Origin of the sequence: Photobacterium pectinilyticum (genome assembly GCF_024357955.1) — a bacterium.
GTDB classification, from domain to species: domain Bacteria; phylum Pseudomonadota; class Gammaproteobacteria; order Enterobacterales; family Vibrionaceae; genus Photobacterium; species Photobacterium pectinilyticum.
The window spans coordinates 1-49,173 of record NZ_JANEYT010000036.1 but is presented as its reverse complement, the minus strand read 5'-3'; the positions used below and the strand labels follow the sequence as shown (position 1 = coordinate 49,173).

General features: G+C 47.8%; 44 protein-coding genes, 1 tRNA gene and 1 pseudogene. 29 read left to right on the top strand and 17 right to left on the bottom strand.

The features are described from left to right. A partial coding sequence (locus NHN17_RS26050) for a hypothetical protein (RefSeq protein ID WP_373689570.1) occupies positions 1-109 on the bottom strand: 109 nt, incomplete at its 3' end. Positions 110-176: 67 nt separating this feature from the next. On the opposite strand from NHN17_RS26050, the gene truA reads away from it, so the two are divergent. From truA to purF, 6 genes are all read left to right on the top strand, one after another. Next, positions 177-962, top strand: coding sequence for a tRNA pseudouridine(38-40) synthase TruA (gene truA / locus NHN17_RS15430; protein ID WP_255043468.1), 786 nt, complete (start codon positions 177-179; stop codon positions 960-962). 165 nt (positions 963-1,127) lie between these two features. Further along, positions 1,128-2,066, top strand: a complete 939-nt coding sequence (gene accD / locus NHN17_RS15425) for an acetyl-CoA carboxylase, carboxyltransferase subunit beta (RefSeq protein ID WP_255043467.1) — start codon at positions 1,128-1,130, stop codon at positions 2,064-2,066. Positions 2,067-2,221: 155 nt separating this feature from the next. Further along, positions 2,222-3,496, top strand: a complete 1,275-nt coding sequence (gene folC / locus NHN17_RS15420) for a bifunctional tetrahydrofolate synthase/dihydrofolate synthase (RefSeq protein ID WP_255043475.1) — start codon at positions 2,222-2,224, stop codon at positions 3,494-3,496. Between the two features lie 2 nt (positions 3,497-3,498). After that, positions 3,499-4,077, top strand: coding sequence for an SPOR domain-containing protein (locus NHN17_RS15415; protein ID WP_255043466.1), 579 nt, complete (start codon positions 3,499-3,501; stop codon positions 4,075-4,077). Positions 4,078-4,141: 64 nt separating this feature from the next. Next, the gene (locus NHN17_RS15410) at positions 4,142-4,633 is read left to right on the top strand and encodes a CvpA family protein (protein ID WP_255043474.1); all 492 of its coding nucleotides are present in this window, start codon (positions 4,142-4,144) and stop codon (positions 4,631-4,633) included. Between the two features lie 129 nt (positions 4,634-4,762). Next, positions 4,763-6,280 (top strand): amidophosphoribosyltransferase, encoded by a 1,518-nt coding sequence (purF, locus tag NHN17_RS15405; RefSeq protein ID WP_255043465.1) that lies wholly within the window; start codon positions 4,763-4,765, stop codon positions 6,278-6,280. Between the two features lie 145 nt (positions 6,281-6,425). On the opposite strand, the gene NHN17_RS15400 is transcribed toward purF, so the two are convergent. Together NHN17_RS15400 and NHN17_RS15395 are read right to left on the bottom strand one after the other, a co-directional pair. Further along, the gene (locus tag NHN17_RS15400; RefSeq protein WP_255043464.1) at positions 6,426-7,025 is read right to left on the bottom strand and encodes a Yip1 family protein; all 600 of its coding nucleotides are present in this window, start codon (positions 7,023-7,025) and stop codon (positions 6,426-6,428) included. Between the two features lie 472 nt (positions 7,026-7,497). Then, positions 7,498-8,373: a LysR family transcriptional regulator gene (locus NHN17_RS15395; RefSeq protein ID WP_255043463.1), complete on the bottom strand. Its 876-nt coding sequence runs from the start codon at positions 8,371-8,373 to the stop codon at positions 7,498-7,500. A 368-nt stretch (positions 8,374-8,741) separates the two neighbouring features. Here NHN17_RS15395 and NHN17_RS15390 point away from each other — a divergent pair, with 368 nt between their 5' ends. Next, a complete protein-coding gene (locus tag NHN17_RS15390; RefSeq protein ID WP_255043473.1) occupies positions 8,742-9,791 on the top strand; it encodes a response regulator in 1,050 nt (349 codons plus the stop codon). A gap of 128 nt (positions 9,792-9,919) precedes the next feature. Here the strand turns inward: NHN17_RS15390 and NHN17_RS15385 are convergent, their stop codons facing one another. After that, positions 9,920-11,308 (bottom strand): peptide MFS transporter, encoded by a 1,389-nt coding sequence (locus tag NHN17_RS15385; RefSeq protein ID WP_255043462.1) that lies wholly within the window; start codon positions 11,306-11,308, stop codon positions 9,920-9,922. Positions 11,309-11,725: 417 nt separating this feature from the next. Here NHN17_RS15385 and rfaH point away from each other — a divergent pair, with 417 nt between their 5' ends. Both rfaH and galU read left to right on the top strand, forming a co-directional pair. After that, positions 11,726-12,223, top strand: a complete 498-nt coding sequence (gene rfaH, locus NHN17_RS15380; protein ID WP_255043461.1) for a transcription/translation regulatory transformer protein RfaH — start codon at positions 11,726-11,728, stop codon at positions 12,221-12,223. 78 nt (positions 12,224-12,301) lie between these two features. Further along, the gene (galU, locus tag NHN17_RS15375; RefSeq protein ID WP_255043460.1) at positions 12,302-13,213 is read left to right on the top strand and encodes a UTP--glucose-1-phosphate uridylyltransferase GalU; all 912 of its coding nucleotides are present in this window, start codon (positions 12,302-12,304) and stop codon (positions 13,211-13,213) included. Positions 13,214-13,372: 159 nt separating this feature from the next. Here galU and folD read toward each other — a convergent pair whose 3' ends face one another. Further along, a complete protein-coding gene (gene folD / locus NHN17_RS15370) occupies positions 13,373-14,230 on the bottom strand; it encodes a bifunctional methylenetetrahydrofolate dehydrogenase/methenyltetrahydrofolate cyclohydrolase FolD (RefSeq protein WP_255043459.1) in 858 nt (285 codons plus the stop codon). Positions 14,231-14,649: 419 nt separating this feature from the next. Between folD and NHN17_RS15365 the strand changes: the two genes are divergently transcribed. Further along, positions 14,650-14,726 (top strand) — tRNA-Arg (locus NHN17_RS15365). Positions 14,727-14,770: 44 nt separating this feature from the next. On the opposite strand, the gene NHN17_RS15360 is transcribed toward NHN17_RS15365, so the two are convergent. Both NHN17_RS15360 and NHN17_RS15355 read right to left on the bottom strand, forming a co-directional pair. Then, positions 14,771-14,935, bottom strand: coding sequence for a hypothetical protein (locus NHN17_RS15360; RefSeq protein ID WP_255043458.1), 165 nt, complete (start codon positions 14,933-14,935; stop codon positions 14,771-14,773). A gap of 272 nt (positions 14,936-15,207) precedes the next feature. After that, entirely contained in the window at positions 15,208-15,978 is a 771-nt protein-coding gene (locus NHN17_RS15355; RefSeq protein WP_255043457.1) for an SDR family NAD(P)-dependent oxidoreductase, read from the bottom strand. Positions 15,979-16,395: 417 nt separating this feature from the next. Here NHN17_RS15355 and tig point away from each other — a divergent pair, with 417 nt between their 5' ends. From tig to NHN17_RS15320, 7 genes are all read left to right on the top strand, one after another. Continuing rightward, positions 16,396-17,700, top strand: coding sequence for a trigger factor (gene tig, locus NHN17_RS15350; protein WP_255043456.1), 1,305 nt, complete (start codon positions 16,396-16,398; stop codon positions 17,698-17,700). Between the two features lie 107 nt (positions 17,701-17,807). Continuing rightward, positions 17,808-18,431 carry an ATP-dependent Clp endopeptidase proteolytic subunit ClpP gene (clpP, locus tag NHN17_RS15345; RefSeq protein ID WP_255043454.1) on the top strand — a complete coding sequence of 208 codons (624 nt, stop codon included), beginning with the start codon at positions 17,808-17,810 and terminating at the stop codon, positions 18,429-18,431. A gap of 114 nt (positions 18,432-18,545) precedes the next feature. After that, on the top strand, positions 18,546-19,826 hold the full coding sequence (gene clpX / locus NHN17_RS15340) for an ATP-dependent protease ATP-binding subunit ClpX (RefSeq protein WP_255043453.1): 1,281 nt from the start codon (positions 18,546-18,548) through the stop codon (positions 19,824-19,826). Between the two features lie 129 nt (positions 19,827-19,955). Beyond that, positions 19,956-22,328, top strand: coding sequence for an endopeptidase La (gene lon / locus NHN17_RS15335; protein WP_255043452.1), 2,373 nt, complete (start codon positions 19,956-19,958; stop codon positions 22,326-22,328). A 212-nt stretch (positions 22,329-22,540) separates the two neighbouring features. Then, a complete protein-coding gene (gene hupB, locus NHN17_RS15330) occupies positions 22,541-22,813 on the top strand; it encodes a nucleoid-associated protein HU-beta (RefSeq protein WP_255043451.1) in 273 nt (90 codons plus the stop codon). A gap of 276 nt (positions 22,814-23,089) precedes the next feature. Then, positions 23,090-24,973, top strand: a complete 1,884-nt coding sequence (gene ppiD, locus NHN17_RS15325) for a peptidylprolyl isomerase (protein ID WP_255043450.1) — start codon at positions 23,090-23,092, stop codon at positions 24,971-24,973. A gap of 135 nt (positions 24,974-25,108) precedes the next feature. Further along, positions 25,109-25,405 (top strand): ComEA family DNA-binding protein, encoded by a 297-nt coding sequence (locus NHN17_RS15320; protein WP_373689569.1) that lies wholly within the window; start codon positions 25,109-25,111, stop codon positions 25,403-25,405. 73 nt (positions 25,406-25,478) lie between these two features. Here the strand turns inward: NHN17_RS15320 and NHN17_RS15315 are convergent, their stop codons facing one another. After that, positions 25,479-25,670, bottom strand: coding sequence for a hypothetical protein (locus tag NHN17_RS15315; RefSeq protein ID WP_255043449.1), 192 nt, complete (start codon positions 25,668-25,670; stop codon positions 25,479-25,481). Positions 25,671-25,739: 69 nt separating this feature from the next. After that, the gene (rrtA, locus tag NHN17_RS15310; RefSeq protein WP_255043447.1) at positions 25,740-26,300 is read right to left on the bottom strand and encodes a rhombosortase; all 561 of its coding nucleotides are present in this window, start codon (positions 26,298-26,300) and stop codon (positions 25,740-25,742) included. A gap of 10 nt (positions 26,301-26,310) precedes the next feature. Between rrtA and NHN17_RS15305 the strand changes: the two genes are divergently transcribed. Beyond that, the gene (locus NHN17_RS15305; RefSeq protein ID WP_255043446.1) at positions 26,311-26,931 is read left to right on the top strand and encodes a tRNA-uridine aminocarboxypropyltransferase; all 621 of its coding nucleotides are present in this window, start codon (positions 26,311-26,313) and stop codon (positions 26,929-26,931) included. A 43-nt stretch (positions 26,932-26,974) separates the two neighbouring features. Here NHN17_RS15305 and NHN17_RS15300 read toward each other — a convergent pair whose 3' ends face one another. From NHN17_RS15300 to NHN17_RS15290, 3 genes are all read right to left on the bottom strand, one after another. Beyond that, positions 26,975-28,351 carry an anti-phage deoxyguanosine triphosphatase gene (locus NHN17_RS15300; protein WP_255043445.1) on the bottom strand — a complete coding sequence of 459 codons (1,377 nt, stop codon included), beginning with the start codon at positions 28,349-28,351 and terminating at the stop codon, positions 26,975-26,977. Beyond that, positions 28,351-28,935, bottom strand: coding sequence for a 5'-deoxynucleotidase (gene yfbR, locus NHN17_RS15295; RefSeq protein ID WP_255043444.1), 585 nt, complete (start codon positions 28,933-28,935; stop codon positions 28,351-28,353). The genes NHN17_RS15300 and yfbR overlap by 1 nt, the downstream gene beginning before the upstream one ends. 295 nt (positions 28,936-29,230) lie before the next feature. After that, positions 29,231-30,445, bottom strand: a complete 1,215-nt coding sequence (locus tag NHN17_RS15290; protein WP_255043443.1) for a pyridoxal phosphate-dependent aminotransferase — start codon at positions 30,443-30,445, stop codon at positions 29,231-29,233. Between the two features lie 543 nt (positions 30,446-30,988). Here NHN17_RS15290 and NHN17_RS15285 point away from each other — a divergent pair. The 5 genes from NHN17_RS15285 to menE are packed head-to-tail and all read left to right on the top strand — an operon-like array spanning position 30,989 to position 37,284. Continuing rightward, on the top strand, positions 30,989-32,305 hold the full coding sequence (locus tag NHN17_RS15285) for an isochorismate synthase (protein ID WP_255043442.1): 1,317 nt from the start codon (positions 30,989-30,991) through the stop codon (positions 32,303-32,305). Beyond that, the gene (gene menD / locus NHN17_RS15280) at positions 32,302-34,029 is read left to right on the top strand and encodes a 2-succinyl-5-enolpyruvyl-6-hydroxy-3-cyclohexene-1-carboxylic-acid synthase (RefSeq protein ID WP_255043441.1); all 1,728 of its coding nucleotides are present in this window, start codon (positions 32,302-32,304) and stop codon (positions 34,027-34,029) included. The genes NHN17_RS15285 and menD overlap by 4 nt, the downstream gene beginning before the upstream one ends. Then, entirely contained in the window at positions 34,013-34,834 is an 822-nt protein-coding gene (gene menH, locus NHN17_RS15275) for a 2-succinyl-6-hydroxy-2,4-cyclohexadiene-1-carboxylate synthase (RefSeq protein ID WP_255043440.1), read from the top strand. Before menD ends, menH begins: the two co-directional genes overlap by 17 nt. A 24-nt stretch (positions 34,835-34,858) precedes the next feature. Then, positions 34,859-35,833, top strand: a complete 975-nt coding sequence (menC, locus tag NHN17_RS15270; protein WP_255043470.1) for an o-succinylbenzoate synthase — start codon at positions 34,859-34,861, stop codon at positions 35,831-35,833. Next, positions 35,821-37,284 (top strand): o-succinylbenzoate--CoA ligase, encoded by a 1,464-nt coding sequence (menE, locus tag NHN17_RS15265; protein WP_303629414.1) that lies wholly within the window; start codon positions 35,821-35,823, stop codon positions 37,282-37,284. The genes menC and menE overlap by 13 nt, the downstream gene beginning before the upstream one ends. A 123-nt stretch (positions 37,285-37,407) precedes the next feature. On the opposite strand, the gene NHN17_RS15260 is transcribed toward menE, so the two are convergent. The 4 genes from NHN17_RS15260 to NHN17_RS15245 form a co-directional block, all read right to left on the bottom strand. Then, the gene (locus NHN17_RS15260) at positions 37,408-38,433 is read right to left on the bottom strand and encodes a polysaccharide pyruvyl transferase family protein (RefSeq protein WP_255043439.1); all 1,026 of its coding nucleotides are present in this window, start codon (positions 38,431-38,433) and stop codon (positions 37,408-37,410) included. Between the two features lie 249 nt (positions 38,434-38,682). Next, positions 38,683-40,551 carry an MFS transporter gene (locus tag NHN17_RS15255; RefSeq protein WP_255043438.1) on the bottom strand — a complete coding sequence of 623 codons (1,869 nt, stop codon included), beginning with the start codon at positions 40,549-40,551 and terminating at the stop codon, positions 38,683-38,685. A gap of 148 nt (positions 40,552-40,699) precedes the next feature. Further along, positions 40,700-41,296 (bottom strand): TetR/AcrR family transcriptional regulator, encoded by a 597-nt coding sequence (locus NHN17_RS15250; RefSeq protein WP_255043437.1) that lies wholly within the window; start codon positions 41,294-41,296, stop codon positions 40,700-40,702. Positions 41,297-41,570: 274 nt separating this feature from the next. Further along, positions 41,571-41,969: an NINE protein gene (locus tag NHN17_RS15245; RefSeq protein WP_255043436.1), complete on the bottom strand. Its 399-nt coding sequence runs from the start codon at positions 41,967-41,969 to the stop codon at positions 41,571-41,573. A gap of 195 nt (positions 41,970-42,164) precedes the next feature. Between NHN17_RS15245 and NHN17_RS15240 the strand changes: the two genes are divergently transcribed. Together NHN17_RS15240 and NHN17_RS15235 are read left to right on the top strand one after the other, a co-directional pair. Beyond that, positions 42,165-43,052 carry a Tim44 domain-containing protein gene (locus NHN17_RS15240; RefSeq protein ID WP_255043435.1) on the top strand — a complete coding sequence of 296 codons (888 nt, stop codon included), beginning with the start codon at positions 42,165-42,167 and terminating at the stop codon, positions 43,050-43,052. Positions 43,053-43,217: 165 nt separating this feature from the next. Further along, positions 43,218-43,463 carry a TIGR02647 family protein gene (locus tag NHN17_RS15235; protein WP_255043433.1) on the top strand — a complete coding sequence of 82 codons (246 nt, stop codon included), beginning with the start codon at positions 43,218-43,220 and terminating at the stop codon, positions 43,461-43,463. Here NHN17_RS15235 and NHN17_RS15230 read toward each other — a convergent pair. Beyond that, positions 43,460-43,708, bottom strand: coding sequence for a YkgJ family cysteine cluster protein (locus tag NHN17_RS15230; protein WP_255043431.1), 249 nt, complete (start codon positions 43,706-43,708; stop codon positions 43,460-43,462). The two genes, NHN17_RS15235 and NHN17_RS15230, sit on opposite strands and share 4 nt — an antisense overlap. 232 nt (positions 43,709-43,940) lie before the next feature. Between NHN17_RS15230 and NHN17_RS15225 the strand changes: the two genes are divergently transcribed. The 4 genes and pseudogenes from NHN17_RS15225 to NHN17_RS15210 form a co-directional block, all read left to right on the top strand. Next, positions 43,941-44,387 (top strand): YcgN family cysteine cluster protein, encoded by a 447-nt coding sequence (locus NHN17_RS15225; protein WP_255043430.1) that lies wholly within the window; start codon positions 43,941-43,943, stop codon positions 44,385-44,387. 215 nt (positions 44,388-44,602) lie between these two features. Further along, complete coding sequence (locus tag NHN17_RS15220) at positions 44,603-46,198, top strand: site-specific integrase (protein WP_255043429.1); 1,596 nt, start codon at positions 44,603-44,605, stop codon at positions 46,196-46,198. Then, a complete protein-coding gene (locus tag NHN17_RS15215; protein WP_255043428.1) occupies positions 46,195-48,057 on the top strand; it encodes a hypothetical protein in 1,863 nt (620 codons plus the stop codon). The genes NHN17_RS15220 and NHN17_RS15215 overlap by 4 nt, the downstream gene beginning before the upstream one ends. Before the next feature lie 3 nt (positions 48,058-48,060). Beyond that, positions 48,061-49,104: pseudogene (locus NHN17_RS15210) on the top strand (hypothetical protein); the annotation flags it as partial. Positions 49,105-49,173: the final 69 nt, after the last annotated feature.

The following is a 49,173-nucleotide window of genomic DNA, read 5'->3' as shown; positions in this document are numbered from 1 at the left end:
CCATCGCCCATCGCCCATCGCCCATCGCCCATCGCCCATCGCCCATCGCCCATCGCCCATCGCCCATCGCCCATCGCTCATCGCCCATCGCCCATCGCCCATCGCCCATCGTTTTGTTATAATCGCCCCCTTAATTTGAAAATCGGCCTTTGGCCGCCAGCAAGACGAAGAATATTATGCGAATAGCTTTAGGTATTGAGTACGACGGTGCGAAATACTACGGTTGGCAACGCCAGCGTGACGTAGACAGTGTCCAAGAGCGCTTGGAAAAGGCGCTGAGCAAGATTGCCAATAAGCCGATTGAGGTGCAGTGTGCGGGACGGACTGATGCTGGGGTTCATGGCACCGGTCAGGTGGTTCACTTTGATGTTGACGTTGACCGTAAAATGGCTGCGTGGACCATGGGGGTGAATGCCCACTTACCTAAAGATATTGCGGTTCGTTGGGCCAAGGTTGTGGATGACGAGTTCCACGCCCGTTTTACGGCGACGGCACGTCGTTACCGCTATATTATTTATAATCATGCTTTGCGTCCTGCAATTTTAGCCAAAGGTGTGAGCCATTATCACGGTGAACTCGATGAAAAGGCGATGCACGAAGCGGGTCAATACTTGTTGGGTGAGAATGACTTCACATCCTTCCGTGCTGTGTATTGTCAATCTCGTAGCCCATGGCGTAACCTAATGCACTTGAACGTGTCGCGTCAGGGTAACTTTGTGATCATTGATATCAAGGCTAATGCCTTTGTTCATCATATGGTTCGCAACATAACTGGTAGCCTGATTAAAGTCGGCCGAGGCGAAGAAAAGCCGGAATGGATCCAGTGGTTGCTGGCCCAGAAAAATCGAACTTTGGCAGGAGCAACGGCAAAAGCGGAAGGTTTGTACTTGGTGGATGTTGACTACCCTCAAGAGCATGACTTGCCGAAAGTACCGGTCGGACCGCTGTTTTTACCCGATTAACCTGTTAGGTAACGGTCATATCTGCCTCGAGCTAACTTGTAGTACCAGTTTTTTATCTACAGTTAGACGAGTTTGTGCTTTAATTCCACCTTGGTAAATTAACGAATTTGTATTCTCTGCTGCAAAGACCCTAAGGGCAGGGAAATAAAAGATAAAAGGTCATTCATGAGCTGGCTGGAAAAGATCCTTACTAAAAGCAATATTGTTTCTTCTCGCAAAGCGTCTATCCCTGAAGGGGTGTGGACCAAATGTACTTCTTGCGAACAAGTGCTTTATCACGCCGATCTAGAACGTAACTTGGAAGTTTGCCCTAAATGTGACCATCACATGCGCATGAAAGCGCGTCGTCGCTTGGAAACATTCCTGGATGAAGAAGGGCAGGTTGAAATTGCCGCTGAGCTTGAGCCAAAAGATAAGCTTAAGTTCCGTGATTCCAAGAAATATAAAGACCGTCTATCTTCTGCTCAGAAAGCGAGTGGCGAGAAAGATGCACTGGTCGTGAAGAAAGGAACCTTGCTAGGCCAGCCGTTGGTTGCCTGTGCATTTGAATTCTCTTTCATGGGCGGCTCCATGGGCTCTGTCGTCGGCGCCAAGTTCGTTCACGCTGTTGACGAGGCGATTGCCAATAACTGTGGTTTGGTATGTTTTTCTGCCAGTGGTGGTGCCCGCATGCAAGAAGCGCTGATGTCGCTGATGCAGATGGCAAAAACCAGTGCTGCGCTTGAGCGCCTATCTAATGAAGGCTTGCCTTTCATTTCGGTACTGACTGACCCGACAATGGGGGGTGTGTCGGCAAGTTTGGCGATGCTGGGTGATATTAATATCGGTGAGCCAAAAGCCCTTATTGGCTTTGCCGGTCAGCGTGTTATTGAGCAAACGGTGCGTGAGAAGCTTCCTGAAGGCTTCCAGCGCAGTGAGTTCCTGCTTGATCATGGTGCGATTGACATGATTGTTGACCGTCGTGAAATGCGCCAGCGTATCGGCGGCATAGTTGCCAAGCTGACTCAGGTTGAATCACCGATGGTGGTCCCTGTCCCTGTCGAGCAGCCGGTAAAAGCGGTAGAAGAGCCAGCTGAAGAGCAGAACGAGCAAGCAGAAAAGTAAGCGTATCGCTTGGTAATATTGACAGAAAACGGGGCTTAGGCCCCGTTTTGTTTTTGTATAAGCCCCTAACTATCAAGAATCAATACATTGCGGTTTGGTCTGGCCGCGTTCAATGGTAAATTAGGGCTCATATTGTTATAGCGAAATGAAATATGATGTCCGGACTGACAGCACCTCAAGCAAACTCCTCTTTGGCCTCATGGCTGACTTATCTTGAACAACTTCACACCAGTGCCATTGACCTTGGCCTTGATCGTGCCCAGGCGGTGGCTAAGAAAGCCGAGCTAATCAAGCCTGCTCCTTGCGTGATCACTGTCGCGGGGACCAATGGCAAGGGGTCGACCTGTGCTATGATGGAAGCGATCCTGCTTAAGGCCGGTTATCGTGTTGGGGTATACAGCTCTCCTCACCTTGTGCGTTATAACGAGCGGGTCCGCATCAACGGTGTTGAATTACCAGACAGTGCCCATAGTGAAGCCTTCTCTTCAATTGAACAGCTGCGTGGTGAAACCAGCTTGAGCTTGTTTGAGTTTGGCACTTTAGCTGCCCTGCAGTTATTCAAGTCTCGCCAGGTTGATGTCGTTTTACTAGAGGTAGGACTTGGCGGTCGTTTGGATGCTACGAATATTGTTGATCATGATGTATCGGTGATCACCAGCTTGGCGGTTGACCATGTTGACTGGTTAGGTGATGACATCAATGTTATCGGTTACGAAAAGGCCGGTATTTTCCGTGGCGGCAAGCCAGCGGTCTGTGGTCAACCAAACCCCCCGGCAACCGTACCAGCTCATGCCGATGATATCGGCGCCAAGCTGTTTCAGGTTGGTTACCAGTTCGAGTACAGTGTCGAAGCTGATCATTGGAACTGGCAAAGCGGTTCCTTTACATTAGACCAACTTCCGCTTCCATCGCTACCTCTTCCCAATGCGGCAACAGCATTGATGGCACTGGCCGTTGCTGAGCTCAACATCACTGATGAAAACGTCATTGAGGGGTTGGCGGACGCGACGTTGCCGGGACGGATGCAGACAGTGTCAGAGCAGCCTTTGGTGATCATGGATGTGGCTCATAATCCACATTCGGCACAGTATTTTTCCGCGCAGCTAGAGGGCATTAAGAACAAGCTCGGCAAGAGACAGCTGCATGCCGTAGTGGCGATGCTTCACGACAAAGATATTGCTGCTACCATTGCTGAGATGAAAGAAGTGGTTGATTGTTGGTATCCGGCCTCGCTGACAGGCCCGAGAGCGGCGACAGCCGAAGAGATCCTCGCTTATTTACCATCGGGAACCGATACATACCAAACGCCTGAGGCCGCTTATGACAAAGCGCTGACACAGGCTCAGGCTGACGATATGGTAATTGTATTTGGCTCCTTTTACACTGTAGGTCAGATAACCAGTCACATTGAAGCAAAGAACCAGGAGTAACAGTGGCAAGTAAATTTCAGAGCCGGTTGGTCGGGACAATCATTTTGGTGGCAATCGGAGTGATATTCCTTCCCGATTTGTTCGACGGCAAAAAACAGCATTACCAAGAGCAATTTGCCAGTATTCCGCTGCAGCCTGAAACCACCGCTGAAGTAGAGTATGAAACGATCCCTGCTCCGGAGTTTGCAGAGGTGGATTTACCTCCAGAACCCGTAACAGTCGTGATAGATGAGCCGAAGTCGGAAGAAGTGACAGCGGAGGCTATCGAGGCGGCTAATCAACCATTGAAGGTTGAACCTCAGCCAGTTACTGAGCCTCAAGTGGGTAATCAAGACACTGCTTGGGTGGTGCAATTGGGGGTTTTCCGCAATTTTGATAACGCCAATCAGTTGGTTGAGCGTCTTCGCAAGGCGGGTTATCAAGCGCATGTCTTTCCAAAGCAGCCGCAACAAGGCGCTCTTGCCAGAGTTGTTGTTGGTCCTGATGTGTCGAAGCAGAAGCTTTCGGCTGACATCAAGAAATTGGAAGAATTGACCGGATTAAAAGGCCGATTGGTCAGATTTAATCCACTTAACCCTTAGGTAAACGTTTGCGTTCTCATTTTTTCTGTTAGAATACGCATCAACAAAATGAATACAACCAATGATGATCTGGATTGATTACGTAATTTTAGGCGTAATAGGCTTCTCGGCTCTGATTAGTGTGATCCGAGGTTTTGTCAAGGAAGCACTCTCGTTAGTGATATGGTTTGCAGCCTTTTTTGTCGCAAGCAATTTTTATACTCAGCTGGCGGCTTACTTCACTAACATTGACGACGAGATGCTTCGTAACGGCAGCGCAATCGCTGCCTTGTTCATTGCCACGCTGATAGTCGGCGCAGTAGTGAACTATGTGATTGGACAACTGGTACAGAAAACAGGTCTGTCAGGGACAGATCGGGTACTGGGCATAGTGTTCGGAGGGATACGCGGCGTTTTGATTGTTGCCGCGGTACTGTTCTTCATCGACGCCTTTACGGGGTTTGCCGATTCAGACTGGTGGTTACAGTCCCAGTTGATCCCCCAGTTTGGTGTGGTGATTGAATGGTTCTTCACGTACTTGAAGGACACATCAAGCTTTTTACCGGGCGCACTTTAGCGAACGGTGTGGAATGTAACGGGTTCAGTGTCTTAGTGTACTGATACCCAATGGAAAAGCTTTCAGCGGGTATTTGACACAGTCGAATACCCGCTGAAATTCAATTAAAGCGTGACGAGGATTTAGGACATGTGTGGTATTGTCGGAATCGTGGGTTCAACCCCGGTTAACCAGTCTATTTATGATGCATTGACCGTGTTGCAACACCGCGGCCAAGATGCGGCTGGTATTGTTACCTTAGAAAGCAATCGTTTTCGTCTGCGTAAAGCGAACGGTCTGGTCCGTGATGTGTTTGAAGCCAAGCACATGCAACGTTTGCAGGGTAATGTAGGGATCGGCCATGTGCGCTATCCGACTGCAGGTAGCTCTAGCGCCTCAGAAGCCCAGCCATTCTATGTTAATTCACCTTACGGTATTTCACTGGCTCACAATGGTAACCTGACCAACGCAGCCGAAATCAAAGAGCAGTTGTTCGAAAAAGCACGTCGTCACGTCAATACAACGTCTGACTCTGAAATTTTGCTGAACGTATTGGCAAACCAGCTGGAAAGTGCTCAAACCTATCCAATTACGCCTGAAGAAATCTTTGATGCGGTTGGCGAAGTGCACCGCATGGTTAAAGGTGCTTATGCCGTTGTTTCTATGGTGATTGGCCACGGTATGATCGCTTTTCGCGACCCGTATGGTATTCGTCCGTTGTGTTTGGGTAAACGTGAAGTTGAAGGCCAGGTTGAATACATGGTTGCCTCAGAATCTGTTGCATTGGATGCGGTTGGTTTTGACTTCATGCGTGACGTTGCGCCGGGTGAAGCCGTTTACGTGACCTTTGATGGCCAACTGTTTACCCAGCAGTGTGCTGATAACCCAACCTTAAACCCTTGTGTGTTTGAATTCGTTTACTTTGCACGTCCTGATTCGTTTATCGATAAGGTATCGGTATACAGCGCACGCGTTTGCATGGGCCAGAAACTGGGTGAGAAGATCAAGCGCGAGTGGGCTGATGTAGATATCGATGTCGTTATCCCAATCCCTGAAACATCTTGTGATAGCGCATTGGAAATTGCCCGTACGCTAGACAAGCCATACCGTCAGGGCTTTGTGAAAAACCGCTATGTGGGCCGTACCTTCATTATGCCAGGCCAGCAAATGCGCCGTAAGTCGGTGCGCCGTAAGCTTAATGCTATCCGCTCTGAGTTTAAGGGCAAGAGTGTACTGCTGGTGGACGATTCGATTGTCCGCGGAACAACATCAGAGCAGATTATCGAAATGGCTCGTGAAGCCGGTGCTCGCAAGGTTTACTTGGCTTCTGCAGCCCCTGAGGTACGCTTCCCGAACGTTTACGGTATCGATATGCCAACGGCAAACGAGCTGATTGCTCATGGTCGTGAAGTGGATGAGATCAGCAAGATGATCGGCGCTGACGGCTTGATCTTCCAAGATCTGCAAGATCTGGTTGATGCCGTTGCCGAAGGCAATCCTGAGATCCAAAAATTCGAAACATCTGTATTCAGTGGCTCTTATGTAACGGGTGATATTAATCAGTCGTATTTGGATTACCTGGAATCACTGCGTAGTGAAGATTCGAAAATACAGCGTGAAATCCAACAGGACTTGGCGAACCTCGAGTTGCACAACGAAGGGGTGTAAGAGGCAGGCGAGAGCGGCTATCGGCACGGGCTCTAGGAAGAGATAAAACAAAAGCGAGAGCAATGAGCTCTCGCTTTTTTGTCTCTGAATCAAAAGGTATAACGAGTGAATTTTAATCTTGTTGTCAGAAATACTAGCCTCTAGCCTAATGACTAAACTGTGGCCCTATGCCCAAGTTCCACAAAATCACCGAGCCTGCGATAATGGATACCAATAGCACCAGCCCGCATGTCACGATAGAGCTGGCATAAATAAACCCTCGTTCTTCAGGAATGTGCATCAGGATAGGGACGCCGGTATACAGTAAGTAGACCGAGTATGCGATCCCAACAAGGCCGGCAATCATCAAGAACCAAACTTGCGGATAAATCGCCGCGATGCTGACCATGAAAAGTGGTGTTGCCGTATAAGCTGCCAGCTCAAGTGCTTGTGTGTATGTCGGCGTGGAGCCAAAGGTATGGCTCATCCAGTAGGTGAGATAGGCGAGGGCAAAGACCCCGGCGATTAGGGCAAAATACATGGCTACCGACATTGCCAACGCGCTGCTTTGGGTTAGGTAAATAGGTGAACCAACACCGATACGCCAACCAATAAAGACGCTGGAGATGAAGGCAAACGCTGGTGGCAGTAAGGCAACCAGTAAGATATGGCTTAAACTGCTTTGGACCCCTTCATGTTCCTTGTCAATTGCCCGCCACTCTTGCTTGGGGTGGGTGTACAAACCGAATAAATGTCCCAGAATCATAACGCTTCCTCATTGAGTCGTGCTTATTTTCGTCGGTTATCGAAGAACACAGCGTCAGTTCATCTCGTGCTATGGGTGCTCTTCTTGCTAGTTATGGCTTTGCCTACCAATAATACCCAACCTACATAAGTATTTGATTAATCTTGCTGGTTAAAATCGCTGTTAGCTGCGTTAGAGGTTTTGTAATTAGAGCCACTAGTTACTGCAACCTCCGCCTTGATAACAACAATTTTTCCTGTGCAATCTATAGATCAACTACTTATCCAGATTGGTATAAACACAAATTCAGGAAGGCTTTCGTGCCAGTACTATTAACATTTAGTCGGGGTTGAAACACTTCGCAAGGAAGTGCGGCATCTTATGGGAATTTATCCACTATGTGGGTATCTAGAATGAAGAAGGGGGGATTGGAGGAGTGCTCCCTTCCCGCATAATAAGCTGATACGGGAAGGTGGTTTTTACGGCTGAGAATCTAGAGTTTGAAGTACTCGCTGGCAAACTCAATGAAAATCCGCAGTTTCTCTGGCTGATAATCGCGGTGGTTATACATCAGGTATACATCACGCTGGTTCGATGACCAGTTTTCGAGGATTTGTACTAACTCGCCGGAGGAGATGTATTTCTCCAGCATCACGTCTGGCATTAGGGTAATCCCTAGTCCTGCCATACAGGCCTTGCGCACAACATTGAGTTCGTTAGCTTCATAACGGCCACGATCTGACACTGTCACAGTCTCACCATCACAGTTGGTCAGGCGCCAACGCAGCAGCGGTTTACCCTTTAGTAATGGGTGCTGATGTAGATCTTGAGCGTGCTTGGGTTCGGAGTTGTGGTTAAGGTAATTTGGGCTGGCGACCAAAATGTCTTTCACCGCATTGATTTTTCGTGCAATCAAGGTGGAGTCGCGCTGTGGACCGACCCGGAAAATGACATCCCAATCTGTTGGGTCGAGAACTTCTGGATCATTGCTCATCATCAGCTGGATATGGATCGCTGGATGCTCTTGCATGAAGGCATTGAGCAAAGGCTGTAGCATTACCTTGGTCAGGTTTGACGGGGCGGCAATCTTTAGCCTACCAGCTGCTCCTTTGCACTCTTCGCTGACATGCTCGGCCGTATCGACCAAACTCTGTAGCAACGGGCTGCATTCATCGTAAAATTTTTGTCCGGCTTCGGTCAGTGATAGCTTCCTTGCATGACGGTTTAGTAGGCGGATACTCAAACACTCTTCAAGTGCTTGGATACGCCGGGTCAGGGTGGCAACGGGCACCTGGGTCTTACGAGACGTCGCTGTGTAACTGCCATTTTCCACAACCATGCGGAATAAATTTAAATCGTCAAGCTTCATAACTTTACAACACTGAAAACTTATAATGGGGAATTGTATAACAAAACATATTAAAAGATGACGCTTTCAAGGCAACTTTTGCTGTAAATCAAGATAACGGGTATTTTTCTTTCAGCTATCTTCAAGCCACTTGAGGTTACTTTAGGGACAAATCTTAGTAATTGATAAATTTAAATTTTGATGCTGTTAACAATTTCCAATATTTTCGTCACAGAACGTATTAATCCCCTGACGATCTGCGGATTTCGACCTATGCTTTTGATAGGTTAGTCAAGCCTGTGGTTAGCGTTGTCATGAGTACACATTCCCAGCAAGGCGGCACACGAGGTATCAAGCACCATTACCATTCTTCAGTCAGGGAGCAGGCTTTGCTTGAAGATAAAGACGTTCTGATCGTCGAAGATGATCCAGTATTTAGAACCATGCTTTCTGGCTTTCTTATCAGCCAGGGCTGCCGAGTGCGTGAGGCGGAAAATGGCTTGGAGGGGCTACAGGCATTACGAAATGATATGCCTGACATTTTGCTATGTGATTTAGCCATGCCAATATTGACGGGGATGGAGTTTGTTGAGGAGGTCTCCCTACATTATCCGATGGTACCCATCATCGTTATCTCCGGTACCGGGGATATGTCGGATGTGGCAGCAGCTTTGCGTCATGGGGTGAAGGATTTTCTCATTAAACCGCTCGATAACATCATGGTGCTTAAATCAGCGATTATGTCGGTACTTAAATCGGAAGATTCCGTGACGGAAAATCTTGGCTTTTCTAGCCAGTGGGTAAACATCGAAGAAGAAACCGTCGTTGATGAAGAGCTTGAGTGGCACATTGAAGAGCTTAAGGTTAACCCGAGGGCCGCTCGGGAGTTGCTGATCGGGCTGATGCCTGAAACACAGTCTTCACTCGGAGATTGGCAATTGAATTATTGTATATTGCAGGCAACCGATGTTCAGCCTGTTTTACTCGATTATACCTGGCTGATAGATGGCCGTTTGGCGTTTTATTTGGTCGACTCGGCAACGGGGGGCGACAACGGTACGGCAACAACGTTGTTGATACGAGCCTTCTTTAATGATTATTTACGTACCCGAATGGGCGATCAAAGCTCTATCTCAGGGCTCATTAAGCTAATTGAAAAAGGGATGCGCCACTCCGGCTATGCCTCTCCGATAAAGGCTATTTTTGGTATTTTTGATGTAACAGATAGAACGTTGAACATTGCGTCAGCGGGCCTCTCTGCACGGCTGCAAACCAGCGACGGGGAACAAGTTGTGACAGCCCAGCCATGGTTGGGTAACCAAGCGAGTAGCAATGATAGTGTGAGCCTCAAGCTTTCAGACTCTGGCGGGCGGCTGTCACTAAGCGAAACAGGCTCGGCCAGCTTTAGCTTAACCTTCAAGAGAAAAACCAAGAACTAATTTTGTTCAACCAAGTACCTCAAAATTAATTGGATGTCGCTGCCATAACCATCATATGAAAACGGAGAGCAATGGCTCTCCGTTTATTGTATGTTGCTCTTTATGATAAACAGCTTGTTGCGAAGAAATTACGCCTCTACTGGCTGAGGCTCCATCTCTTCTTCAATAACTTTACCTTCTGCACCGTGCATCCAGCGGATCAGTTGGTTAGAGCATAGTAGAAGAAGGACACCAGCAACGGTTGCAGCAATAGCAATACCACTAAAGATAGCCATAGGACCCGCTTCACCAACGTGGGCACCAATGATACCTGCCACATAGTTAGCGATAGCGTTGAAGCCGAACCATGCTCCCATCATCAAAGAAGCAAGACGTAGTGGAGCCAGCTTAGTAACCATTGATAGACCGATTGGCGACAGGCAAAGCTCACCCAAGGTATGGAAGAAGTATGCCGCGACTAGCCAGAACATGGATGTCTTCACAGTGATATCGCCACCTTGCTGCATCACAGCGCCCATCATGCAAACAAAGCCTGCTGCTAGGAAGAAAAGGCCCATAGCAAATTTGACTGGAGAGCTTGGCTCTTTAGGGCCCATTTTCACCCAGATAGACGCAATAAGTGGTGCGAGGGTGATAACAAAGAATGGGTTTAGAGACTGGAACCAGGCTGCAGGCACTTCAAAGCTACCGATCATACGGTCGGTGTATTGTTGCGAGAAGATGTTCATCAGGCCACCGGCTTGCTCGAAGCCTGCCCAGAAGATAACCACGAACAGACCCATGATCATGATAACTTTCAGACGATCTTTTTCCTGCTTGGTCAATGGCTCTTGTTTACCTGACTTGTTCATCGCTGCTGCACGCTTTGCTGCTGGCTCTTTGCCGATATCACCCAGTAGGCGCTCGGCAAAAATCATCTGAGTTACCAGGCTGATCAGCATACCGATACCTGCTGTCAGGAAACCAGCTTTCCAGCCGTAAGCGGCAGACGCGGTACCCGCAATAATACCGGCTAGCAATGAGCCAAGGTTGATACCCATGTAGAAGATAGTGAACGCACCGTCACGACGGTTATCACCGTCTTGGTAGAGATCGCCCACCATGGTTGAAATGTTCGGCTTAAACATACCATTACCAATGATCAGCAAGCCAAGGCCGAGATAAAAGGCTGTCACAGAATGTGGGTCGACCATGCTGTTTGGTAGTGCAAGGGTAAACTGGCCTAGGGCCATCAAGATACCACCAATGATTATTGAGCGGCGCTGGCCAAGGAAGTTATCGGCAATATAACCACCAATAAGCGGGGTGATATAAACCAAGCCAGTATAAATACCATAAAGGTTAAGGGCGTCTTGTGTCGACCAGCCAAGACCACCATTGATGGTTTTGTCGGTGAGGTAAAGCACCAGAATGGCACGCATTGCATAGTAAGAAAAACGTTCCCACAGTTCGGTTCCAAACAGTAAGAACAAACCTTTAGGGTGGCCTAACAACGTGCCACTGTTAAGATTGCTCATAATTATTCTCTAAATTTAATTGATTTTGTGTTTGCTAATGTCGCCCCTGTTATAAATGACAAATTATTAAACTGCAAATCGTTACAGAATGAAAACAAAACAAAAACAATGTAACATTTTGATTAATAGGCAGTTGTTTGCTATTTGCTCAAAATTGAAATTTCAGATTTACTATACATGCCATAAATAAAATTCTTTATGTAAGTGATTTTGTGGTGCTTTCATCCAAATTAGATCTTTTCTATGGATTTTAATGTCGCAGCAGTTTTCTGTTAATGATTGTTACATATTTGGCTGGTTATGCACTTGGGAGGTGAAGTGCTGACATATTGGCCTTGCAGGTAGGCAAAACATTGTCGGTGAGAGTGGCTTAGGTATAATTAATGAATGCAAGAGGATTAACTGACTGAGATTGCTATGAAAGATTGGTACTTACTATATTGCAAGCGCAGTGAACAGGAACGTGCGGTGATCAATCTTGATCGTCAAGGTGTTGAGTGTTACTACCCTCAAGTGACAGTGGAGAAAATAGTTCGTGGAAAACGGATGACTACTTTTGAGCCCCTGTTCCCGAGCTATATGTTTGTCTATTTTGACCCAGAAAATATCAGTTATACCACAGTACGATCTACTCGTGGTGTTGCTGATTTTATTCGTCAAGGCGCGAGGCCACAGACTGTAAACCCGGACCTTATCTATAGCTTGATGATTAATGAAGACTCTGAAGAACAACAAACAAAATTATCAGCCCTTCCGAAGCCGGGTGAATCACTTAAGCTGACACAAGGTCAGTTCAAAGGGATTGAGGCTATTTATCAAGAACCTGATGGTGAAAAGCGCTCATTTATGATGATTCAACTACTGGGTAAACCGGTCAAGGTCAGTGTACAGAATGAAGATCTGGTGAAAAAGTAATCCACTCTTATTGCAAGGTTGGATTCGTTTGCAGTGATTTTGTTATAGTGGCTTGAATAATTTTAAATGGAATAAAATATGTCTACATCTTCCCCTGTACGTAAAGCGGTTATCCCCGTTGCTGGTTTGGGTACCCGTATGCTTCCGGCAACCAAGGCGATCCCGAAGGAAATGCTGCCGATTGTTGATAAGCCGCTGATCCAGTATGTGGTGAACGAATGTGTGGCAGCTGGTATCAAAGAAATTGTATTGGTTACCCACTCATCGAAGAATTCAATCGAAAACCATTTCGATACCTCTTTCGAGCTTGAAGCGACGCTTGAAAAGCGTGTTAAACGTCAGCTGTTGGATGAAGTACAAAAGATCTGTCCGAGAGATGTCACTATTATGCATGTGCGCCAGGGGCAGGCGAAAGGCCTAGGTCATGCAGTTCTTTGTGCCCGCCCTTTGGTTGGTGATGAGCCATTTGCTGTTGTGCTGCCAGATGTTATTTTGGATGACGTTGCTAGTGATCTTCGCCGTGAAAATATGGCAGCCATGGTCAATGCGTTTAATGATACCCAGATCAGCCAGGTTATGGTTGAGCCGGTACCTATGTCTGAGGTTTCTAACTACGGTGTGGCTGACATCAATGGTACAGCACTGAAACCGGGTGAAACGGCGGCGATGACAAAAGTGGTAGAAAAGCCAGCTCTTGAAGATGCGCCATCTAACTTGGCCATTGTTGGCCGCTATGTGCTACCCGCTGAAATTTGGTCTTTGTTAGCGCGTACGCCTATCGGTGCAGGTGATGAGATTCAGCTGACAGATGCGATCGATATGTTGATGGAAGATCAGCAAGTAAATGCCTTCCATATGTCGGGTAAGAGCCATGACTGCGGCAGCAAGCTAGGCTATATGCAGGCATTTGTTGAATACGGTATGCGTCATGAATCTCTTGGTGAAGACTTTACAGCGTTCTTGAAGGAACGACTTGGGGCTAAAGGCTAGGGGCCACAGGCTTTAGGAAAGATCAAAAGCAGGAGCATATTGCTCCTGCTTTTTCGTAAAGGCAATAATACTGTTGAAGTGAATCTTTACCTTGGTAAATTTCCAATCGCCAATCGCCAATCGCCAATCGCCAATCGCCAATCGCCAATCGCCACTAAATCACTTCTCGTGATACTGCTCACAGGCAAGCAGTGTATTCTCAATCAAGGTCGCCACTGTCATTGGGCCAACGCCACCCGGTACTGGGGTGATATGGCGGGCTCGCTCACGGGCAATATCATACTCAACATCACCGGCTAGCTTGCCATTGTCCAAGCGGTTGATGCCAACATCTACGATTGTCGCTCCTTCTTTGACCCAATCGCCGGGAATAAAGTTAGGCTTACCCACCGCGACGACCAGAATATCAGCTTGGCGAACGTGGCTTTCGAGATCTTGAGTGAAGCGATGACAAGTGGTGGTGGTCGCTCCTGCGAGTAATAATTCAAGCGTCATAGGACGGCCGACAATATTGGACGCGCCGACAATGACCGCATGCTTGCCACGAAGAGCAATATTATAGCGCTCAAGCAAGGTGATGATCCCTTTCGGGGTGCACGAGCGTAGCTTGGGGATACGCTGGCATAGTCGTCCGACATTGTAGGGATGGAAGCCATCGACGTCTTTTTCTGGCTCTATTCTCTCAAGTACTTTGGTGGTATCAATGCCTGCAGGGAGAGGAAGTTGGACCAAGATACCATCCACTTCGTTGTCATTGTTTAACTCGTCGATAAGAGCTAGCAATTCCGTTTCCGTTGTTGTGGCAGGAAAATCAAAGGACTTGGACACAAAACCCACCTCATCACAGGCTTTACGTTTGCTGCCGACGTAAATTTGCGAGGCGGGATCCTGACCTACCAGAACAACGGCTAACCCCGGAGCACGAAGGCCTGCATCGAGGCGCGCTTTGACTCGGGCAGCAACTTCTTGACGAACTGTTTGCGAAATGAGTTTCCCATCAATGATTTGAGCGGCCATGTTTATCCTTTGGACTGAAATTGATTGAACGTGAAGCGGGCAACGCGGGTCGTTGATTCCACTCTTGAGGGGAGCGGCACGAGTGCTGCCTAATTGTTGTATTGTCGCAGAGAATGTTACGAAGATCTATAGCGCAATCGTTTGCGTGTTGGTTTTGTTTACGTTTTGGTAATAGTTGCTGCTTCAGTGTGGGTATTTGTAATTTGTATGGATACGCCTAATGCTATATCACCATATCAAAAGGCACCATAGCCCATAGCCCATAGCCCATAGCCCATAGCCCATAGCCCATAGCCCATCCAATTTGCTCTATGTTTAGTCAGTTGAGCGCAAATGCTGAGAAAATAGGGGAAAAGGCATTGACGTTCGAATGTTGGGACGTATAATTCGTCTGGTAACTTAACGTTATGACTTATAAAGCGCCCTTAGCTCAGCTGGATAGAGCACGTCCCTTCTAAGGATGTGGTCGTAGGTTCGAATCCTACAGGGCGTGCCACTTCCCCCTCTATTTTTTCTCTGTTTTATCCATTTCTGTTATTTCTAGCGAATCAATCTTCCTGTATCAAAACCTGTTTTTCCTGTGCCTCCTTGGTGTTGCCTGCTACATCCCGCTATTTCATTAAGCAGAAATTGTTTCAGTGCTTGTTTTTCTCGTTCGTTAGTGGGTTGCCATGAGACAATCACAGTCGCTTTGTTCCTTCTCATTGTTTTTATCCTTACCTTGTACACAATATTGCAAATGAATGCCTTTAATGATTAAGCAACTGGTATCATAAAGGTTGTGCGATTGTTTTTTGTGCTATCCATCGGCAATTTAGAATCTTTTAGTTTGTTTTTTGTCGCCGGAGTTTGGCTTTCCTTTTGCTCTATATCCTTAATACCAATCTGGATAAGTCGTTGATCAAGTATTTTAACCTGCAAGGCTGATCAAATATTTATGTAGGTTGGTATAAGTCTGTAGCTAGTTTCAAATCTTCTCACCACGGAAGTGTTGTTCCATCCCAATGGAAAAACTGACCGGTATCTGCAGGAGTAAGGGTTGATAGCACTCGATAAATGCGCTCGGCCGAGAGCTGTGGTGAATAAAGCTTGTCACTATTAATATTATGCTGGAAAGGTGCTGAGAGTGATGTATTTGTTGTACCTGGGTGAATAGCGGCAATACAAGCTTGGGGAAAACGTCTTTGCCACTCAATACTTAGGGTTTTGACAAACATGTTAAGGGCTGCTTTGCTCATCCGGTAGCTGTACCAACCTCCTGAATCGTTGTCGGAGATAGAGCCGACCATGGCGGACAAGCACAAGAAGTGAAAAGGGTCTTTACGTTTGTATAGGGTGTCGAGAAGTTGGGCAATAGCGACATTGGTGTAGGCATTGGCATGGATGTTGTCTACCAGAAATGATTCGGTGATCTGCGACAGGCGTTTTTCCGGCATTTTGGCTTTGGGTGATTGCTTTGATTGAGGAGCATGTAATAGTCCTGCCGCATTAATGGTCCAGTCTGGGAGGCCATACTGCTCGAAAATGGCCATGAGCTGCGATTGGGTGTTAGAACGTTGCTGACATAGATCACCCAAAACACAGGTCATTTGGGTACTATGGCTTGCCTGTAACTGCAGCAGGGCTTGAGAGGTACGGCGTGTAGACACTGTGACCAAATGGCCCTGAGCGAGGATATGCTCGGTCAGAGCGAGTCCTAATCCACCGTTTGCCCCGGCAATCCAAACTTTCTTTTTCCCTTCGAACATCGTTAATTCCACTGGCTAAGGACATAATTTATTACGCATCACCATGCATCGCTGATCACTGTTCATTCTAACTATCCAGTTGGATGATATTTGTGCGGCAAAAAATCGGCGTTTAGGTGGGAAAAGAGACAGTTAAAACCGCGTACGGTCAAAAAAACGTAAAAGGAAACGTTTTTTTTGGGGTTTTCCCTTGTAAATGGAATTTTTGCCCCTATCTTGTGTGAAAGGTTTGATTGCGGTGCGGCCACTCTGTCTCGACGACAGGGCTGAGGACCGTTATAATACCGCGCTTCACAGAATTAAGGCGTTATGGTTTGGCCGTGGTTGCTGGCCATAACACGAAAGGATGCCACCGTCAGCATGACTGATCGGCAACATCACTCAGAGAATACTGAGTAAGTTTTGAGGTTAAATAAAATGCAAGTTACCGTTGAAACCACTGAAGGTCTAGAACGCCATCTAACTATCACAGTTCCAGCTGCAAACATCGAAGATGCTGTTGCTGCTGAGCTGAAGAAAATTGCTAAGAATCGTCGTTTCGATGGTTTCCGTCCTGGTAAAGCACCAATTAAAATGGTTGCTCGTATGTTCGGCGCTTCTGTACGCCAGGACATCCTAGGTGAAGTGATGCAGCGTCACTACATCGAGGCGATCGTTAAAGAAAAGATCAACCCAGCAGGCGCACCAACTTTCACTCCAGTTGAGATCGCTGAAGGTAAAGACCTTGTATTCAAAGCGTCTTTCGAAATCTTCCCAGAAATCGAGCTAGCGGGTCTAGAAAACATTACTGTTGAAAAACCAGCGGTAGAAGTGAAAGACGAAGACGTTGACACTATGCTAGACACGCTTCGCAAGCAACAAGCAACTTGGAGCGACGTTGAAGACGCTGCAGCTGCTGACAGCCGCGTAACTATCGACTTCACTGGCTCTATCGACGGTGAAGAATTCGAAGGCGGTAAAGCTGAAGGTTTCGCTCTTGCAATGGGCCAGGGCCGCATGATCCCAGGTTTTGAAGACGGTATCGTTGGTAAGAAAGCGGGCGAAGAGTTCTCTCTAGAAGTGACTTTCCCTGAAGATTACCACGCTGAAAACCTAAAAGGTAAAGCAGCGACTTTCGCTATCAAACTACACAAAGTTGAAGCTCAGGAACTACCAGAGTTGACTGAAGAGTTTGTTGCTAAGTTCGGTGTTGAAGACGGTTCTGTTGAAGGCCTGAAAGCTGAAGTTCGTAAGAACATGCAGCGTGAGCTGAAGCAAGCTGTTAAGAACCGCATCAAAGATCAGGTTCTAAATGGTCTAGTTGAGCAGAACGACATCGCTGTTCCTGCTGCTCTTATCGACCAAGAAATCAACGTTCTACGCCAGCAGGCAACTCAGCGCTTCGGCGGTGATGCTGCTAACGCACCTGAGCTTCCACGTGAGCTTTTCGAAGAGCAAGCGAAGCGTCGCGTAGTTGTTGGCCTACTTCTAGGTGAAGTGATCAAGTCTGAAGAGCTAAAAGCTGATGAAGAGCGCGTTAAAGCTATCATCGCTGAAATGGCTTCTGCTTACGAAGATCCAACAGAAGTTGTTTCTTACTACGAGAAGAACGAGCAGATGATGAACAACATGCGTAACGTTGCTCTAGAAGAGCAAGCTATCGATGCGCTACTAGCTAAAGCTCAGGTTTCAGATAAAGAAGTTAGCTTCAACGATCTGATGAACCAACAGCCAGCTGCATAATTTGCTGAAATTACTGTAGAGATTTGACTTTACTTCAAATCTTCTGCTAACAATGGTCCGTGTGAGAGTAATTTCATTCGGGCCATTTATTTTAGGGAAATAACGTTATGAGCTACCAAGAAAAAAACGCCATGTCGCCAATTTTGGATGCGCTGGTTCCTATGGTGGTCGAGCAGACTTCTCGTGGTGAACGTTCCTACGACATCTATTCCCGACTACTGAAAGAGCGTGTGATCTTCCTGACCGGTCAGGTAGAAGATCATATGGCCAATCTAGTCGTTGCGCAGCTTTTGTTCCTTGAGTCTGAAAACCCTGACAAGGACATTTTCCTGTATATCAATTCACCGGGCGGCTCGGTTACTGCAGGGATGTCTATCTACGACACCATGCAGTTCATCAAGCCAAACGTCAGCACAGTATGTATGGGTCAGGCATGCTCTATGGGTGCATTCCTGCTGGCTGGCGGCGCTAAAGGTAAGCGTTACTGTCTACCTAACTCCCGCGTGATGATCCACCAGCCACTAGGTGGCTTCCAGGGCCAGGCTTCTGATATCCAGATCCATGCTCAGGAAATTCTGACGATCAAACAGCGTTTGAACGGTTTGCTTGCAGAGCACACCGGCCAACCACTTGAAGTGGTTGAACGTGATACCGATCGTGATAACTTTATGTCATCAGAGCAGGCTGTAGAATACGGTTTGGTTGATGCAGTTTTGAGTCACCGTGATTAAGTTTTTTAGCCTCCGTGCAGCGACTTAGCCGTTTGCGCGGAGCAAAAAGACTTGAGTTGTTATACACTCAAAACAAAGGCAATGATGGGGTAAGACCCGAATAGAGGTTAGCGAATGACAGATAAGCGAAAAGAGAGTGGTAGTGGAAAACTGCTGTACTGCTCTTTCTGCGGCAAAAGTCAGCATGAAGTTCGCAAGCTGATTGCAGGCCCTTCTGTGTATATTTGCGATGAATGTGTTGACCTGTGCAACGACATCATTCGTGAAGAAATCAAAGAAGTAATGCCAAAGCGTGATGGCAATGAACTTCCGACACCACAGGAAATTCGTACAAACCTGGATGAATACGTTATTGGTCAGTCTCATGCGAAGAAAGTTCTCGCGGTAGCGGTATACAACCACTACAAGCGTCTTCGTAATGGCGATACCAATAGTGACGGTGTTGAGTTGGGCAAGAGTAACATCTTGTTGATCGGCCCAACGGGTAGCGGTAAGACGTTACTCGCAGAAACATTGGCACGCATGCTGGATGTACCGTTTACTATGGCGGATGCGACCACCCTGACCGAAGCCGGTTATGTGGGTGAGGATGTTGAAAACATCATCCAGAAGCTGCTGCAGAAATGTGATTACGATGTAGCCAAGGCCGAGCGCGGTATTGTATACATCGATGAGATCGACAAGATCTCTCGTAAGTCCGACAACCCATCAATTACTCGTGATGTTTCGGGTGAAGGTGTTCAGCAGGCGTTGCTGAAGCTGATTGAAGGTACGGTCGCATCGGTTCCGCCGCAAGGTGGCCGTAAGCATCCACAGCAGGAATTCCTGCAAGTGGATACGTCAAAAATCCTGTTCATCTGTGGCGGTGCATTCGCTGGGCTGGACAAGGTCGTTGACCAGCGTGTTGCAACCGGCACTGGTATTGGTTTCGGTGCGGATGTCCGCTCGAAAGATCAGTCTCGTACTCTGAGTGATTTGTTCGAGAAGGTTGAGCCTGAAGATTTGGTTAAATACGGCCTGATCCCAGAGTTCATCGGTCGTCTTCCGGTAACAGCGATCCTTAGTGAGCTGGATGAAGACGCGCTGGTACAAATCCTGCGTGAACCGAAGAATGCCCTTACTAAGCAGTATGCGGCACTTCTTGAGCTTGAAAATGTTGAGCTTGAGTTCCGTGACGATGCGCTTGTCGCTATTGCCCGTAAGGCAATGGAACGCAAGACGGGTGCACGTGGTCTTCGTTCGATTGTTGAAGCAGTTCTGCTTGATACTATGTATGAGCTACCTTCAGCAGAGGGCGTAAGTAAGGTTGTTATTGATGAATCAGTTATCAAAGGCGAGTCTGAGCCTTTACTGATTTATGAAAACACCGAAAGCCAAGCAGCAGGCGCTGAGTAAAATCTGCCCACAGCGGTTAAAAAAAGGAGGCAATCGCCTCCTTTTTTATTTTCTGCTACATATCCCGTTGAATCTTGCGCCCAAGCCCCCATATACTCATTAATAAGAGTGAACGGAAGAGAGAATAATATGAACCTGGAGCGTTCGGAACGCCTTGAGATCCCCGTTCTGCCACTGCGTGATGTGGTGGTCTACCCGCATATGGTCATTCCATTGTTTGTAGGCCGGGATAAATCTATTCGCTGCCTTGAAGCGGCGATGGATGATAACAAACAGATTTTGTTGGTTGCCCAGAAAGAAGCGGCGACCGACGAACCTTCAATTACCGACCTATACGATGTCGGTACGGTTGCGACTATTCTACAGCTACTTAAACTGCCTGACGGTACGGTGAAGGTGCTGGTGGAAGGTCAGCAGCGTGCTAAAGTCGAAAACCTGCGTGATGACGAGTTCTTCAGTGCTGAAGCCGAGTTTCTGGTTACCGAGGAAATGGATGAGCGCGAGCAGGAAGTGCTAGTTCGAACTGCAATCAACCAGTTCGAAGGGTTTATCAAGCTCAACAAGAAAATCCCGCCAGAGGTTCTAACCTCGCTAAATGGTATCGATGAAGCTGCCCGTCTGGCTGATACTATTGCTGCTCATATGCCGCTGAAGCTGGCAGATAAACAAAAAGTACTTGAAATTGTCGATGTCGTAGAGCGTCTAGAGTTCTTGATGGCGATGATGGAGTCTGAAATTGATCTGCTGCAGGTGGAGAAACGTATCCGCGGCCGCGTTAAAAAGCAGATGGAAAAGAGCCAGCGCGAGTACTACCTCAATGAGCAGATGAAGGCTATCCAGAAAGAGTTGGGTGAGCTGGATGACGCGCCGGATGAATTCGAATCTTTGAAGAAGAAAATCGAAGAGTCGAAGATGCCAAAAGAGGCACGCGAGAAGACAGAGCAAGAGCTGCAGAAGCTTAAGATGATGTCGCCGATGTCTGCCGAGGCAACGGTTGTGCGTGGCTACATTGATTGGATGCTGAGTGTGCCATGGTTCAAGCGCTCCAAGGTGAAGAAGAACCTTGCCAAGGCAGAAGAAGTGCTGAATGCCGACCATTACGGCCTTGAGCGCGTCAAGGAGCGCATCCTTGAGTACTTGGCAGTACAGAGCCGCATCAACAAGCTTAAAGGTCCTATCCTGTGTCTTGTTGGTCCTCCTGGTGTTGGTAAGACCTCGCTGGGTCAGTCTATTGCTGCTGCGACCGGACGTAAATATACCCGTATGGCGCTGGGCGGCGTGCGTGACGAAGCGGAAATCCGTGGTCACCGCCGTACCTATATCGGTTCGATGCCGGGCAAGCTGATCCAGAAAATGTCCAAGGTTGAGGTTAAGAACCCGCTGTTCCTGCTTGATGAAATCGACAAGATGTCATCAGACATGCGTGGCGATCCGTCTTCAGCGCTGCTAGAAGTTTTGGATCCGGAGCAAAACAACGCATTCAATGACCACTACCTAGAAGTCGACTATGACCTTTCTGATGTCATGTTCGTGGCGACATCGAACTCGATGAACATCCCGGGACCTTTGCTTGACCGTATGGAAGTGATCCGTCTGTCGGGCTACACCGAAGATGAAAAGCTGAATATTGCCAAGCGCCACTTGCTAGAGAAGCAGGTTCAGCGCAATGGCCTTAAGCCACACGAGATCGAAGTGGATGACTCGGCACTGATTGGCATCATTCGTTACTACACTCGTGAAGCGGGCGTACGTAGCCTTGAGCGTGAAGTGTCTAAACTGTGCCGCAAAGCTGTAAAAGAGATCCTGCTGAATCCTGAGACCAAGAAAGTCGTTATTACTCAGGACAACCTGAAAGAATACTTAGGTGTCCAGCGTTTTGACTACGGTAAAGCCGAAGAGAACAACCGTATTGGCCAGGTTACTGGTTTGGCTTGGACTGAAGTGGGCGGCGATCTGCTAACCATCGAGACCGAGTCGATGCCGGGTAAAGGCAAGCTTGCCTACACCGGTTCACTGGGTGATGTGATGCAGGAGTCGATTCAGGCTGCGATGACGGTGGTACGTACCCGTGCTGAGCGTCTGGGTGTTGCGCCTGATTTTTACGAGAAGCGTGATATCCATGTCCACGTTCCAGAAGGGGCGACCCCGAAAGACGGCCCGAGTGCGGGTATCGCCATGTGTACGGCGCTGGTCTCTAGCCTGACAGGCAACCCTGTTCGCGGCGATGTTGCCATGACGGGTGAAATCACCCTACGTGGTGAGGTGCTACCAATCGGTGGCCTGAAAGAGAAACTGCTTGCCGCGCACCGAGGTGGGATCAAAACGGTGCTGATTCCGAAGGAAAACGAACGTGATCTGGAGGAAATTCCGGATAACGTGATTGCGGATCTGGAAGTGCGCCCAGTGCGTTGGATTGATGAAGTGCTAACCGTTGCATTGCAGAATAATCCAACGGGAATTGAGCTGGTAAACGCCCAAAACAGTGACGTGCAGCAAAGTTAAGATATGAAAAAACGCTTTCGAGGATAAAAACCTTGTCAGCGTTTTTTTGTGTGGCTATAAGTGAGTTCTAATTTGCCGTTAGCTCAATAAAATCAATGTCTACACGTAAACCTGTGTTCGCTGTAGATATAATGAAACTGATTCTTTTTTATCCGTGATGTAAATTTTGCCATGAGGCTGCAAACGGATAACGTTCTTAGAGGGGATAGATCGTGAACAAAACTCAACTAGTTGATAAAATCGCTGAAAATGCAGATATTTCTAAAGCGTCTGCGGGTCGTGCGCTAGATGCATTCATCGACGCTGTATCTGATAGCCTGAAAGAGGGTGATCAGGTTGCGCTTGTTGGCTTCGGCACTTTCTCTGTACGTGAGCGTGCAGCGCGTACTGGCCGTAACCCACAGACGGGTGCTGAAATTCAAATCGCTGCAGCGAAAGTACCTGGCTTTAAAGCAGGTAAAGCGCTTAAAGATTCTGTAAACTAAGCGCAGGGCTTAGCCCGCCGGTTTGTGTGAACAAACGAACATTCAGGTTGTCTTAATGGGCAATCTGGCATGATAAAGGGCGCATCCTGTCGGTGCGCTTTTTTTACTTTGGAAAAGTGTGAATTTTTCAGGTCTTCGCCTGTTAGCATTCTTCACTAATATCAATACAGTTAAGCGATAGTTTCGAAGCCAATCAGGCTTCATGAATCTTTATTTAGGCTTATCACAGATTGGTATTACCATGCCAAATCGAATAGGTAGGAGATACGGCAAATTATGATGGAGCGTATGCGCGAAGGCGCGAGCAGTATTTGGGTTAAGATTATTCTTGGTCTGATTATTTTTTCTTTTGTTTTCGCAGGGGTAGGTAGCTACCTAGCAGGCGGAAGCGAGCAAGTTGCCGCGAAAGTGGATGATCGTGAAATTAGTCAGCGCGAGTTCGAAATGGCTTATCAGAACGAGCGTAACCGCATGCAGGCGCAGCTGGGCGATTATTTCTCGACCCTGATGGGTGACCCAGCTTACGTGCAGCAGTTCCGCCGCAGTGTGCTAGACCGCATGGTCAATGACCTGCTGATTGAGCAGCGTGCCAATGAACTTGGTCTGCGTATCAGCGATCAGCAGGTAACTCAGGTTATTCTTTCTATGCCTGAGTTCCAGCGCGATGGTGCCTTTGATAATGAACAGTACAACGCACTGCTGCGTCGTTCAGGTCTAACACCTGATATGTTTGCGGAATCTATGCGAACCGATTTGCTGCGTCAGCAGCTGTTGTTGGCTATCCAAGGCAGTGATTTCGCGTTGGGTAACGAAGTGGCAGCATTGACTAAGCTTGAGCGCCAGGAGCGTGAAATTCGCACCCTGACACTGGATGTGGCTGAGTTTACCAACAAAGCCGAGGTTACTGATGAGGAAGCACTCGCATACTACGAGCAGAACCCGCAGCAGTTCACCCGCCCAGATCAAGTGAAAGCGGCTTACATCGAGTTGTCTGGCACCAACCTGAAAGAGACGCTAAGCGTTTCTGAAGATGATGCTAAAGCAAGCTATGATGAGAACCAAAATAAATACGGTACTGCTGAGCAGCGCCAAGCAAGCCATATTCTGGTTCAAGGTAAAGGTAGCGAAGCGAAGACTAAAGCTGAAGATTTACTGGCAGAGCTAAACAGCGGTGCTGACTTTGCTGAATTGGCGAAGACATCTTCTGATGACACCTTCAGCGGTAAAGATGGCGGTAAGCTAGATTGGTTTGAGCGCGGTGTGATGGATCCTGCCTTTGAAGAGGCGGCATTTGCCCTGAACAAAGGTGACGTTTCTGGTGTTGTTGAGTCTGACTTCGGTTACCACATCATCAAACTGGACGATATCAAAGAGCCGACAGTGAAGCCATTTGCTGAGGTTCGTGATGAAATCTTTGCTGAACTGCGTGAGCAGCGTGCGGCAGAAGCGTTTTACGATCTGCAGACCCAGCTAGCTGAGAAAGCGTTCGAAATGCCAGACACACTAGAGGATGCGGCGACGGCGGTTGATGCGACGATTCAGACCACTGACTTTATTTCTCAGTCAGATGCGCCGGGTGTGCTGGCCAACCCAGCGGTACTGCAGGCGTTGTACAGCCCTGAAGTGCGTGAAGATGGCCTGAACTCAGATATTATCGAGCTTGGTCCTGAGCATGTTGTTGTTGTACGTGTTGATGACTCTCGCCCTGAAATGGTATTGCCATTTGACGAGGTATCAGCGAACGTTAAACAGCAGCTATCAGCTGTCAAAGGCGAGGAAGCGGCTAACGCGAAAGCGGATGAGCTGGTTGCCGCCCTACGAGCTGGCAACACACAAGTGTTGGCAGACGAAGGCCTGAGCTTCTCTGAGCCTGAAACCATCAACCGTATGGGGGCAGATCGCCAGATTGCTCAAGTTGCGTTTGGTCTTGCTAAGCCAGCAGACGATGCACCGGTATACGGTGTGACACGTGATATGACTGGCAACATGCTAATTATCGCGCTGGACAATGTGGTTGAAGCCGATGTTGATGGTGTTGATCAGCAGATGTCACAGCAGCTTGAGCAAATGCATGCTCAGCAGGATGTTATGGCTACCCTGGATGTACTGCGTAATGCAGCCAAGGTATCTTACCCAGTGTTGGATACAACAACGCATTAAGTGTAATTAATACGTTGCTAGACGGGCCGCCATTGTGCGGCCCGTCGTTTTTTTGTGCAAAGAAAAACATTCCCCATATACAGCCAGCGAGTGCTTCGCCACTCTAACCCCTGAATGTATACAAGGAGAAAAAGGATGAAGAAAGCGATTGTATCTATGTCGTTGGTTGTTGCGCTGGGGGTAGGCTTGGCATTACCTGCGGTTGCCAGTGGTGAGAGTCATGAGGGCATTGAAATTACGATTAATATTAATGATGCCAATGCAGAAGAGCTGGATAAGTTACTGGTGGGAATTGGGCCGGACAAAGCTGCCAGTATTATTGAATATCGTGATACCAATGGGCCTTTTGCTATACCGGAAGATCTCATCAAAGTGAAGGGTATTGGTACGTCTACGGTTGAAAAGAACCGTGAGCGGATCAAGCTCCAATAATGGTTGCTGTACCTAACCTGCCGTAAGTTACCTAAAGGAGAGAGGTTAGTCGTTCTCCTTTATTTGTGAGCTATTAGCACGCACTGAAGGTAAAGCGTGGTCTGGCTGGAGTAAGATGGATCTGATAGCCATCATCTTCATAGGCTTTGGCTATTTGCTTAGTGGCTTCAAGTGGGAATTTGTATTTTCCTCTTGAACCCACTCTCACAATACCTGTCGGCAGAGAGACATTGATGCGATATAAAATTTCAGATTCCAAAGCCATTTTGATTCTCACTCATAAATACACTTAGCCAAACAAGACCGATACCATTAAGGTGCATTTTAAGTGCAACTAATTCTCAATTGCAATCTTCTTTTTAATTAGCTCCGCCGCGGCAAAGAGCAAGCCGCCTAAAACACCTGCTAGGTGAGCCTCTACAGCCACCCTGGCGCCAATCAGCTCGGCAGAGCTTGCTGAGCCTCCTGAAACTTGTTCCCACAGGGCTTTGCCTATAACCGCTACCAGCAGTACCCAGCCGAATTTATCTTTCGCTTTTACATCCTGTATCGCGCCCCAGGCAAACAGTCCGTGGAGCACGCCTGACAGCCCTGCATACCAGCCCATCGGGCTGAGCCATAGGGTAACGCCAATAAATCCAGATATGGACAGGATCAGCAAGGCAAGGTGCGTTGAGGTAAGATAGCGGCGAAAGATGAAGGTAATGATTGCCAAGCCGAGACTGTTCATTATCATGTGTGGCCAATTGGTATGGGTTAGGTTGCCGCTGACGAGTCGCCAAATTTCACCATGCGCGATGTCAGGGCGCTGCCAGACGAGCAGTGGTTGGAGGCTGGGTAATTGGGCAACGGCCATTATACCGATGATAATGAAAACGAAGATGCGAATAGACAAGGCTACCTCGATGAGTCGATATTGTGAAAAGTGCGGTAAAGCAACCAAGGCATGTATTTGCCGCTGGATCCAACAGCTTGATGCTAAAACTGAATTGTGGATTTTACAACATCCAACGGAAGTAAAGCGTCCGATTGGTACCGCAAGGATCCTGACTTTATCGCTTCCTAACGCCAAACTGTGGGTGGGCGAAGACTTTTCACACCATGAAGAAATCAACCAATTGCTGGCCGAACAAGACCGTCAGGCTTGGGTGGTTTACCCGGGGGAAGAAGCTGTCCCTATTTCGAGCCTTGCTGGGTCTAATCAAACTCAAGCTGCGTTAACCAAACGGACATTGATTATACTTGATGGTACCTGGAAGAAAGCCTATAAGATGTGGCAACTATCGACCAACTTGCAGCAGTTGCCTACGGTGGCGCTTGATAATGTCGATCAGGGTAACTACCGAATTCGAAAATCACCTAAATCAGAGGGGGTATCGACGGTAGAAGCCGGCTACCTCGCTCTTACCGCCTTGGAAGGGGAGGATGATAAATTCGCTTCGCTGCTCGAAGCGTTCAATCAAATGATCGAGTTCCAGATCCAGCAGATGCCTGAAGGGGTGTTTGAGAAAAATTATGGGAAGTAGCTTGGCGAGGGGCTAAAAGCGCCTATCGCCTATCGCCTATCGCTTAATCCCCTCCGTGAAAACCAATGCCACTGGCCGAAGTGGGTTGGAATAAGGTGCTGTATAGCCGCTGGGCAAAGCCGTCGGTCATGCCTGAAATATAATCGGCGATGATCCGGTGGGAATTTTCCCCCTTGTCATTGCTTTGGCGCCAGCGTTCGCGGGTATTTTCCGGCAGCAAGCGCTCAGGATCCGATGCAAAGGCCTCGAACAACTCCATCACCAATTGTTGGCCTTTATATTCCAATAGCTGGATATCTGGCTTATGGACTACATATTGGCTGACGAACTGTTTGAGCACCTCCAGCACTTGCTCCATCGGCTCTGATAGAAAGGCGTTCCACTGTAAAAGGGGAGCTTCGAAGCTATCGATACCATTTTGGATCGTTGGGGCAATATGGATCGAGGTTAGCAGGGTATTGACCATCGCCCCAATTGAATCCTTGCGCTGGTGGTGGGTGCCAAACAATTGGTCACTCAATACCCCGATTCGCTCTTCCAGCCACGGCTCGCCGCAATCGGCCAGCTTGCTGGCAACCGCTTCTTGCCATTGCTCACGGGTGACAATTCCCATCACAATCGCATCTTCCAAGTCATGGACGCCGTAGGCGATGTCATCGGCCAGCTCCATGATAGAGCAGTCCAGTGATTTGTATTGGGTTTTCAAGTGCTCATTCGGCTTGGTGCGCTCACTGCGCATTTGGCTAAAGAGCTGGCGATCATGGTTGGATAATGGTGCCAATACCCAGTCAAAGGTCGTACTGTCATCATTGTAGATCCCCTTGGCGGGGTACCAATCCTTGGCCTTGAGGTGGCGGAAATGATGGACATCCGCAGGTAGCTCTGTCGCCCGGGTATGGCTAATAAAAGCGGGGTATTTCAGTAGCCCGAGCAAGGTTCGCCGTGACAGGTTCATACCAAAGTGCTCAGTATACGGTTCAAGCAGAGTGACTATTCTAAACGTCTGGGCATTGCCCTCGAACCCACCGTGCTCTCGCATCATGTAGTTAAGAGCAACTTCACCGCCGTGTCCGAAAGGGGGATGACCGATATCATGGGCAAGGCAAATACTTTCCATCAGGCTATTTGATGGAAGCACTTCTCGAAATTTAGGCTGCTTGATCTTCAACTGGGCCACAATACCGGTGCCAATTTGTGAGGCTTCCAGTGAGTGGGTCAGGCGGGTACGGTAGAAGTCATGATGCCCGGCACCGTGGACTTGGGTTTTCGCTTGCAAACGACGAAACGCGGCGGAATGAAGGATCCTTGCTCGGTCACGCTGGTAAGCCGAGCGGTGGTCGTTGCGCCGCATTTTTTGCTCATTGCTTTTGCGTGCTTCCCACTGTTGGTTAAATTCAGGAGAGAGGGAGATAACTGTCATTAGCTGATCTCATCAAGGGTTAGATTAAAGCTGTCGACAAATGTCTTTAGGAAATATTCCATCTCTGGGGTCGTTCGGTTATGCAAGGTCTGCTCAAGGTTGTTTTTGGCCGAGGTAAATTCGTGGTTCCCCGCATTGAGCTCTTCGAGGCATTTGAGGTAAGCACACAGGCTGTCGGCTTGCTTGACGATAGCGTAATCGTCTTTGTCTACCTGATGGCTATCGAGTAGCGGGGCGTAGTCATCACGAAATTCTTCGGGCAGCATAGACAGTAACTTCTTCTCGGCTGCGAGCTCTATTTTTTTATACTCCTCGGCAATAGCCGGATTGTAGTACTTGATAGGGGTTGGCATATCCCCAGTTAATACTTCGCTGCAGTCGTGGAACATGGCCAGTAGTGCTATCCGCTCAGGATTGGTATTGCCGCTGAATTTACGGTTTTTGATCAAAGCGAGGGCATGGGCGACAAAAGCGACTTGAAGGCTATGCTCTGAGATGTTTTCGGTTTCGACACTGCGCATCAACGGCCAGCGTTGGATTAATTTCATTCGAGCAAGGTGAGCAAAAAAATGGCTTTGTTTCATAGCGATACTTCTTGGCGGTGAGGACAGGGAACAAAATCAGATATCTTTTAAAGGTAACAGAATTTACCGCGAAGCAAACGATAAAATGTTGGGAAGCAGGCTAGAGGCCAGGGGCAAGAGCGGCCAGAGGCTCTGGGTAAAAGAGCCCAAGATCTGTTATTTGTTAAGTAAAAGGGCAGGGTGTTGATTTTGACATCCTGCCCTATAGTTTTCTGAATCGCCAATCGCCAATCGCCAATCGCCAATCGCCAATCGCCAATCGCCAATCGCCAATCGCCAATCGCCAATCGCCACGTTACTGACGGTAACCGTGTAGGAAGCGCTCCAAACGTCCCATCGCCATTTCCAAGTCATCGACCCGTGGCAAGGTAACGATGCGGAAATGATCCGGTTGCTTCCAGTTGAAGCCGGTACCGTGAACAACCAGCACCTTCTCCTGCTGGAGGAAATCCAAGGCGAAGCGCTGGTCATCGGTGATGTTGAATTTTTTCTGATCCAGTTTCGGGAACAGGTACAAAGCCCCTTTAGGCTTCACACAGGACACACCCGGAATTGATGTCAGTAAATCATAGGCGCGGTCACGCTGTTCTAGCAAACGGCCGCCCGGCAAGATCAGCTCATTGATACTCTGGTAGCCACCCAGTGCGGTCTGGATGGCGTGCTGCATCGGCACATTGGCACACAAGCGCATCGATGAGAGCATCTCTAGCCCTTCAATATAGCTTTTAGCCATATGCTTAGGGCCGGACAAGACCATCCACCCGGCCCGGAAGCCACATACCCGGTATGATTTGGATAGACCGTTGAAGGTCACACAGAATACGTCTTCGGCTAGTGGTGCAATCGAGGTGTGCTGGGCACCCTCGTATAAGATCTTGTCATAGATCTCATCGGCAAAAATGATCAGCTTGTGCTGGCGGGCGATTTCTACCACTTCCAGCAGGAAGTCTCGGCTGTAAACAGCCCCTGTCGGGTTGTTCGGGTTGATCAGTACAATCCCGCGGGTGTTCGGGGTGATTTTGCTGCGGATATCGTCGAGATCTGGATACCAGTCGGATTGCTCGTCACAGGTATAGTGCACGGCTTTGCCGCCAGATAGCGAGACTGCGGCAGTCCATAGCGGGTAATCCGGTGATGGAACCAGCATTTCATCATTGTTGTTGAGCAGCGCTTGCATCGCCATCACAATCAATTCGGAAACACCGTTGCCGATGTAGACATCTTCCACATCCAGATCAAGCATTCCGCGTTTTTGGTAATGCTGGACTACCGCTTTTCGGGCCGAGTAGATACCCTTGGAGTCACAGTAGCCTTGAGATGTCGGCAGGTTACGGATCACGTCCACCAGAATTTCATCAGGGGCATCAAAACCGAACGGCGCAGGGTTGCCGATATTAAGTTTGAGTATTTTATGCCCTTCCTCTTCCATGCGCTTGGCATGCTTCAGAACGGGACCTCGAATGTCGTAACAGACATTGTTGAGTTTTGATGACATCCCGATGTTTTGCATTAGTGGTGGTATCCTGTTTCAAGCCGTTAATTACAACAAATTACACTATAAAACCTTAATAAATAAACACCCAGCAGGAATAAGTAGCGTAAAATAGTTGTTTGTATAATTAAATTCTAACTTGTCAGGTGGGATCCACTGGATGGGTGACAAAACAGGGGGTATTCACCTCTTTGAGTAGAATAAAATATTACAATGCAGGGGTTTGCTGGAGATTTAAACAAAAAATGCCGCTATTTGAGCCGGAATTGTCGAAATTGACGGCAAAATAATATCTTGTTCGCCCGCTATCAGCACTGCTCGGTCATTATGGGGCCGATGCATTGAATTGTGATGAGATATGAAGACTCATGTTGAGTCATTACTTTATTAGTCAGAATAGGAGTTCTGAGGTAGAATGCCAGCATTCGTATGTGGTCTATTGTTTGCAGCTGTTTGATTTGCTGGAGGACCACATATAGGGCGAAAGATGCTAATTGATTAGCCATTTACCGTCAGCCAGGGATGAGCCAATTTTGTGCTTGAGAGCTGAGTGAGGTTACCTTGACCGCGTTACAAAAAGCCGTTGAGTTACTACTTGAAAAAATTCGACAATCCACGCCAACAACTCAACGAATCACGGTAAAGCTGGATCTGCCGGCTAATACCGATCTGATTGATTGGATGGAATCCCAACCCCTGTTTCCTAAGTTTTACTGGCAGTCCCGTGATTGCCGCGAGGAAGTAGTGGCGCTCGGGCAAATTAAAACATTTACCGATCCTAAAGCTGCCGAGAAAATCCTGGCAGATGATCAGCGTATTTGGGGAGGCCGCTCATTTGATGGTCGTACCCAGCGCAACAGACGATGCATGCCTTCTTTTTTCTTCCTGCCGTTGTTGGAAATCTTCCGTTTGGACGGTGGCTGGAATATTGCTGTGAACCTGTCTGCTGAGAGCCAAGTAAAAGTGGTTGAGGCGTTGGCCCAGCTAACGCTTGATGCAGTTGAAGTCCCGCTGATCACCAGCAAGATTTTAGGCCGGACATATAGCCCGGACTTCGCGGGCTGGTCACAGATGATAGGTAACGCCCTCGATGCAATTTCTCAGAAAGTGTTCGAGAAGGTGGTCTTGGCGCGTAAAACGACCCTAACCCTCGATACGCCTGTCTCTCCGGCCCAGTTGTTAAAAGCGAGCCGTGACAGTAACCATAACAGCTTCCATTTTATGATGGCACTCGATGCCAAGCATTGTTTTGTCGGCTCGACCCCTGAGCGGTTGTTCCTGCGCCAAGAGCAAGACCTGCTCACCGAGGCATTGGCAGGCACTATCGGCCGTGGTGTAGACATGGCGGAAGATAATCGCTTGGCACAATGGCTGCTTGATGACAACAAGAACCGTTATGAAAACCGCTTGGTCGTGGATGATATCGTTGACCGTTTGGTTCCTCGTTGCATCAGCATGAATGTGGCTCAGACGCCAGAGCTTATTCGCCTGCGCAAGGTACAGCACCTTAAGCGGGGAATCGATGCCCAACTTAATGACGGCGTTGAAAACTCGGAACTGCTCGATAGCTTACAGCCTACGGCGGCCATTGCGGGTCTGCCAAGGGATAAAGCGTTGGACTTTATCAGCGAGCATGAGCCCTTTGCCCGTGGTTGGTACAGTGGTGCGGTCGGTTTTCTGGGCGCGCGGCGCAGTGAATTTTGTGTCGCTATCCGTAGTGCGTTGATTATGGGTGACGAGTTACACCTGTTTGCCGGAGCCGGTATCGTTCCGGGATCGACCGCAGACAGTGAGTGGAAAGAGCTGGATCGTAAAACATCGACGCTTTGCAGCTTACTGGCCAGTGATGAGCCTGATTGGGAGCGCCAGACGGCATGAGCAATGGGGTTTCGACAAGAGCTGCCTTGAACCAGTTGTGGGCAGGGCTCATGCTTGAAGAGTTAGTACGCCATGGGGTAAAGCATATCTGTATTGCCCCTGGGTCTCGTTCTACACCGCTGACACTGGCTGCCGCTAAAAACGGTAAACTGGTCATTCACACTCACTTCGACGAGCGTGGGTTGGGTTTTCTCGCCCTTGGCCTCGCCAAAGCAACCAATGAGCCTGTCGCGGTAGTGGTAACATCCGGTACCGCCGTGGCCAACCTGCTACCTTCAGTCGCCGAAAGCGGCTTGACTGGGGAAAAGCTTGTGTTGCTCACTTCAGATCGCCCGGTTGAGCTGATCGATTGTGGGGCCAACCAAGCTATCCGTCAGCACGGGATATTCTCTACCCATGTCACCGCGTTTGAAGATATTCCTTCTCCGACCCAGGACATCAGTCCGGCATGGCTACTATCTACTGTAGATAAAGCCATGTACCAGCAGGCACAGCGTGGTGGTGCGGTCCATTTCAATTGTCATTACCCCGAGCCGCTCTATGGTGATGAAAGGGATTTTTCCGACTACCTCCAACCTGTCCAATATTGGCAAGAGAGCCATTCGCGCTTTACCCAGTACGTGGATGCCGAACGAAACGGCGTTGCTTTCGATGCTAAGCAGTGGCAAGACATGCAAGGTAAGAAAGGGATCGTGATTGCTGGCCGGGTAGCTCCGGGTGAACTTGCCGCTGTGAGTGCGCTGGCGCAGGCGCTTGGCTGGCCGCTGCTAGCCGATCCACAAGCCGGTGGCAGCAGTGACTGGGCTGGATTCGATGTCTGGTTACAAAACGAAGCATGCCATCAGCATTTGTTGCAAGCGGACAATATTATTCAGTTTGGCGGTCGCTTGGTGTCCAAGCGATTAGGGCAGTTTATTAGCGCCAAGCACTGGCAGCATTATTGGCTGGTGGACCCATTGGCAGTAACGCTTGATCCAAGCTGTGCTGCAACGGCGCGCATTCAAGCCAATATCGCTGATTTTTCAGGTTTACTGACGGAACATACTGTCAGTGCTGCACACCTCAACCCGAATAGTGGCTGGGCGGATAGCCTTAAAGTCGCTTCGAACCATTGCCTGACAACGATCCGGAACAAGTACTCGGCATTGAATGAAGTGAGTCTGGCGGCCAATATGATGGATTGGGTTGGCCAATACACGACATTGTTTTTGGGCAATAGCTTGATTGTTCGCTTGTTGGACATGTGTGGCCGTATGCCGCAAAGCGCGACGTTTGCCAACCGCGGTGCATCGGGTATCGATGGTTTGATAGCCACAGCTGCCGGTGTGCAACGTGCGGGTAAGCAGCCTATGCTTTGTGTCTTGGGCGATACCTCGTTGCTTTATGACCTCAATTCGTTGGCTTTACTTAAAGAGATCGAACAGCCAGTAGTGGTATTGGTGACCAACAACGACGGTGGGGCGATTTTTGATTTGCTACCGGTACCGGATGCCCAGAAAGACAGCCTGTACCGCATGCCCCATGGCCTCAGCTTTGGTCATGCCGCGGCAATGTTTGGGTTGGAGTATGCCTGCCCGATCACCCTGGTTGACGCCAAGCTGTCTATTGAAAATGGTTTAGCAACGGTTGGCACGACGCTGATCGAAGTACAGACGCCGGCAGGAGAGAGTGGCGACTTGCTGCGCGAGATGTTTAGCGAGATCAAACATGCGACTTTATTCTGAAACTTTTTACTCTAAAGCCCCCGATTCCAAAGCTCAGGACCTGAGCCCCGAAGCCGCGCTGACTGCACCGACCCTGGTGTTTCTGCATGGCTTGTTGGGTTCCGGCCGTGACTGGTTACAGGTTACCAATCAACTGAGCGGTCAGTATCCCTGCCTGACCGTTGATTTACCCGGTCATGGTCATAGCCGACTAGCCCAAGCTGAAGGCCTCGAGCAAACCAGCCAATGGCTAACTGATACCTTGGTCGCTCGTGGTGTGAAACACTATATCCTGATTGGCTACTCGTTGGGCGCGAGGGTGGCGATGTACCATGCCTGTCATCAAGGTGTTGAACAGAAAGCAAAACTGGTTGGTTTGGTTTTGGAAGGAGGGCATTTCGGGCTACCGCAAAGCGAGCGGACTGCCAGGTTGGACAATGATCAGACGTGGGCGCAACGATTTTCTTCCTTGCCGATTGCTGATGTACTGGCCGATTGGTACCAGCAACCGGTCTTTTCATCGCTGAATCATGACCAAAGACAAGGTTTGATCGCTAAGCGCAGTGATAATCTTGGCTCATCTATAGCACATATGCTACTGGCTACATCGTTAGCCAAACAACCTCTCCTGCAGCCTCAGTTAACCGGGTTGACCATACCTGTGCATTATCTTTGCGGAGAGAAAGATCAAAAGTTTACGCGTCTGGCCGAAGACTCCGACTTATCTTATCAGGTGATTGAAGACGCAGGCCATAATGTTCATGTTGAGCAGCCATACGCTTTTGCCAGAGCAGTAGACGATTTTATTTTAAGTACATTATTTTAAGAATAAGGCCGATGGAGTTTTATGATGCGTAGCGCGAAACTATACCAATACCAGCTTCCTATGGACTCCGGTGTGATCCTGCGTACCCAGCGGTTAGTTAACCGTGAGGGTTGGGTTGTCGAACTGCAAGACGGCGATCAAAAAGGCTACGGTGAAATTGCGCCATTGCCTGAGTTTAGCCAAGAGAGTGCAGAGCAAGCTGGTGAGCAGGCGCAAGCATTGCTGGAGCAGTGGGTAGCAGGTCAGGCTATCGATTTAGAAAAAGCGCTTCCATCTGTTGCGTTTGGTCTGAGTATGGCAGAGCTTGAACTTCAAGGCGGTTTGCCACAAGCCGGTAACTATACAGTTGCTCCGCTTTGTTCGGGTGATCCCGATGATCTGGTTATTGCATTGAATGACATGCCGGGCGAGAAAGTGGCCAAAATAAAAGTCGGCATGTACGAAGCCGTGCGTGATGGCATGGTCGCTAATATGTTTATCGACTCTATTCCAGGGATCCGCCTGCGTTTGGATGCCAACCGCCAGTGGACACCACTGAAAGCCCAGCAGTTTGCCAAGTACGTGAAACCGGAAAACCGTGGCGGTATCGCTTTTCTTGAAGAGCCTTGCCAGTCGCCAGCCGACAGCTTGGCCTTTGCTCAGGAAACCGGGATTAATATTGCCTGGGATGAAACTGTGCGTGATGAAGGCTTCGAGGTAAGAGCTGAGCCGGGTGTGGTGGCGATTGTGATTAAGCCGACATTGGTCGGTAGTGTACAGCGTTGTATCGAACTGGTTAAACAGGCGAACGAACAAGATTTGACTGCTGTGATCAGCTCAAGCATGGAAACCAGCCTTGGCTTGAACCAGCTAGCCCGTTTTGCTGAATGGCAGACGCCGGATGTGATCCCTGGTCTTGATACCATGCAGTTGTTCCTCAGCCAGCTGGAAACACCGTGGCCGCAGTGTAAGTTGCCGCTGAAAACCTTGGCTGAGCTGGATGTGGCATGGTCGAAGTAAGGCAAACTGTTCATGTGGAGGCCATCGCGGACGTGACGTTTTCCACATGGCCATGGCAACATTGGGCAAAAGAGCGACCTTCAGCGGTCGCTCTCTCATTTGGCGAGCAGCAATTCAGCTGGGCTGAATTGGCTGAACGAACTGATGAATATGCCCAAGGCTTGGTAGAGCAGGGCCTGAAACGAGATCAGCTAGTGGCTGTTGTGGCTCCTAATTCGGTATCGGTGATCTGGTTATTGTTGGCCATATTGCGAGCCGGGGCGCGCTATGTTGGGTTAAACCCACGCTTGAGTCAGCAGGAGCTATCTAACCAATTGGCACAACTTGAGTGTGACTTTGTTTGGTATCCGGCTAAATCCGGTATTGCGTTGGACAGTGTTCAAGGCTATGAACCGGACAGTAAACAAGCGCTACCACCGCGTTTACAACTGCTGCCACCGCAAACGCCGCGTATGGTGCCGGTTACTTGGCAAGCTTCTCGTGCCGCGACCATGACCATGACCTCAGGATCGACAGGTAACCCAAAAGCCGTAGTGCATAATGCGCAAAGTCATTTGGCTAGCGCAGCAGGTTTGCTGCAATGGATGTCGTTTGATGCTGAGGATAGTTGGCTGTTGTCACTGCCGTTATTTCATATATCCGGTATGGCGATTGTTTGGCGCTGGCTGTATCGCGGCGCGAAACTCGTTGTTGCCTCCTCGCAGGGTTTGGACGTGGCACTGGGGAAAGTTACCCACGCATCATTGGTACCTACCCAGCTCCAGCGGCTGCTGGAGAATAACCGTGGTGCATCTCTTTCATTGAAGCGAGTATTGCTGGGCGGGGCAGCGATCCCGGTTAGCCTTACAGAGTGTGCGAAACAAGCCGGTATTGAGTGCTGGTGCGGTTATGGTATGACTGAAATGGCCTCGACGGTCACGGTTAAGCCTGCCGATGGCAGTGCGGGTGTCGGCGCAGTATTGCCAAACCGTGAGCTAACGCTTAAAGATGGCGAAGTGCTGGTCAAAGGGAAGACCTTGGGAATGGGGTATTACCGCAACCGCACTATCTTTCCTTTTTCTGATCAAGAATGGTTTGCCACTAAAGATCTAGCCGATTGGCAAGATGAAGAGCTGTTCATCCGTGGCCGCAAGGACAATATGTTCATTTCCGGCGGTGAGAATATCCAGCCAGAAGAGGTTGAGAAAGTGCTATTGGCACACCCTGCGGTACAACAAGCCTTTATATTGCCAACGGACGATGCGGAATATGGCCAGCGTCCGGTCGCCGTATTGACTACTTCTTGTGAGTTGGACAAAACATTGGTGGATAATCTTACCCACTACATGAGACAGCAGGTTATGGGGCTTCGCCGCCCGGTATGCTACTTACCGTTGCCCGATCATCTGGCGACAGGCGGGATAAAAACATCCCGAAAACAACTGGCGCTGTGGTTGGTAAAGCAGCAATAAAGGGTTGAATTGAAAAAGGCCAGTGGCATTTGACCACTGGCCTTGTTTGATACTGTAATGATCAGAAAGTTTACTCTCAAAGCCATATTTTGATTGTGACTTGTAATTACAGCATACAGTGCGCTATTTCACTATCAAGTCATTAATCTCTTTGAACATGCACTCTATTTTGGTCGGTGCCTCATTGATATAATTTAAAATATTTGACTCTTCTTCTGAAGTGAATTTTTTAAATTCTGAGGTGGTAATATCTGGTTCAGTTACAATTCTTGAGCTCTCAATACCTACATCTGATAAAATACCTTCAATTTTATGAGAGTTAGATTTTAATGCTAAAAATGGTGTTAGGGTTTTCAATGAAAAGCAAAGTGAATGATATCTGGCGATTATCATGAATTGTGAACTTGCTATCTTATTAACATAGCTTTCGTAGTCATTTAAATAGTAAAACTTTCTTATTTTTTTATATTTAAATTTAATTAGTTTTAGCTTGTAAAAAGGATATCTTATTGCTTTGAACAAATTAGACTCAGCATGTTTCAATAAAGCATTAACAGTAAATTTTCTAATTTTACTGTTCGTTTTAGCTGGCAAGAACTCATATCCTTCTTCTAAACTTAAAAGATACAATTTCTCACTTAAGTCGAAATAGACACTATCTGTAATGCCTGTTCTTCCGGTAGTGGCTTTTTTCGACAAGTCATACTGAGAGTAAAATGACATGTCCGGCACTACTTTCGATTTTATATCATACTTGGCTAATTCTTGCTGGCTTAAGCTTTCTCGTACAAAAATCAAATCATAGCACTTAATACTCTCAATAATTTCACTGTTATTTTCTTGACATGTGGAATTAATAAGTACTACAGGTATATTTAAGTTTTCCTTAACATAATTTCCAACTGATATTAGGTCTTTAGCTCTGGGTTGTGAGTGGTGTAAGGTTCCTTCACCATTAACAATGACAATATCAGCTTGAGACATACTCGCTATAAAGCTTTTATTCTCGACCCATGGTTTTCCCACAGGATGAGTGTCTATAGTTTTTATTCCATTTTGAAGTAAAAGATCTTTTATGTTCTTTACAACTGTTTCACAGCCATGATGCGATTCAAATGATGTATCATTTAAGATTACAGCTTTTTTCATATGTATACCTGTCTAAACCTAAGCTTTTTTCTTTTTATCTTTAGCTGCACTACGTCTCGGCACCTTCATTTGCCCAAAAAAATTTAGCTGTAAATTAATTCTGAACTTTTCTAGGGCTTGATGACTTGGACTCGCGTAACGCTTCTCAAACCAGTGGACCAAGGGGTTGATGAGAGTGCTGGCAGTGCGTTGATAAAGCCGATTAACATGCCGGATTTTAGCTCTTTTGGGAGCTAACAACTAGCATGTTCATCGACTATCTCCCCGCAACTTCAGTACTTCCTCACGCAAATGGCTGCTGTTGGTGTCTTCAGGCTGTACGGGCTGCCCGGCCACAATCGTCACTTTTGACCAGAAGCGCTTCGGTACCTTCAACAAAGCCCGGCCGCCTTCTCGGCTGAAAATACTTCCCCACAAACCCTGGATAGCCACGGGTATTACCGGAACGGGAGAGCGCTTGATAATAAGATCAATCCCCCGCATGAAAGGCCCCATTTCGCCATCATAGGTTAATTGGCCCTCGGGAAAGACACAGACCACATCACCACGTTCAAGCTGTTTACTGACATCAACGAAGGCTTTCATGATCGATCTTCTATCCGTTGCATCAATAGGTACCACTTTACAGGCACGGCAAAAGCTACGGATCATCGGTAAGTTATAGATGTCCCTATCCATCAAAAAGCGAATAGGGCGCGGACAAGCGCCGGCTAGCAGTAGGGCATCCATATAACTTACATGGTTACAAACAATCAGCGCGCCGCCTTTCTCTGGAATGTTGGTGAGGTTTTTATGGGTCACCCGGTACATGGTGTGACTGACGAGCCAAACCATAAAGCGCCAGAAAAAATCAGGTGCCTGAGCGTATAGGTAGATCACTACGACAAGGTTCAGCACCGAGAGGATCAGGAAGAACTGAGGTATGGTGAACTCCAGAACCGCCAGCACCACAATCCCACTGATTGCACTGATAACCATGAAAATCGCATTCCAAATATTGTTGGCCGCAATCACCTGGGCACGCTCGGTTTCCTTGGCTCGGTGTTGCATCATGGCATACAGCGGCACAATAAATATCCCGCCTGACACTCCAAGCATGGTCAGGCAAACAAAGACACTGAGCAATTGGGGATCTGTCACAAACGCGACAATGGATTGGGTTTCTGGCAGTGAACTTGGTGTACTGAACATCAGACCGGCACCAAAGAGGGTTATCCCCATGCTGCCCAGTGGAACGATACCCGGTTCGATGCGATGGCCCGACATGCGGTCACACAGCAGCGATCCGATAGCGATGCCTATTGAAAACAGTGTTAGTAGAAAAGAAACCGATGCAGCATTACCGCCTAAGTGTAGTTTGGCAAAGTTCGGAAATTGTGTCAGGTAGCTGGCCCCGAGGAACCAGAACCAGCTGATCCCCAAAATGCATTGGAAAACGGTTTTATCTTTGCGGGCAATAGCCAAGGTTTTACGGGTCTGCCGTACCGGTTGCCATTTGAATTTCAGATCCGGGTTTCTCGGTTTAGTCGCGGGGATCCCTTGTGAACACAAATAGCCAATAACCGCAAAGCTAACCACACTGATTGCGGCGATATAGGTTGCCTGCTCTTGATTGGCAATGACGCCGGCGAGCAAAGTACCAATAAGGATAGCCAGGAAGGTGCCGGTTTCGACCAAGGCGTTACCTGAGACCAGCTCTTCTTTTTTCAGCTGCTCGGGAAGCAGAGCATACTTGGCGGGGCCAAAAAATGCTGACTGGGTACCCATCAGGAACAGCAGGATCAGCAACATCAGGTAGTTTTCGCTGATAAAGGCAAAGGCTGCCAGTGACATTATGACAATCTCTGCCATTTTCACCACCCGCATGATGGTGGCCTTGTCGTACTTATCGGTGATCACACCTGCGGTCGCGGAGAATAGGAAAAATGGCAAAATAAATAAGCCCGCAGCCAAGTTGATGATCAGATCGCTATCTACCGGCAAGGCGCCAGGTGCCGCAAAGGCGAACAGGATAAGCAAAACATTTTTGTAGATATTGTCGTTGAAGGCCCCAAAGGCCTGTGTAAGGAAGTAGGGCAAGAAGCGCCGCTGGGTTAGAAGTCTAGACTGATCTGACATGAATGCTTTAGCCTGAGTTCGAATTGATCATCGAAAGTAATCACCGCAGGTATTGCGGGTTGAAAAATGACGTTATCACTTGTTGACATGGGAGTATAGATATCTGGCCTTAAAGAAGGCCAGTGGTAGCATAATTAAGCGTTGTTAATTAGCCTTTCCAAGCATTAAGGTAAGTGCTTAGTAGGTTATTAATTAATGCTTTGCCATCGACAGGGACTGAGGTGAACAGCTTGTCGTCAACTGACAGCAAGGTGATCCCATGTACACCAGACCAGATCACACGGCTTGCCTCAAGGGTTTCATCGCTGCTGAGCTGAGGGTTGATTTGTTGAATAAGGGTTTCCAACATACCTGTCATGTTGTTGATACGTTCCGACTGCCACTCAGGCAGTTCTTCACCGTTCATGGTGTGTTGGAAAATCAACTGCCAGCGGTATGGGTTTCGCGAGGCAAAGTTAAGGTAACAAAAGGCAAGGCGCTTTAGGGCATCTTCCGCTGATGAGGCTTCTTTCATTTCTGCTTCTGCTTCTGCGAACAGCTCATCAAGAGTCTGAGCAACAGCGTGTAGCAGTAGCAGGTTGTAGTTGCCGAACACGTTAACCAAAGTACTTGGCACATAACCAATCATAGCTGCGACTTTGCGCAGGCTAAGTTCATGGTGGGGGTGCTGGGCGAGAAAGTTTTTGACTTGCTCCAGTGTCATACTTACCAACTCTTCGCGAGTATGGTCGTTTCGTCTTGCCATCGAAGTTACTCTTAATCGAATAAGTCTTATTTTGCTTAATTGTAATATGCCCCACTCAAGTGGGTATGATGCAAAATAAGTTTTTTTGCAGAAAGGCAAAAAATAATTAGAACATTGTTCGATATTCTAGTGTTAACCACAATAATAGGTCAAGTACCTTATCTTTCTCGACAACTATTTCTAACAATTACTTGGTGAGTTGTGAGCCTAGTCATGGCAAATGCCAGCACTTTTCTGAATGCTAGCATCATTATTCACGACTTTGGCAGCGCAGTTAAGCCCGGCGCCGCTCTTGGTTTTGCATCGAGACTTGATCGTTGAGGGTCCAGAAATCGACCAAGATACCGATGAGGAAAAAGCCGAAGGTGCATAGGTACAAAATACCGGTGAGCCATTTCCCCATGTACATTCGGTGTAGGCCAAACACACCAAGGAACGTCAGCAGTAGCCAGGCGACGGTATAGTCGATCTCTCCGCCCTGGAAGCGCAGGTCTGCTTCTCTGTCCATGGAAGGGATCAGGAACAGGTCAATTAACCACCCGATGCCTAACAGCCCCAGCGTGAAAAACCAGATAGTGCCGGTAACCGGCTTGCCGTAGTAAAAGCGGTGGGCACCGGTAAAACCGAAAATCCACAATAGATATCCGATCAGTTTGCTGTGAGTATCTTGCATATATGATCCCGTCTATATAAAAATTATTAACACTTTGAAGTTATTAAGGTTAAACCTTAGCCCAGTCTAGCATGACAAGACAGAATTTCATGGATACTAAATATTAGTAACAATTTGCTTATGTGGTTTGGTTGACATTCAGTTGAAGCGGTTTACGATGCAACGTTCAATATAAGGCAAAGGTAATTCATTCAAATGAAACGCATCTTCACAATATTTGCCCTGATCTTAACGGTCGCGTTTATCGCGCCAGAGGTTGAGGCAAAGAGATTTGGTGGCGGTAAATCATTTGGCAAAAGCTTTAAAACTGCGCCAGTGAAAAAGCAGCAACCGCAACAAACGGACAACTTGAGACAGCAGCAGCAACCTGGTGCTAATCAAGCAGCAAACTCAAGCAGGAAAGGACTGATGGGCGGCCTGATGGGCGGACTATTAGCGGGTGGATTGCTTGCAGCCTTCTTTGGCGGTGCGTTTGAAGGTATCCAGTTTATGGATATTTTGATTATGGGCTTGATTGCCTATGTTATCCTCAAATTATTCAAAACTATGCGCAGCGCGAAATCGACCCCAATGGGTCACCGCGAAGCGTATTCTGGTAACTCCCCGCGTCAGCCGCAGCAACCGAACCAGTTCCGCCAGCAGGCGAATCAGGGTGGTCAAGGTGGCATGGCACAGGATGAGTACGTATCAACCGATAGCGATGTACCATTCAATCTGCCTCCGGGCTTTAATATGAATGCATTCCTAAACGGTTCTCGCGAGCACTACCGTGTTCTCCAGGGTGCGTGGAACCATAATGAGCTAGACACAATCCGTGAGTATGTCAGCCCAGCATTGCTTGATGACTTGATTGCCGAACGTGCCAAGCTTGACGGCGAACAGCATACCGAAGTGATGTACGTTGATGCCGAGTTGGTGCGTGCTGACTACGATGCGAATATCGCGCAGTTGAGCATTAAATTCTCTGGCCGTTACAAAGACCGACAGGACGGTGTTGAAGAGGATATTACTGATATTTGGCACCTTGAGCGTGATTTGCGTGCACCAAATGCACCTTGGTTGATTGTAGGTATCCAAGCATAACGGTTAAATGCAAAATTGAATAAGCCGCCCCTCCGGGCGGTTTTTTTATAGCAAAAATATGATCTTGCTCGCTTTCGCGATGTCACTGAATTGATCTCAACACCTACAAATATTCTGCCAAGCCGCTAGTATTATTGTTAGGTTAATTCAGTAAGAGAGAGAAGCATGCCGTACAATGCCGATTTAGTTCATGAGATGAATTTGCTAGTTAAATTCCCAATGCACAGTGATTTGGAGGGGATAAAAGTACGCAGTGATGCCATGCCTGAGCTGGTGCAAGCTGCACAGCGGTTGTATGCGAAAGGGTTGGTTACACAGGAAGATGGCGGTTACCTTACGCATTCTGGTCACCAGGCCGTTGAGCACGCCAAGTCTGTTTTGCGTATCTTAACCGGCAAGGTTGCGGTTTAGGTCAGACTTTCCAATTCGGTAATATTATCCAATGCCTGCTTGTTACTGCTTCCACACAGTGACGGGCAGGCTTTAAATTGATGACAGACGGCAGGGCGTTCTGGCTTGCCGAAAATCTTGCACAGATTATTGTCGTTAAGCTGAATGCAGCGAACGCCCGCGGGTTTACCTTTTGGCATACCGGGGATCGGCGAAGAAATACTTGGTGCAATACAGCACGCTCCACAGCCTAATCGACATTCCATCACTAACCACTCATCTACACTAATTAAAACGGTTGCGAACGTTACCACTCTCTCCGCTAGGGATCAAAAAAATGTAGCTTTATCGGCTATGGATAGGAGTGATTCTTATTACACGATGATATTGGTGCTAAAGGGGCGGAAGTACTTGCACTTTGTGGGTGTGAAAGCTATAAAACCGCCTCAATGATAGGCCTTGGCCAGTCGCAAGGTGAGAGCAACAGAAGGCAGAGTGATGACGCAGTATTGGCAAGAGAAAGATTTAAAGGAAATGACCGACCAGGAGTGGGAAGCGCTCTGTGACGGCTGCGGTAAATGCTGCCTGCACAAACTGATCGATGATGATACCGATGAAATCTACTACACCAATGTTGCCTGTAGCTTGCTGGACAACAAGACCTGTTCTTGTAAAGACTACTCAAACCGCTTTGAATCCGGTGAAGAGTGCCTTAAGCTGACCCGCGACCGCATCGACGAGTTCGTCTGGCTACCGGAAACGTGTGCCTACCGTTTGCTGGCTGAAGGCAAAGCACTGCCTGAATGGCACCCATTGCTCACTGGCTCGAAAGATGCCATGCATGCCGCGAATGAGTCGGTACGTGATAGCGTGGTGTATGAGATTGATGTTATCGATTGGGAAGACCACATCCAAAACTTACCTGAATGGGCTAAAAAGAGTTAATTAACTTTGAAAGTTGAGAATGGTTTTTAGTGAGTCATACATTACGTTTGATTCATGATGGCTCAATACAAATCAAGAGTGCCGCCACTGATGCCATATTGTGCAACAGTGGCGGCATTTTTTTGATCGCGACAATGAAAACCCACATAGATAACTATTAAAGTTGAAAACCAGATGTATACTGTTTTTATATACAGTTTGGGTGTGGGGTGTGTATGCCAGAAAGCGATGAAAATCAGAAAAAAATCATACGAAAAGAGGTAGAAATTTCATCTATCCCTAAATTCGTTTACGAGAAACCATTGGTATCCATTGATGAGAATGGCGAACCTCAGGTTACCTACCGTGCCAATGGCAACAAGATCCTCATTAAGAAACTTCCCTTACTCAATATCGTCGGGTACGACAACAAAGATAACCTAATCAGCTACCAGCCGATAAACATGGCCAATGAGTTCTTGTTGTCGAAAGCAATTGATGATGGCGTGCTTGAGCTTGGTACAGATGCACAGGGGCTTGCCCATTACTTTAGCTTTGTATTGGACAAACAGGCTGAGTGGGATGCTGAATACGATGAAGGTGACTTTGACCCTCTCTATGATGACCCCCGCCCAGAATGGAATACCTTTCCTCGTAACAAACAAGAGCGGTTAACCTACCAGTATCGTGATGGAGTCAAGCAGCTCGCTATTGATGGTGTATTGGCTAAAACAACGGCTAGGCAATATATGAGCAGTGTTGTTGGTTTCTATAAACACTGTCTTCGCCAAGGCATCCGCTTTAATAATCCTCCCTTCCAGTTTGAGGCCGTGAATATCCATTTCGAGGCGTCTGCATCCAGTATGAAAGCTTACCAACAAAAGCAGGTGCACACGACGGATATGCGGATTAAGTTTGCTAAGTCATCTCGCAGTGGTGGCACAAACCTCAGTAACCTTCGCCGTGACTTAAAACCTTTTACAAATAGTGAATGGAACATCCTACAAAATATATTGATGAAGTCCCGCAGGGTAGTTCGTCATGGTGACAATAATAAACTGCACTCACTGCCGATTGAGTTTTGCCTGCATCCAATGATTTGCCGTTATACAGGGTTGCGCCGTGAGGAAGCAGCGAGCCTTCATTTGGGACAGATAGTGAACCCCGAAACCATGATTCAGGACGGCAGAGAGGTGTTTAAAAAGCCTGTGATGGATTTGGGTGTCGGTGATAAGTACCAATCACTCACAAAGACCGCCGAGGGCTTCGCAGAGAAGAATAAAAGCCGCGATACCATTATCCCCGCCCCATTGATGAAGATGCTTTACGATTACTCGCAGTCCGACAGGTATCAAAAGCGCCTTGAGAAATTCAAAGCATGGTGCAAGGAGCAGACTGAGGCAGGTAATACGCATTTCTTTGAGGGTGACGATGCCATTAACCCCGAGCTTGAGTACCTGTTTATTACCCAGTCCGGGAAACCTATGTTTACGCGGCTACAAGACTTTACTGGACGCTGGGTTGAAGTACGTAACACTGCAAATCTAACCCAAGGTCTTGACCATCCTATAGTTGGCTCCCTACATAATTTACGGCCAACATTTGCTGTGGATATATTTCGCCATCTTTTAAATAAAAAGGATGAATATGGCAACCCATCAATCACACCCGATGAGGCTCTGGATAAGGTGTCAAGGTTGCTTGGCCATGAAGATAGGGCGACGACCATGGAGTACCTGAAAATAGCACAGGATATGCCCTCTGCCGACGAAATCTACGAGGATGTACTGGACTATATTGGCGCTTTTGAGGACTTGGAAGGGGCACTATGACGCAAGGACGTAAACGTACCAAGATTACAACAAAAAAGACCAGCGCACCTATCATCCCAATTCGTTTTGCAGATATGGTATTAGATTGTGGCAATGGAAACAAATCCCACACTCACCGCCTGCGCTACCGTAACGTGCCGACAGTAAAGCAAATAAAATCAGGGAGTGGCGTGCTAGCGAATCGGGATGATATCGTCAGGGACATTCACCAACGGCTAAACCCATTACCTGAAAACATATCAAAGCAGAATTATTTTTCTGGGCTTGTTATTTACTTTAAATACCTTGATGGTATTGGTTACCACGGTGACCTTTTTACTAATGCAGTCATGATTGATTGCTTAAAGCACTTCAATAAATTACGCGAAAAAGGTGAGCGGGTATCGTTAGCAGGGCAGATTCAAGTCAGCTTATCTTTCTTTTTAAGGCTGTGGAATCGAGAGTCTGACCTCAAGACACTGCCAGAAGTTGCAGCACGCCCTTTGGCTGCAAATAAAGCGTTTCATGTGGAAACAGAGCTGAAGACTTTATCCAAAATATTGGTTAAAGGCGCACTGGTCTTTCAGGAAGCGATTGAGAAAAATGAGTTGCTAGATATTCACCCGTTCTTTGATGAAGAACGGTTTGATGAGCAAGTAAGGCGCAATGGCTGGAAATTAAGGCAAAGTGCAGAAAAGAAAAAGGGCTTCAAGCAGTGCATGAAACCCACAGCTGCAAATATAAAGAGTAGCCCGCTTCCACTTGAGCAATTTCATCGGCAAGCTCTTTATAATCAGGCATCGCGCAATTGGTTTTTCGTGTTCTCAATGCTGACAGGCATGAATACATCGGTGCTTGCTAATGTGCAGCATGGGGATGTTTCATTTAAAAGTATCGGTAGCGGGCGGTTTGTTTTTGACGGTGAGAAGTTCAGGGCGGGTTATAAGGACTTGGATAATAGCGCTGGTTTTAGTCAGCGAACCCAAGAGTTGATTACCCGATGGCTAAAAACATCTAAGGTGATGTACCTATCACTGGGTATCCCGCTGTCAAATGAGCTGCCGCTCTGCCCTTTCTTTAATACCAATGGTGAGGTTTGGACATTCATTAGCCATGGTTCAAATGTTGGCCGCGTCAATACTCAGCTTGAAAAGATAACTGGCTTAACGGTTACTACAAGCCGATTCAGGGCAACAAAATCTGATGTACTGATGCGAGTCACTGAAGACATCTTCCTTGTGTCACAGGGGCTGAATAATGACATAAATGTTGTCGCCCAACGCTACTCGAGTGGTGTTCAGGCAGACCATGATAATAACCTCAATGCCACGTTTGGCGCGTTAAGCGCGGTTGCCAAGGGCGAGGAGATTGGTAAAGCCATCGAGGATGCAAAGGCGATGCGCAGCGATATTTTGTCAGATTATGATTATAAGAATTTGCGCAGCCGTAAAAGCAAAGAGCAGCCATTAATGACAACGCCCAGTGGTATCAAATGCGCAGGAGCAACACCAGAGAAGCTTATTGCGGAAGCGAGGCGCATGAAGCAGTTGGGCATTGATTTTTCCAAAGATACGGGGCGTTGCACGGATTTTCTTGCTTGCTTTGATTGCGACAGTCATAAATTGGTGGCGTCAGAAAATGACATTTGGCTGATGCTGTCATTTTTAGAGCAAATTGAAGACCTCAAGGAGATGGTGGCGAGTAATTCCGCACCTAAAGATGAGTATTTTGTGGTGGAGGGGATGTTGAAAAAAGTCCTTCTCAGGCTGAAACAAAAAGCACCAAAAAATTACGCTCAAGCAAAACAAAAAGTGGATGATGGCGACTACCACCCGCTTTACCAAGACCGAGCCAGCGCAAGTCAATTCTTTAAGGGGTAACTTATGTCTGAAAAGCTTATACAGCTTCGCCAAGAACTTGCTGAGAACCCGTATGTGACGTTTGACTCTGACAAGAACGGAGTGTCACGTGTTTTTGATGTAGAGTGGGACTTTCATGCCCTGAACCAGAATAAAAAAGCACTCTCTTTTAGGCATATTGATGAGAAGTACCGCCATGATATTCAGTCTTACCTCTATGCGCTGATGCAATGGCAAAAGGAAAAATCAAACTCTAACTCCCATGTGGCTGTTAGCACGCTCATAGCCACAAGGAATAGATTAAGCACCATCGCAACACGCTGGGGAAAAAGTGACTTCAGCTTGCTTTCGAGCGAACGAGAGTGGGAGAGATGCAGTAAAACATTGTATGGGGTTGGTGCTGAATTTACGTGCCAAGGTCTTGCCTCTACGATTAACTCACTGAATAAAGCAGATCTTGTATCGCGTTATGTCCATAAACGAGAGTATATCAAGTGGGTTAATCCTGATACGGAGGACGGTGGTCAGGCCATCGCATTTCCTGAAGCGATTCATGTCAGTATTTTAAAAACGGTTGTTAAGTTTGTTGAAACCTATCACCCTTATCGCCATCAGATTTCAGAGGCGATGGAAAAGCTATACACCTATCAGGATGATATGCTGAGTGCTGAGTTAAAAGCACTTGATGTAAGTACCTTAACCGATATGCAAATGATGACATTAAGAAAAAGGATGTCTGACAGAACAAGCAAGTGGCCTGAACGAAAAGCCATTCCTAATTTTTCCTTTTACAGGCGAGGAAACTGGTTAGGTACGCTGCTCAGGATGTGCTTTATCTGTGTCGGTTTATTCTCCGCAGCCCGAAAGGAAGAGCTGCTCTCCATGAATAAAGAGAGCTATGACGATTCACTGGCTGCTGTGCCCAAGGTTTCAGGATTTTCTACAAAAGGAAATAAGGGCGAAAGAATTTATACCACGTGGAATACCGCCCCTATCGCAAAGCTGGCGCTGGAGCTGGCTTTTGATGCCACGCAAGCCGCGAGAAGGTATTCGTTAGAACGGCTAAATAGCTGATCCTAATAGTGCTACATTTTGATAACTCCATGACCGCCTCCTGGAAATGGTGATACGTTGTCC

Bases quoted from the DNA above. Each gene is read 5' to 3' on its own strand.
- NHN17_RS15250 (WP_255043437.1), bottom strand. From the start codon at position 41,296: ATGGCAAGACGAAACGACCATACTCGCGAAGAGTTGGTAAGTATGACA.
- clpP (WP_255043454.1), top strand. From the start codon at position 17,808: ATGAGCTACCAAGAAAAAAACGCCATGTCGCCAATTTTGGATGCGCTG.
- folC (WP_255043475.1), top strand. From the start codon at position 2,222: ATGTCCGGACTGACAGCACCTCAAGCAAACTCCTCTTTGGCCTCATGG.
- NHN17_RS15410 (WP_255043474.1), top strand. From the start codon at position 4,142: ATGATCTGGATTGATTACGTAATTTTAGGCGTAATAGGCTTCTCGGCT.
- NHN17_RS15305 (WP_255043446.1), top strand. From the start codon at position 26,311: ATGAGTCGATATTGTGAAAAGTGCGGTAAAGCAACCAAGGCATGTATT.
- rfaH (WP_255043461.1), top strand. From the start codon at position 11,726: ATGAAAGATTGGTACTTACTATATTGCAAGCGCAGTGAACAGGAACGT.
- accD (WP_255043467.1), top strand. From the start codon at position 1,128: ATGAGCTGGCTGGAAAAGATCCTTACTAAAAGCAATATTGTTTCTTCT.
- NHN17_RS15355 (WP_255043457.1), bottom strand. From the start codon at position 15,978: ATGTTCGAAGGGAAAAAGAAAGTTTGGATTGCCGGGGCAAACGGTGGA.
- NHN17_RS15400 (WP_255043464.1), bottom strand. From the start codon at position 7,025: ATGATTCTGGGACATTTATTCGGTTTGTACACCCACCCCAAGCAAGAG.
- lon (WP_255043452.1), top strand. From the start codon at position 19,956: ATGAACCTGGAGCGTTCGGAACGCCTTGAGATCCCCGTTCTGCCACTG.
- NHN17_RS15230 (WP_255043431.1), bottom strand. From the start codon at position 43,708: ATGGAATGTCGATTAGGCTGTGGAGCGTGCTGTATTGCACCAAGTATT.
- clpX (WP_255043453.1), top strand. From the start codon at position 18,546: ATGACAGATAAGCGAAAAGAGAGTGGTAGTGGAAAACTGCTGTACTGC.
- menH (WP_255043440.1), top strand. From the start codon at position 34,013: ATGCGACTTTATTCTGAAACTTTTTACTCTAAAGCCCCCGATTCCAAA.
- truA (WP_255043468.1), top strand. From the start codon at position 177: ATGCGAATAGCTTTAGGTATTGAGTACGACGGTGCGAAATACTACGGT.
- NHN17_RS15300 (WP_255043445.1), bottom strand. From the start codon at position 28,351: ATGACAGTTATCTCCCTCTCTCCTGAATTTAACCAACAGTGGGAAGCA.
- NHN17_RS15315 (WP_255043449.1), bottom strand. From the start codon at position 25,670: ATGGCTTTGGAATCTGAAATTTTATATCGCATCAATGTCTCTCTGCCG.
- NHN17_RS15225 (WP_255043430.1), top strand. From the start codon at position 43,941: ATGACGCAGTATTGGCAAGAGAAAGATTTAAAGGAAATGACCGACCAG.
- NHN17_RS15235 (WP_255043433.1), top strand. From the start codon at position 43,218: ATGCCGTACAATGCCGATTTAGTTCATGAGATGAATTTGCTAGTTAAA.
- NHN17_RS15215 (WP_255043428.1), top strand. From the start codon at position 46,195: ATGACGCAAGGACGTAAACGTACCAAGATTACAACAAAAAAGACCAGC.
- menD (WP_255043441.1), top strand. From the start codon at position 32,302: ATGAGCAATGGGGTTTCGACAAGAGCTGCCTTGAACCAGTTGTGGGCA.
- NHN17_RS15320 (WP_373689569.1), top strand. From the start codon at position 25,109: ATGAAGAAAGCGATTGTATCTATGTCGTTGGTTGTTGCGCTGGGGGTA.
- NHN17_RS15245 (WP_255043436.1), bottom strand. From the start codon at position 41,969: ATGCAAGATACTCACAGCAAACTGATCGGATATCTATTGTGGATTTTC.
- NHN17_RS15360 (WP_255043458.1), bottom strand. From the start codon at position 14,935: ATGAGAAGGAACAAAGCGACTGTGATTGTCTCATGGCAACCCACTAAC.
- NHN17_RS15255 (WP_255043438.1), bottom strand. From the start codon at position 40,551: ATGTCAGATCAGTCTAGACTTCTAACCCAGCGGCGCTTCTTGCCCTAC.
- NHN17_RS15290 (WP_255043443.1), bottom strand. From the start codon at position 30,445: ATGCAAAACATCGGGATGTCATCAAAACTCAACAATGTCTGTTACGAC.
- tig (WP_255043456.1), top strand. From the start codon at position 16,396: ATGCAAGTTACCGTTGAAACCACTGAAGGTCTAGAACGCCATCTAACT.
- yfbR (WP_255043444.1), bottom strand. From the start codon at position 28,935: ATGAAACAAAGCCATTTTTTTGCTCACCTTGCTCGAATGAAATTAATC.
- NHN17_RS15240 (WP_255043435.1), top strand. From the start codon at position 42,165: ATGAAACGCATCTTCACAATATTTGCCCTGATCTTAACGGTCGCGTTT.
- menC (WP_255043470.1), top strand. From the start codon at position 34,859: ATGCGTAGCGCGAAACTATACCAATACCAGCTTCCTATGGACTCCGGT.
- purF (WP_255043465.1), top strand. From the start codon at position 4,763: ATGTGTGGTATTGTCGGAATCGTGGGTTCAACCCCGGTTAACCAGTCT.
- menE (WP_303629414.1), top strand. From the start codon at position 35,821: ATGGTCGAAGTAAGGCAAACTGTTCATGTGGAGGCCATCGCGGACGTG.
- folD (WP_255043459.1), bottom strand. From the start codon at position 14,230: ATGGCCGCTCAAATCATTGATGGGAAACTCATTTCGCAAACAGTTCGT.
- NHN17_RS15385 (WP_255043462.1), bottom strand. From the start codon at position 11,308: ATGAGCAATCTTAACAGTGGCACGTTGTTAGGCCACCCTAAAGGTTTG.
- ppiD (WP_255043450.1), top strand. From the start codon at position 23,090: ATGATGGAGCGTATGCGCGAAGGCGCGAGCAGTATTTGGGTTAAGATT.
- galU (WP_255043460.1), top strand. From the start codon at position 12,302: ATGTCTACATCTTCCCCTGTACGTAAAGCGGTTATCCCCGTTGCTGGT.
- NHN17_RS15220 (WP_255043429.1), top strand. From the start codon at position 44,603: ATGCCAGAAAGCGATGAAAATCAGAAAAAAATCATACGAAAAGAGGTA.
- NHN17_RS15260 (WP_255043439.1), bottom strand. From the start codon at position 38,433: ATGAAAAAAGCTGTAATCTTAAATGATACATCATTTGAATCGCATCAT.
- NHN17_RS15395 (WP_255043463.1), bottom strand. From the start codon at position 8,373: ATGAAGCTTGACGATTTAAATTTATTCCGCATGGTTGTGGAAAATGGC.